This is a genomic window from Aquimarina rhabdastrellae (genome assembly GCA_947387485.1).
Taxonomy (GTDB): Bacteria; Bacteroidota; Bacteroidia; order Flavobacteriales; family Flavobacteriaceae; genus Aquimarina.
In genome coordinates, this window is the sequence record CANDNT010000001.1 from 865073 (window position 1) to 922743 (window position 57671).

Sequence of the window (57671 nt, forward strand, 5' to 3'; positions counted from 1 at the left end):
CCTAGCTTCCCTACAAGATCATCAAAAGGATACAATTGATGCTCATAAGCTTCTAAGAGTGTTTGTTTTTGTTGTTGTAAAAGATCGGCAAAACTGAATCCTTCAGAGATCCCAGTACGAATCGCCAATGTATTTAAATAAAGTCCTATCTGATCCTCCAAATCCGGATGCTCCCTTCCTGCAACGGGAGTACCTAAGATAATATCTCTCTGACCCGTATACCTGTACAATAGTGCATTAATCCCCGACATCAAGGTCATAAACAAAGTAACTCCTTGATCTTGTGAAAAAGCTTTTATATTTTGGGTAAAATCCTCTGAAAAACGATGCGTCAGTGTCTTTCCATTATATGTCTGTATTAAGGGGCGTTTCTTAAAACTTGGCAGCTCTAAAACCGGTAAGTCTCCCGAAAGGTTTTTTAACCAATAAGCCTCAGAAGTCTTATACTCTTCTCTTTTCAGTTCCGATCGTAACCAAACTGCATAATCCTTGTACTGTAACTCCAAAGGATCTGTCAGTACTTCCCCACCTTTCAACAAATTGTTATAGCCTCTTACTACCTCGGACATGATCAGCTCCATAGACCAACCATCCCCTATAATGTGGTGCAGTACGAAAGAAAATAAATGAGTGTCCTCACTTAGTTTCAATAGGCTCGCCTTCAATAAAGGTCCTTTGCTTAAATCGAATACCTGCAAATGTTCATGTCTTAAAAAGGTATCTGTCACTTCCTTGCTTTTCCCTTCAAAATCCTGAAAAGCTATATCAAAATCCAACGTTTGAAAGTCCTTTATGTACTGTTCTATTTCTCCCTCTCCATTTGCCTTGAAGCAAGTCCTTAAAATCTCATGCCTATTCACCAATATCTTAATAGCTTCCTTAAACTTGTCTATATCCAGGCTACCATGGAGTTTTATGACACCCGGCATATTGTAGGCTGAGCTCCCTTCGTCCAATTGGCTCAATACCCACAATCGGTGCTGTGATGGCGTTAGCGGATAGGATTGGGATTCTGGTGCTTTTGGAATTAACTTATAACCATCCTTTTTTAGGTTACTGCTTATTTGAGAAATGGTTGGACTCTGGAAAAAATCTTTATAACTAATACTCCCGTTAAGTTTCTTATAAATGTGGTTTATGATCTGACCTATCATCAGACTATGACCTCCTAATTCAAAAAAGTTATCTTCTATTCCAACCTTATCAACTCCTAAAACTTCTTGCCATATCCATACCAATTCTTCTTCTGTTTTATTTCGGGGGGCAACATAATCTGAAGTCCCTTCATAATCCATGGATAAACCTTCTAGCAAATTCCTGTCTATCTTTCCATTTGGAGTTAAAGGCATACTTTCTATAGCCTGAAAATGGTTGGGAACCATATAACCTGGTAACTTGATCTTTAAGAAAGCTTTTAAATCCTCAATAACTATAGGTGAATCTTCAAGGTAATAAGTTACCAAAGCCTCTCCTCCTTGGTTTTTCTTTAATACAGTTGTCACTTGTGAAACTTTATCTGAAAAGGACAAAATTGTGTTATCTATCTCACCCAACTCGATACGATAACCCCGGAGTTTTATCTGGTTATCTTTTCTTCCCAAAAATTCTATCTTCCCATCTGGTAACCACCTTCCTAAATCTCCTGTTTTATATAGTTTTTGATCAGATGTAAACGGACTATCAACAAATTTTTCTCTAGTTAATAGAGGTTGGTTCATATAACCTCTGGATAATCCATCTCCTCCCAAACTAATTTCTCCTATTACTCCAATGGGTTGTAAACCTAAACTATCTGATAAAATATATGCAGTACTATTACTTATAGGATATCCTATCGGGATATTGTCTTTTTCTTCAGGGATATCATAAGTCAAAGAGAAAGTTGTATTTTCAGTCGGTCCATACCCATTAATAATCTGAATATGCGGATACTTATCTTTCAATATACCAATATGTTTTGGAGATAATTTATCTCCTCCTACCAATATCGTGGATAAAGATGAAAATAAATCAGGTGTAGTATCGATTAATTGATTAAACCAACCCGAAGTAAACCACATTACATTCGCCTTTCTATAGTCAATTTCTTTAGATAATAACCCATTATCTAATAATACATTTTTGGAACATAGAACAAGACACCCTCCGTTAAGTAAAGATCCCCAATATTCAAAAGTTGTAGCATCAAATGAAAAGGCTCCTGTACTTAATAAAACATCCGACTCCGAAAATTGATAGTAATTGGATGCTTTAACCAAACTTAAGATATTTCCATGCTCAACCATCACTCCTTTGGGAACGCCAGTAGATCCGGAGGTATACATAACATATGCTAAGTTACTTGGTTTAATGGTTATGTCTGGTAAAGATGAACTATAAGGCTTTCCTTTTTCGAAGGAATTTATCAACTCCTTGTCTATAATAATTTTGCAGTTACAATCGGACTCCATATAGGCAATTCTGTCCTCAGGATATGTTAGATCTAATGGTAAATAAGCACAACCTGATTTTAATACGGCCATAATAGAAATAATAATCCACTCACTATGCTCTAACTTTACTCCTATTATATTTTCTGAACCAAGATCATAATTGTATAATAAATAATTGGCTAATTGATTAGATACTTCATTCAAAGCTTGGTAAGATAGCTGCTTATCCTCAAAAACTAGAGCTATAGCACTTGAAGAATCAACAACCTGTGAATTAAATACATCGATTATAGTTTTATCTTTTGGATAAGAAACCCTTGTATCATTAAACTCTTCTAACAACTGTTTTGTTTCTTCCTCTGTTGAATAATAAATTAATTCTAATTGCTTATGAACGTCAGTTATCGCTATATTCAATAGATTCTCGAAATGACCAAAAATTCGCTCTATTAAGAACCCATCGTAAATATCTGTATTGTATTCTAATCTTAGGGATAAAGCTTCTTCTTCTACAAAAGTAAAGCTGAGATCAAACTGGGAAGCCCCTCTATCCAATTCATAAGATTCTATTACAACTCCTTCCAAATTATCTCTGTATGCTGATATCGTCTCAAGTTGAGATTGATTTTGCAAAACTACCATCACATCAAATAATACTGAACGTGAGGTGTCCCGCTTTAAACCTAGCTTCCCTACAAGATCATCAAAAGGATACAATTGATGCTCATAAGCTTCTAAGAGTGTTTGTTTTTGTTGTTGTAAAAGATCGGCAAAACTGAATCCTTCAGAGATCCCGGTACGAATCGCTAATGTATTTAAATAAAGTCCTATCTGATCCTCCAAATCCGGATGCTCCCTTCCTGCAACGGGAGTGCCTAAGATAATATCTCTCTGACCCGTATACCTGTACAATAGTGCATTAATCCCCGACATCAAGGTCATAAACAAAGTAACTCCTTGATCTTGTGAAAAAGCTTTTATTTTTTGGGTAAAATCCTCTGAAAAACGATGCGTCAGTGTCTTTCCATTATATGTCTGTATTAAGGGACGTTTCTTAAAACTTGGCAGCTCTAAAACCGGTAAGTCTCCCGAAAGGTTTTTTAACCAATAAGCCTCAGAAGTCTTATACGCTTCTCCTTTCAATTCCGATCGCAACCAAACTGCATAATCCTTGTACTGTAACTCCAAAGGATCTGTCAGTACTTCTCCACCTTTCAACAAATTGTTATAGCCTCTTACTACCTCGGACATGATCAGCTCCATAGACCAACCATCCCCTATAATGTGGTGCAGTACGAAAGAAAATAAATGAGTGTCCTCACTTAGTTTCAATAGGCTCGCCTTCAATAAAGGTCCTTTGCTTAAATCGAATACCTGCAAATGTTCATGTCTTAAAAAGGTATCTGTCACTTCCTTGCTTTTCCCTTCAAAATCCTGAAAAGCTATATCAAAATCCAACGTTTGAAAGTCCTTTATGTATTGTTCTATTTCTCCCTCTCCATTTGCCTTGAAGCAAGTCCTTAAAATCTCATGCCTATTCACCAATATCTTAATAGCTTCCTTAAACTTGTCTATATCCAGGCTACCATGGAGTTTTATGACACCTGGCATATTGTAGGCTGAGCTCCCTTCGTCCAATTGGCTCAATACCCACAATCGGTGCTGTGATGGCGTTAGCGGATAGGATTGGGATTCTGGTGCTTTTGGAATTAACTTATAACCATCCTTTTTTAGGTTACTGCTTATTTGAGAAATGGTTGGACTCTGGAAAAAATCTTTATAACTAATACTCCCGTTAAGTTTCTTATAAATGTGGTTTATGATCTGACCTATCATCAGACTATGACCTCCCAATTCAAAAAAGTTATCTTCTATTCCAACCTTATCAACTCCTAAAACTTCTTGCCATATCCATACCAGTTCTTCTTCTGTTTTATTTCGGGGGGCAACATAATCTGAAGTCCCTTCATAATCCATGGATAAACCTTCTAGCAAATTCCTGTCTATCTTTCCATTTGGAGTTAAAGGCATACTTTCTATAGCCTGAAAATGGTTGGGAACCATATAACCTGGTAACTTGATCTTTAAGAAAGCTTTTAAATCCTCAATAACTATAGGTGAATCTTCAAGGTAATAAGTTACCAAAGCCTCTCCTCCTTGGTTTTTCTTTAATACAGTTGTCACTTGTGAAACTTTATCTGAAAAGGATAAAATTGTGTTATCTATCTCACCCAACTCGATACGATAACCTCGGAGTTTTACCTGGTTATCTTTTCTTCCCAAAAATTCTATCTTCCCATTAGGCAGCCATTTTACGAGATCCCCCGTTTTATACACCAATTCTCCGTCTTTATAAGGGTTTGCTATAAATTTCTCCCTTGTCAGTTCTGGACGGTTCAAATAACCTCTTGATACCCCTACTCCTGAAATATGTAATTCCCCTATAACACCTATAGGTTGCAGCTGTAAATCTTTTGATAAAACATAAACAGAGGTATTAGCCAAAGGAATACCTATGGGCAACAAGTCTGTTTCATAATCTTTTGTTTCAAACTTATGTATTAAAGAAGTGACCGTTGTTTCTGTCGGACCATATTCATTATAAAAATCAGCTACATCTGCCATCTTCCTTGCTAGTCCTATATCACAAAACTCCCCTCCAGAAATTATCCTCTTAAGAGTAGTACAGCGACCCAGACCTTCTAACTTCTTTAAATAATTAGGGGTTGCATGTAAATGTGTAACTCCATATTGATTCAGTATTCTTGGTAGTTGATCTGTATTAAGTATTTGGCTTTCTGATGCTACTACTAAACCTGCTCCATTTAATAAGCCTAAAAATATTTGCTCTATTGATGCATCAAAAGCAAAATTAGAGAACAACAATATCACCTCATTCTGAACAATCTCAAAACGTCTTGATTGATCCTGAATCAAATTTATCACTGAAGCGTGCTCTACCATAACTCCTTTGGGGTATCCTGTAGATCCAGAGGTGTAAATTATGTAAGCCAAATTCGAGGAGGTATTGATCTTATCTAAATTTTCCTTAGAAAATCTTTCTCGAACTTTTTCAAATCGTGTTAACTCATCACTATCAACTATTACTTTACTTTTGCTATCATTTTCGATATATTTTATTCTTTCTTCGGGATATGTAGTATCAATCGGTAGGTAAGCTGCTCCCGATTTTAAAACTGCCAGAACAGAAATTATCAAATACTCATCTCTGTCAAATTTAATTCCAATAAGATCCTCAGGTACAACCTTATATATTTCCCTGAGATAGTATGCGAGCTGATTAGATTGCTCATTTAACTCCTTATAGGTAATGCTATTTTTTTCAAATTGGACTGCTATAGCCTCTGGTGTTTTTTTAACCTGTTCCTCAAATAAATCTATAATGGTTTTTTCAGAAGTAAACACTTCTTCGGTATCATTAAAGGCATATAGCAATTGATTCTCTTCCTCTTTGGTCAAAAGTGCCAATGTACCTATTGAAACTTCATCTTCTCCATCAACAATACTATGAGTTATTCTTTCAAAGTGTGTAATCAAACGCTCAATAAAACTGGATTCGTAGATATCGGTATTATACCTTACTACAAGATCATAACTCTTTTCTGTTTTTGAAAAAGTAAATTCAAGGTCAAATTTACTTACCGTTTCCTGATCTAAATTATAGATGCGAGTTTGCAGATTTCCAATTTGGTGTTCTTTCTCAGGTAGTTTTTCCTGTTCTTCAAGACTAACTAATACATCAAATAAAGGATTACGGCTTGTATCTCTTTGACTTACAACTTTCTCTACAATTTCATCATAAGGAAATGATTGATACTTATAAGCATCTAATGTAGTTTTTCTAAGTTTTGATAATACATTTTTAAAATTATCTTCTTTCCCTAATTGAGTTCTTAACGGCAATGTATTAACAAAAAGGCCTATTTGGTTTAGTAAATCAGGATGTTCTCTACCTGCAATCGGTGTTCCAATCACCAAATCATTTTGACCTGAATATCTATGGAGTAAGATTTTTATAATGGACAGAAAGCCCATGAAAAGTGTACTTTTCTGAGATGTACATATTCCACTCAGTTTATTAACATCATCTTCATTTAGAGTTTTTTTAATAAGTGCACCAGAATAAGTCTTGATCGTTGGTCTGGTTTTATTAGTGGGTAATTCCAAAATCGGGATCTCTCCTTCAAACTGCTGAATCCAATAGGTTTCCTGTTCTTTTCTTTTATCTTTTTCAAGAAGACTTTTCTGCCAATATGTATAATCTTTATATTGAATAGCTAAAGGAGTCAGTGGATTAGGTAAGTCATTAAGATATGCTTCATAAATACTAAAAACTTCTTTGGTTATCACCTCCATTGACCAACCATCGCTAATTATGTGGTGCATAACACAAACAAAAATATGTTTATCTTCAGCTATCTTTAGTATTGTTACCTTTATCAAAGGGCCTTTTGACAGGTCAAATGCATACTCTTTTTCTATCTGAATAATTGCCTCAATTACATTCTTATCTTCAAGAGTAACATCAGTATACTCCAATTTAAAATTGGTTTCTGTATGAGGTAATATTATCTGTTTTACTTCACCATTACTATCTTCTTTAAATATAGTTCTTAATGCTTCGTGACGTTCTATAAGCGCTATAAAAACCTTTTCGAGAATATCAATATTCAGTTTCCCATTCAGTTCTAATACACTGGGCATATTATATGAAGATATTCCCTTTTCTAATTGATCTAGAAACCATAAACGTCCTTGAGCTGATGATACCGTATACATATCATTTTTTGGAGCCTTTGGTATGGTAACTACCTCTTCTGATGGAACTGGCTTATAAGACGTAATAAATTTTATCAGATTTTCTTTATTCTGTTTTATTTCTTCTAATAAACCCTTTTTCATTGCACCTTTTGGCGCCTGAATATCTAACCTTCCATCTATGACATCAATGTATATATCTAAACTGTTAAGTTTTCCTAATAGTTCTTTCATAAGGTAATGTGAAATAGTAGTGAAAATACTTTCTCTAAAATGCTACTTACCGTAACATTATGATTATTTATAGGTTAATGATAATGTCCCGATTTGCAGGAAAAAATTAAATAATGTAATGTGTAATTATTTCTGGAAGTAAAACGGCTAAATAGAGAACTTTTCCATCTCTATTTCACCTTCTTCTTCAGTCTTTTTGCTTCTATTTTTAAGAATTAGAAGATTGTTTTCGATAAGTGTTGCTTGTTCTTCCAAAATTGAACTTCTCAGCAGGTCATTTATCGATATTTTAATTTCAAATTGTTTATGGATCATACCTGCTATTTTAGTGGCGCTTAGACTATTCCCTCCTATCTCAAAAAAATCTTCCAGTACACCTATTTTGTTCACATCTAATACCGCTTTCCAAATGGACACTAATTTCTCTTCTATCTCATTTCTAGGCGAAATATACTCTACAGTAGAAGCTTGCGGTTCATGAATGTAGTTTAATAACTTTTTCCTATCAACTTTTCCGTTGGATGTCAAAGGAAATTCGGGAATTGGTATAATGGTGTTTGGAACCATATATGAAGGCAGCTTCTTTTTAAGCTCTGTCACAACCATTCGTGCATCTATACCTTCTTCATTCGGTATCACATAAGCTACCAAAAAAGCTTCTTCTTCATTTTTCCTTTTGGCAACCACAACAACTTCTTTAATCTCTTGTATTTGGTTTATGTGAGCCTCGATTTCTCCTAATTCAATCCTGTATCCTCTTATCTTTACCTGATAATCGTTACGACCCAAAAACTCAATTTCGCCATCAGCATTCCATTTTCCTATATCTCCTGTTTTATAAATTACCTCATTTTCTAAAAAAGGGCTTTCAATAAAACGATCTTTTGTTAGCTGTTCATTTCCATAATATCCTTTGGCCAACCCTTTACCTCCTATATATAGGGATCCTACAACTCCTATAGGGACTTTGTTCAAAAATTCATCTACTATATAAAATGAAGTATTGTTTATGGGTGATCCAATATTTGAAGCATCTGTGGGATGTTCTATTCTTTTCACACTTGACCATATTGTCGTTTCGGTAGGTCCATACATATTCCAAACTTCAGCAGAAGTATTGATTAATTTTTCTGCCAAAGATTTACTTAACAGATCACCTCCACAAAGAACTTTCAGTTCTTTACTTCCTTTCCACCCTGCGTGAAACAACAATTGATAAAATCCAGGTGTTGCTTGCATCACTGTAGGTTTAACTCCTTCCAGTTTTTGAAGAATCGTATTAGGGTCTGATAATGTTTTCTGATCTACTATGAAAACTGAACCTCCTGTAATCAGGGGAGCAAAAAACTCCAATATGGATATATCAAAAGAATATGTTGTTACAGAAAATAGTACATCTTTTTCATTCAAACCTGGTCTTTGTTGCATACTAAGCAGAAAATTCAACAGAGACTGGTGTCCTATTTCTACTCCTTTTGGCGTTCCTGTTGATCCCGAGGTATATATAATATAAGCGGAATCTTTTGGAGATATATTAGGTATATCTTTTGGTTTTGTTTTCGAAGCTTGTTTCAGAAGTTTTTCTAAAGAAAGTATCGTTGCATTAGTTTCTAGATCAAACTCTTCTTTTTGATCCCCAATAATCAATTCTACTTTACTATCATTTATGATATGTCGAAGCCTTTCTACCGGAAATGTAGGATCCAATGGGATATATGATCTTCCTACCTTTAGGATACCTAATAAAACAGGAAGTACAAATGCAGATCTATCCAATACTACTGCAATTGGTGATTTATCCTCCTGATGATTAACCATCAAACAGGAAGTTATTTTATCGGATAATTCATTAAGTTCTTTGTAAGTAAACTGGTTAACTCCATCGTAAACGGCGAGTTTCTCAGGTTTTTTATCTACCTGGCCTTTGAATACATCTAAAAAGGTTAGAGACTCTTCTCCCGTGACTAATGTATTATTAAACCTATCCAGCTCTAATTCCTCGGTAGTTGTCAGGTAATCAATACTATTAATTTGTTTTTCAGGATTGGTTAAAACTTCTTTAAGAATGTTTTCCAAATGGATATACATTCTATCCATCAGTGTTTTATTATAAATATCTGTATTGTACTCTATTGTTAAGGTCAAAGCATCTGATTCTACAAATTTGAAACTGATATCAAACTTTGAAGTAGTGTTAATGTATTTGTATGGACTAAAATCCAGTCCAGTCAACTCTTTTTGATTGTTTATTGTATGTAATTGTTTCTGGCTTTGTAAAATGATCAATACATCGAAGAGTACGGAGCGGCTTACATCTCTTTGCAATTTTAATTTACCGATCAATTCATCCAAAGGATAATGTTGATGATCGTATGCTCCAATTAGCTCATTTTTTTGATATTGCAAGAATTCCCAAAAGCTATTTTGTGGATCTATCTTTGTACGTATAGGCAAGGTATTCAAATATGCTCCAATCTGGTGTTCCAGATCGGGATGCTCTCGTCCCGCAACAGGAGTTCCTGTTATCAAATCTTTTTGTCCGCTATGTTTATGTAATAAAATATGAACTCCAGCCATAAGAACCATAAACAACGTTACATCGTTGTTTTGTGTAAACTTTATTAGCTCTGATTTTAGCGTATCCGGAAAATGATATTCTAGTTCCTTTCCGTTAAATATCTGATTTACTGGACGTGGTTTGGCACTGGGCAAATTAAGAACCGGTAATTCACCTTTGAAGCACTCCAACCAGTATTTTTCAGATTCTTTATACTTCTTGCTCTTCAGTTCATTGTTTAACCATACCGAATAATCCTTGTACTGAACTTTTATCTCAGGAAGTTCTGGTTTTTGGTTCTGAACAAGTGCATTATAACTTTTTATAATTTCAGATATTAATACTTCTATAGACCATCCATCACCGATGATATGATGTAGCGATAGTAAAAATATATATTCATTTTCTCCAGAAGTGATTATAGAAGAGGATAACAATGGTGCTTGTTCCAGATCAAACAGAATCTCATTTTTCTGTTTACAAACAGCTTCTATGGCTTCTTCTACATTGTCTTGATCGCTTACATCCTCTTTGTCTATCTGAAAATCAACATCTTCAAAAGGAGTTACATATTGCATAATCTCTCCTTTCTCATCCATTTTGAAACAAGTCCTTAAGATTTCGTGGCGTTTCAATAACGTATTGAATACTTCTTCAAAAGCTGTAACATCTAAATTTCCTTTGATAGTAACTGCAGCAGGCATATTATATGCCAGAGCGCCTCCTTCCAACTGGCTTAATATCCAAATTCTTTTTTGTGTTGGCGTTAGAGGATATGAAGTAGCAATTGGAGCTGTTGATATTGGTACATAATCACTTTCCAGCAAATTATGACTCAATGTTTTTATGTTTGGATACTTAAAAAAGTCCTGAAATGATATTCGTTTTCCAAGCTTTTTGTATATCGCATTAATCACTTGAACCATGAGCAGACTATGCCCTCCTTTTTCAAAGAAGTTATCGGTTATCCCTATTTTTTGAACTCCCAATATTTCTTCCCAGATTTCTGCAAGAATAGATTGGATCTTATTTTCCGGAGCAATATATTCTTTTGTATCTGATAACCCCAACTCAATAGGATTCGGAAGTGATTTTTTATCCACCTTTCCGTTACTTGTTAATGGGAAAGCTGATAGGTTTATAAAATATAAAGGAATCATATAATGAGGTAGATATCTACTCATATACTCTTTCAATTCTGAAATTTCCTCTGGGTTTTCTCCTATAAAATAAGCACATATCCTTTTCTCTGTTTCTTTAGTATGTACTATTACAATTGCATCCTGAATATTAGGATGCTCTACTAAAACCCTTTCTATCTCCTGTAATTCTATTCGATAACCTCTTATTTTTATTTGATCATCGTTTCTACCCACATAAATAATACTTCCATCATCTTTCCAATAAGAAATATCCCCCGTTTTATATAAACGTTGATTATCTTTAAACGGACTATGGATAAATCTTTTTTCGGTTTCTTCAGGAAGATTTATATACCCTATTCCCAAATTCTCTCCTCCTATGTAAAGTTCTCCTTTTATACCTATAGGCACCGGTAGTAATTGGGAATCGAGAATGTATATATCTGTGTTAGAAATAGGATACCCGATCGGAGCATAAGGTGTAATATTTCCTGCTTCTTCGGACATCGTATAATAAGTAACCACATGTGTTTCTGATGGTCCGTAATGGTTATGAAGTTTAATCTTTGGATACTTTGCTAAGAAATCATGCAATGCCTGATTAATTGTCAACTGTTCTCCAGAGGATATTATATGTTTTATTTTATGATTTTCTAAGTGATTTAATCCATTATTAGTAAAAAAGTTACTTAACGCAGAAAAAGGAAATGAAAGAACTTCAATTTTATGATCAACGATATAAGATGCTAACCCAGAAAAATCTAAGCGGAGTTCCTCTTCCAAAACAAACAATTGTCCTCCACTACATAATACAAACCAGCTATCTTGCAGAGACATATCAAAACTAAACGAGGCATACTGTAAAAATCTTAAGCCAGTCTCAATTCCTGATTTTTCAATATCCCACTGAATTAGATTACTTAGCATTCGATGAGTTTGTATAACTCCTTTAGGGTTTCCTGTTGACCCTGAAGTATATACTACAAACGACTTATCTTCTAGTTTGTTTGTTTTTTCGGGATTGGAAACAGCATATTTTGTTAGTTGTAAATCATCTAAATATACAAAGTGATTAAACACTATTTCATCTTCTTGCAATAGATCATTTTTAGTCAATACCAAATCCATTGATGCATCCTCAAGGATAAAATTAATGCGATTCAGCGGGTATTGATGTTCAACAGGTACGTAACACGCTCCCGATTTCATAACACCTATCATCGTAATTATACTATCTACAGATCTTTCTAACATCACTCCTATATTAGATTCTTTGGTAACCTGTTTTTTTTCTCTCAGATAGTGTGCAAGCTGATTACTCTTATCATTTATTTCATTATATGTATATGCTACACCTCTAAAAACTACAGCAATTGCATCTGGAGTTTTCTCAACTTGTTCTTCAAATAAACTTATTACTGTTTGTTCTTTCTTTGCTGTACTTGTTGAATTGAAACTCGTTATTAACTGTTCCGCTTCTTTTGTATTAAGGTAATTTACTTCTTCAATTGGTGTATCTGGTTCATCAATACATCGTATAAGCACGTTTTCCAAATGAGAGAACATTCTGTTTATCAATCTGGAATCATAAATATCTGTATTGAACTCTATAGTTAGTTCTAATCCTTCGTTTTCGACAAAAATAAAACTTACATCAAACTGAGAAGTTCTTCTTTCAAATGGGTAATTACTTATCTCAATCCCTTTAATATGATTTGTATTGTTAATGTTGGTTAGTTGCTCCTGATTTTGTAATACAACTAATACATCAAACAACAAGGAACGACTGGAATCCGGTTTGGTATTGAGTTGACCTGCCAGATGATCAAATGGGAAACCTTGGTGTTCATATGCGCCTAACAATATTTCTTTCTGGCAGGCAACCATATCAGAAAAACTATCTTTTCTATTGATTTTAGTACGTAATGCCAATGTATTAAGGTATAGGCCTATTTGGTTCTCCAGATCAACATGTTTTCTTCCTGCAATAGGTGTACCCAAAATAATATCCTTTTGCCCGGTATATCGATACAAAAGAGTATTAATTCCTGCCATTAAAGTCATAAATAATGTAGCATCATTATTTATAGAAAAAGCTTTTAACTTATTTAAAAAAGATTCAGAAAAGTTTTGCGTAATTCTTTTTCCATTATATGTCTTTATTAATGGTCTTGTTGTAAAGCTTGGTAATTCAAGTACAGGTAATTCTCCTTCGAGTTGTTTTAACCAATAATCTTTTTGTTTTACAAATTCTTCTTTTTGTAATTCTTTACTTAACCATACAGCATAATCCTTATATTGAATCGATAATCCCGGTAGTTTAAGAGTTTCTCTATTGATTAAACTATTATATATTTCAATAATTTCTGATATTAATAACCTGGTTGACCAACCATCACCAATAATATGGTGTATTGATAAGAGAAACACAAACACCTTATCTTCGGTTTTTATCAAAGAAGCCCGAAACAATAGTTCTTTCTCTAAATCAAAAGATATACTATTGAAACGTTCTAAGTAATTATCAACTAATTGTTTCTTATCACTTTCAAAGCTAAAATCTTTACTTTCTATTCTAAAATTTACATTCTCAAAATCTTTAACATGCTGTCTTACTTCGCCATTCTCATTCGTTTTAAAATTTGTTCTCAAAACCTCATGGCGTTCAATTACTTTATTAAAAGATTCCTCAAATAATACAAAATCAATTTCACCATTAACCTTTACCGCAGTTGGCATATTATAGGCTAATGATCCTTCTTCTAATTGACTTAATATCCATAATCTGTTTTGAGAAGGTGTTAATGGATATGATATGGATTCTGATGCCTGTGGTATAGCAACATATTCTTTTTTACCCATTTTTTTGACATTCCCTCTAATCGTTGGTTCTTCAAAAAACTCTTTATATGCTACCCCTCTGTTTAAAGTTTTATGCATCTTTTCTATCACCTGAGAAACCATGAGACTGTGTCCTCCCAAATGGAAAAAGTTATCCTCTACTCCTACCTTTTCTACACTCAATACCTCCTGCCAAATGTTAACCAACACTTTTTCTGTTTCATTTTTTGGTGCTATATATTCCGTAGTAATCCGGCGATTTAATGTAAGCTTCTCTAAAGCTTTCCTATCAATTTTACCATTAGGAGTTAATGGCATTTTTTCTAAAGCTATTAAATAACCTGGAATCATATAACCTGGCAATCTGATATCTAAGAAGCTTTTAATAGACTCTGTATCTATAGGTGTTTTTGTAACATAGTACGCCACCAAAAATTCATTCTTTTCCGAACTATGTACTACGGTTATAGCTTGTACAATTTCTTCAGAAAATGAAAGAATACTCTTTTCTATCTCCCCTAGTTCTATGCGATATCCACGTAGCTTTACCTGGTGATCATTTCTACCTAAAAATTCGATATTTCCATCAGGAGTCCACTTTGCCATATCTCCTGTATCATACATCTTCTTATTTTCCTGATACGGATTCGTTATAAATTTCTTCGAAGTTAGTTCAGAACGATTAAGATAACCTTTGGCAATACCATCACCCGAAATATATAATTCCCCTGGAATTCCGATGGGTAACAACTGCATACATTCATCCAATATATACACTTGCGTGTTAGAAACAGGAATCCCCACAGGAATGGATGTAACGTATTCTTTTTTAGGATCTAACTTATAAACCGTACTGTAAGTAGTGTCTTCTGAAGGTCCGTATAAATTACGTGTTTCTATACCAAGGCTATTCAACGTATTGGCTATATCCACAGGAAAAGGTTCTCCTGCTAAATTGATAATACTTACATTGGATAAAGAGTAACCATTTTCTATAATATTCCGGATACTGGAGGGCACCGTATTAATGAGTACTTTTTTATGGTGTTGTAAAGCATCTCCTATTTCTAATGCGTTATCCAGTATCCGTATGCTCTTCCCTATTGATAACGGGAAGAACATTTCGAAAACAGAAAGATCAAAACAATACGAAGTTGATGCAAATACAACGTCAAATTTTTGCTCATCAAATTCGTTTTGAGCCCAATTCAATAGTGCTATAGCATTTTGGTGGGTTATCATAACCCCTTTAGGAACACCTGTGGTACCTGATGTATAAATTATGTAGGCAACATCAGTCGAGTCTATCTCAATATCTAAATTACTTTTAGAATACCGTTCCTGATTTGTCTCAAACCGATTGAATTGTTCTTCATCAATGATATATGTACATTTACTATCATTTTCTATAAACCGAATACGTTCTTCAGGATAATCAATGTCAATTGGCACATAGGTAGCATTCAATTTGAGTGCAGCCAGTATTGCTACTATAATCTTTTCGTTTCTTGGTAATTTAATCCCTAAATGATCTCCTCTCTTAACATTTTGTTTTTCAACTATAAAATTTGCTAATTGATTTACTTCTTGATTAAGTTCTTCATAGGTATACTGTACTTTCTCATATTGTACAGCTATTTCTTGAGGTGTTTTTTTTACTTGTTTTTCAAGAACACTTATTAGTGTATCATTTTTATCATAAGGATAGTTATTATCATTAAAACTTGTTAAAAACATGTTTTTTTCTTCCTCTGATATTATTGGTAGTATATCAATATTCTTATTTAAAGAACTATCCAAGTTGATCAACCACTCTTTAAAATTAGCTAAAAAGTGTTTAGCCAAACTTTCTGAAATAAAAGATTTTGAGTAATGAAGAGTAATATTTAAATTAACTTTTGTTTTTTCAATACCTATTGAAAAGTCAAATAATTCTTTATTGTATGTTAACTGATTATAAATGAAACCAATCGAACTATATTTTTCAAACTCATTATTAAAAAAATAATTGCTGTCGATATTATTGTAGACTTCTAATGTTTCTTTTTTTATTTCATTTAAATACTCCTTTAATCCTTTTCCTTGAATCGTTTCTACATTATATAGTATTGGAGTTTCTTTTCCTTTTACTTCTTCTTTAGAATATATTATATCTGAGTGTAATTTATATCGCTGTAAAAGAGAACTAAACAAGGTTAATAGTATTGTTTGTTCTGCCATTTTATTATTACCACTCAAACTTTCAAAATACCAAAGCTCATCACTAAAAATAGATATAGATTGAGAAAAAATCTCACTTTGATCTTTTCTATTTATCATTAATCTATTTTTAAGTTTACTTTTCCAATAATTGGTAACAATCTTATTTTTTATATTACTCATTATAATGATCGATTATTATATAGCTCTCAGAGAATTGAGATACATTGTTCGGAAAGTTCTATCCAATGAAATTACATTTAATTAAAATCACTGACTATGAATCTTAATTAAAAAAAGTATCCATATTATATCTATCAGTAAATACAATATGTACTATCATTCTTATTACTTAAAAGTATACGTAATTTTAAAATGTAATATGAATATTATATATTATTTCGTTAGTGCCTACAGTAAGTGGATTTAACAACAATTAAAATACATTGAACAATTTAAAAGTGAAATAATATTAAAGAGTAGTAATTTATAATTTTAAGTAGTTTTTTGATAAGGCTTCGCCTCCTAGACTCACATAGTCTATTTTTGTAAGATTTGGATATAAACCTCAATAAAAATAAGATTTACTCTTCTTCTTACAGCTAATATACAAATAAGATCATTATTTACATGTAGTTTAAAGTTAAAAAAATGTTAACTAAACCGTGGTGATTAATGCTTATTTTTGATTTTAATATGAAAATCTTAAAAACATAGAAACTATCCCAACCATCCTTCTCTATCTAAACTTCTATATTGAATGGCTTCTGCTATATGATGTTCTATGATATTTTTTTCTTCATCTAAATCAGCAATAGTTCTAGCTACTTTAAGTATGCGATCATATGCTCTAGCTGACAAATTTAAACGCTCCATTGCTGTTTTAAGTAATACCTTTGATTTTTCATCTAATTGACAAAAAGTGCGTATTTGGCGTACTCCCATTTGAGCATTATAATGAATATTAGGTAACTCTTTAAAACGTTCTGTTTGAAAAATTCTAGCTTTTGTAACTCTTTCTCTAATAGCTACACTAGATTCTCCTTTACGTTCTTCACTCAGTTTTTCAAAAGGAACCGGTGTTACTTCTATATGTATATCAATTCTATCTAAAAGAGGTCCTGATATTTTACTCAAATATCGTTGCATTTCTGCTGGTGAAGATGTCACAGGAGACTCTGGATCATTAAAATATCCTCCCGGACTGGGATTCATACTAGCTACTAACATAAAACTCGAAGGATATGTAACTGTAAATCGTGCTCTAGAAATAGTTACTTCTCTATCTTCTAATGGTTGTCGCATTACTTCTAGTACACTTCGTTTGAATTCTGGTAATTCATCTAGAAATAAAACTCCATTATGAGATAAAGATATTTCTCCTGGTTGAGGATAAGCTCCTCCTCCTACTAAAGCTACATCTGATATCGTATGGTGAGGTGATCTAAAAGGACGTTGTGTCATCAATCCTAAATGCTCTTTAATTCTTCCTGCAACACTATGTATTTTTGTTGTTTCTAATGCTTCATGTAAAGACATAGGAGGCAAAATAGATGGTAATCGTTTTGCTAGCATAGTTTTTCCTGCTCCTGGTGGTCCTATTAAAATAATATTATGTCCGCCTGCCGCGGCTATTTCCATACAGCGTTTAATACTTTCTTGTCCTTTTACATCTGCAAAATCATATTCTGGAAAATTTAAATTTTCATAAAACGTTTTTCTAGTATCTACTTCGGTTCTTATAAGGGTATCTGTTTCTTCAAAAAAATTGATTACTTCTTTTATATTATCTATCCCATACACTTCAAGGCCATCTACAATAGCTGCTTCTTTTGCATTTTGTTTAGGTAATATAAATCCTTTAAAACCTTCTTCTCTAGCTTTAATTGCAATGGGTAAGGCTCCTTTTATTGGTTGTAAACTACCATCTAAGGACAATTCTCCCATAATTAAATACTCCATAACACGTTCAGCTTTAATCTGTGAAGAAGCTGCCAAAATACCTATAGCTAATGTTAAATCATATGCACTACCCTCTTTACGTAAATCAGCAGGTGCCATATTAATTGTTATTTTTTTTCCCGGTATTTTATATCCATTATTTTGTAATGCAGCCGCAATACGATAATTACTCTCTTTTATTGCATTATCCGGTAATCCTACAAGATGATATCCTATTCCTTTATTTACATTAACTTCAACAATTATAGTTGTTGCTTCTACTCCAAACACAGCACTGCCGTATACTTTTACCAGCATATTTTTCTTTTAAATATACGTAAAATGAACGAAGTCATCTTGTTATAATGGGTCAATCTCAAAAACTATGAGTAAATTATCTTTATAAAGATCGAATAAAGAATAATCATTTTTGAATATTGATTTGTTTATTCTAAAGCATATCAATCATCCAATTTTCACAGTTTGATCTTTCTGTTTTAAGTTATTCAATTAATTGCAAAAACTATAACAAGTCTTCTTAGCCTATTACAAACTCTTATCTTCATAAAAAAAACCTGATATCTTATCGACATCAGGTTTCCTTGAATTAAAAACACATATCAAAATCAGGTCACCAATTCTTCTTTCTCATAGCAAAAAAGTTTTTGGTTTAAAAACCTCAAGGTATTGACTTTATCTTCTGTTTCGACTAGGATCGAAATATTATTATTACTTCCTCCATAAGAAATCATACGTACTGGTATATAGTTAAGTACTTCAAATAACTTATGTGCTTCTTGATCTGCAATTACTCCTTCTCCCACTACACAAATGATACTATGATTTCTTTCTACAGTAACTTCGGCATAGTTTTCAATTTCTCTAACAATCTCTGGTAAATGCCTATCGTTATCAATAGTCAAAGATATGGCAATCTCTGATGTTGTAATCATATCTATAGCTGTTTGATAATTGTCAAAGACTTCAAATATTCTTCTTAAATATCCATGCGCCATCAACATCCTATTAGATTTGATTTTTATTGCTGTAATATTATCTTTCGCAGAAATTGCTTTCAAACCTTTTCTTCCATATTGATTAGAGATTATAGTTCCTTCTGCGACAGGGTTAAATGTATTTTTTAGCAGTACTGGTATTCCTTTTTGAGTCACAGGAGACACCGTTTGAGGATGCAAAATTTTTGCTCCAAAATATGCTAATTCAGCTGCTTCATCATATGTTAGGTGTGAAATCCTACGAGTATTCTCTACATATCTCGGGTCATTATTATGAAATCCATCAATATCTGTCCATATTTGAACTTCTTCTGCTTCTATAGCTGCTCCTATTATCGTAGCCGTATAATCGCTTCCTCCTCTTTTTAAATGACCAATCTTTCCTTTTATATCTCTACATACAAATCCTTGAGTCACATAAATATCTACTCTTTCCTGATTTAATATCTCATCTAATAATGTGCTCACTTTTTCAATATTAGGAGCTTCTACGCTATCAATATGCATAAAGTTTTTAGCATCAAGCAGTCTATTCGATATACTGTTTGTAGTAAGCAATGCAGAAAAAATATACGTCAATAATGTTTCTCCGTATGTTACCAACTTAGAATATATTTCTTCTGTATCTTCATTTGTTGTAATTACATACATAGCTGCAATACATTCTTTTATATACTGTATATGGTTTTCTTGTTGAGTCCTATCTTCAAATAAAGTCTTTATAACTTCTATATGTTTGGATTCAAGCGTATTTAATATATTTTTTATACCTTTTTTATCATTAGAAGCTGTTTTTTCTGTTAACTTAACCAATAAATCAGTTACCCCAGACATTGCTGATAATACGACTACCTTTTGTTGTCCATCATTAACAATCTCTTTTACCTTAAGTAAATTTTCTGGTGATCCTACAGATGTACCTCCAAACTTTAAAACTTTCATCTTCTTTATATGAATTATATTATCTCATTCATTACTGGTGCATAGTTAGTTATTTTAAAACTTAGGATAAATATTTTAGTATTTTTTGTATACATTTGTACATAATGTTAAATATATAACAAATGAAGACGATTACGGATTGTGTTAATTCTATTATCAAACATCATCCTTTTTTAGAAGAAGCACTCTCAAAAAATATCATCAATTATAGAGCTTTGGCAGATGATTTGCTTCCTCAAGTTGAAGAAGAGATGCGTAAACCTGTAAAAGCAGGTTCTATAGTAATGGCTCTACGCAGGTACTATCCACAACGTAATCACGCCACGTTACAAAACTCTAATTTGCGAAATCTGGGCGATATTGTTGTTCGTTCTGGAATTACAGAATACACCTTTTTAAATTCAAAAACAATACTTAATAGTCAGTCTAATTTACTTGAAGCTGTAAAAGATATTACAGGTGCTTATTTTACTTATTCTAGTAATTTTCAAGAGAGTAATATTTTGGTATCTAATTCACTTAAAGAAATTGTAGAACAACATTTTAAAAATGAAACTCGTATTTCTGTAATGAGTGATCTTTCTTCTATTTCTTTAGCCTTACCAGAGGATAATTCAAAAACAGTAGGTTTATATTTTTATCTATTTAAATTACTTGCTTATCAAGGGATTCCAGTTTTTGAAGTTATTTCAACTTCAAATTATTTTACATTATTCCTTGAAAAAGAATATGTAAATGATGCTTTTTTATTGATGAACGAAATCAAAAATCGTTAGATTTATTATACTACATAATTATAGTAGCTAAAAAAAGGGATTTCTTTTTATAGAAATCCCTTTTGATTTTATTTATGAATCTGGATAAATTACCAAATTCTTACTCTCTTTTCTGGAGCTAAATACATTTTATCTCCTTCTTTAATATCAAACGCTTTATAGAAAGCATCAACATTTAATAATGGTTGGATTGCTCTTACATCTCCTGGAGAGTGAGGATCAGTTTTAATTTGCGTTCTTAATGCATTATCTCTAATCTTAGTTCTCCAAACTGTAGTCCAAGACATAAAGAAACGTTGCTCTCCTGTGAATCCGTCAATCTTTTCTGGTTGTCCATTTTCTGCATAATGCATTTGTAAACCATCATATGCTCCTAATACACCACCTAAATCTCCAATATTTTCACCTAATGTAAATTTACCGTTGATGTATACACTATCTAATACTTCGATAGCACTATATTGTTCTGCTAAAGCATTTCCTCTTTCAGTAAATTTATTTAAATCATCTTCTGTCCACCAGTTCTTAAGATTTCCATTAGCATCAAAACGTGCTCCAGAATCATCAAAAGCATGAGAAATTTCATGTCCAATTACAGCTCCAATTCCTCCATAATTAACAGCTTCATCTGCTGTATAGTTATAGAAAGGTGGTTGTAAAATCGCTGCTGGGAATACGATTTCGTTAAATAATGGATTAAAATATGCATTAACCGTTTGAGGAGACATTCCCCATTTTGACTTATCTACTGGCTCTCCTATTTCTTTTAAGTTTTTCTTGTAACTCCATCTAGAGATAGCAACTGTATTGTCAAAATAAGAGTTTCCTTTCTTAATAGCTAATCCAGAATAATCTTCCCATTTATCTGGGTATCCAATTTTAACTGTAAACTTATCTAGTTTTTCGATAGCTTTCGTCTTAGTTTCAGCACTCATCCACTCTAAAGACTCTATGCGCTTTTGATAAGCTTTGATCACATTACCGATCATTTTCTCTGCTTTAGCTTTTGCTTCTGGTGGGAACTTCTCGTCAACATATAATTGTCCGATAGCTTCTCCTACAGATCCATTTACTGTTGCTAATGCACGCTCTCTTAATGGTCTTTGTGCTAAAGCTCCATTTAAAGTTTTACTATAAAAATCCCAGTTTGCTGTATCTAACTCTGAAGATAAAATACTCGCTGCACTATTTAAAGTTGACCAACGTACTAAAGTTTTTATATCATCAATAGAAGTTTCTGTTAATACCTTTTGTAACGCTACCATATATTTTGGTTGTGTTACAATAAGTGTATCTAATTGCTTTTCTACTCCTATATCTTTTATAAATTTTCCCCAGTTAATCGCTGGAGTCATTTTTGATAATTCCTCTAGTGATCTAGGATTATTCATATTACGAGTATCTCTACGCTGTACTTTATCCAATCTTGGCTCTGCTAATTTAGTTTCTATAGCCAAAATTGTTTCTGCACTTTTACGAGCGTCAGCTTCTGTATCTCCTATGAACTGTAGCATTCTTGTGATGTGATCTACATACTGTCCTCTAATTTCTTTAGACTTATCATCTTGGTCTAAGTAGTAATCACGATCAGGTAATCCTAATCCTCCTGCACCTACATAAGCTGCATTGATACTACTATCATTTAAATCTGCAAATGATGAAATTCCTGCAAATGGAGCAGATGCAGCTGCATCAGTTGCTAATAAATCTTGAAGTTCTGCTAGATTTTTTACCGCTGCAATTTTTTCTAAAACAGGTTTTAATGGTGCTATTCCTGCTTTATTTCTTGAAACCGTATCCAAAATAGATTCAAAGATCATCAAAGCTTTCGATTGATCAGTTCCTTCAGCATATTTTCCACTAGCTTTTGCTTTATCCAAAATAGCTAAAACATCGTCATCTGTTTGCTTACGTAATACTCCAAATCCACCCCATCTAGTTCTATCTTCAGGGATTTCTGTATTCTTCATCCAATTACCGTTAACGTAATTGTAAAAATCATTTTTAGGACTCACAGTGGTATCCATATTTTCTAATACGATACCAGGAATCTTTTTTACTTCAGCTACTGTCTCTCCTTCTTGAGCAGCATCTTCTTTTTTAGCTTCATTTTTACAAGCTACAAAAGCCAATGCACAAACAGCAACGATTGATAACTTTTTTGTATAAAAACTCATTGTTATAAATTAAGATTAGTTTGATAGTCTATTTGACGACTCAAATAAAGAATTTGTTACACAGATTAGCAAAATATTCTCATATTTTTTCATTTTCAACCTGTAAAAAGCTGAAAAATTAACATTCTACATATTAAATTTTGCGCTATTACTATTATTTTAATAATCTTGAGTCAAAGCTATATGCTTCAATTTCTTTAAGTTTTAATTTATTAAAGTTAGGATGAAGTGGATTAATTAATACATTTTGTTCTCTAGGTACAATAATACTTGGTACAACTAAGCCCAAAGAATTATTATTTTCTATCCAATCCTCTGTAATTTCATGTAATGTAGTTGGTGGTGGTATTTGATTCCATTCTTTAGGTAATAAGCTTGTATCTAAAACAGAAACTTCTTTGTCTGGAATTTCTAATATCGCCATAGCCATATCATCTGGAAAATAGGCAGGAGGTAAATGTGCCAATACCTCTAGAGTAGATAATGCAACCGTAGTACTGGTATATAATATTGCTGTCCCTTTACGATTCCATCGTCCGCCAACAGTTTTTGCTCCTATACCTGTTAAATCCTTTATAAATGTATCTTTTGCTATTCTATATAATTGCATTATGCAAAAATTCCATGTTCTATACGTATGAGTTCTTCATTTAATAATTGAAACCCAAATGTAGTATCTAATAAATCTTTAGGTCTTTTACTTGCCAACGCTACGCTAGGATATTCCATCCATTTTTTGAATCTATCTAAATCTCCAAATACATTTTCTCCTTTTGCATAAAGTTTTGCCAATTGAATTGCCTTAGAACTTGTCTCTATATTTAATACTTTATTTAATTCATATCTCTGTATTGTACGTTCTGAAATATGTAGTACCATAGCCAATTCTTTTATATCAAAATCAATTGTTTTGGCCAAGTGTAATAAGGTTTTCTTAGTGATTCCATGACGTGATAATTCTATAAAATCATATATATTCTGTAAAGGTGTATCTATATCTAAATATCTAAGAATTCCTTTATTATTACTAGCATCAAAGCCTAAGGGTGTAACAGCTGTCATTACTCAAAGTATCTAATTAAATATTACATAATGACAAATATACAAAATTTAACGACAACTGTCATTTTTTTATTCAAAAATCGCATCCAGTTGCGGACTAACTTTCTCTAAGCGAGCTTCCATTGATCTAATTGCGATTGTTGACAAGTATCTTCCTAAAGGCAATATAGGCTTAATCAATGAATCTTTTTTAGTTTTTAACTCACTTTTATTGATTTTATGATATGGGTTAATTGCTGTTTCTTTAAGTGCTATCTCGTATTCATTTCCTAACCTATTAATAACTTCTTTTGTATGTCCATATCTCACATTAGATAGTGTAGCTAGCGGTGCTCCTAATTGTGTTTCTGTTTTAGATATTCGTTCTCCTTCATCATTAGTAATTAAAAGGTTAACAATTTTTATCTTTCCTTTAAGTGCTAGATACGATTCATTAATTATTCTATTAAAAACGTTTGCCACACTTAAAGAAACTCTTCCTCCTACATTATCATAATATCCTGCATCTGCATACTGATCAGTATCTATTCTACCTTTACTATTAATTTTATCTATTTCTCCTACTGGAGTTACAAATGGAAAACTAGCATTGATACGCATTGCTGTTGATAACGCTATAGATTTATTATTATGGCTTTCTTGTATATGAGAAATAAAATCTGTCACTCCTGCAAAGGTATTAACATGATCATATTTTACTGGGCTAATAACATTATAACTCCCTGTTTGTGTATGTGTAGTATTAATTAATAATAAAGGAGATATGTTTTTATCTATAGTAGCATTGTTAATTTTATCTATTTCTTTTTTGTAAAAGCCCAAATATTCTTTCTCTAGCAATCCTTGTGTACACCCTTTACACGAAAAATATTCTTTATGTGCTCTATTCCATTGTTCTTCTAATAATCTCCCTCGATCATTAAAACTAGAAATATTCGTAATATTTTTAAATAAATCTCTCCCTAGTAACGCTAATAGTGATGTAGATAAAAAATTGTGCTTATAAATTTCACTTGCTTTATACTTTAATTCGTGATGATTTATACTTTCTTTATTGTCGAACGATAATTTTGCTGTTCTATTTTCATTCTTAGCTGTTTGTACTTCTGCAAAAAACATAGCATTTCCTACACTTCCTCCAGAAGCTCCTGTAAGCGACAGTAAATGATCTTCAAAATAGGCTCCTTTTGTAGTTTCATATAAATAACTATGTACCAAAAAAGACCATAATCCTGCTCTAGACCCTCCACCTTGAGCAGAAACTAATACTACTGGAAACTGTCCTTTATGATTTTTTATCTTTTCTTCTCTTTCTTCTATCCATGTATGTAGATAATCTTCTATCAAAGGTCGTTCGACTTTACTTTCTAATAATGGTAATTGATAATGAATAAATGATGAACTTGTAGAAAAAAACCTTCCTAAAAAAAGGCATGTTATAGCTACTATAGTCAATAAAGGTATTTTAATTTTCTTTCCTAGTAAAATCAGGAAAAAGGCAACCATATAAAGACTTATAAATACAATTAAAATAATCGATAACGGATTAAAAGAACTAGCTAAATTGGGAGCTAAATTTAACACTACATAAATAAAGAAAATAATAATACCCGAAGAAATGATTAATCCATAAAACCATTTTTCTGATAACGAATTTAATACTTTTCTACTGTTAAAGGCTAATGTAAAAAAGGTTAATGCCAAAGCTGAATTTGACAAAAATAAATTTCCTAAATCTTTTTCTGCTTGTGTATTTAATGTTCCTAATGATACAATAAATAATAGTAAGCCTAGTAACACTGAGAGTATAATAAGATCCGTATGTGGCATCTTATTGAGCTTCTTCTTGAATTTCACATACAATCCTGGTTCTGTCAATATCAATAAAAAAGCAATACATCCTAATAAAACTTTATTAGGATTAAGGTATTCTGTATAAATGTTCTCTAATTCAAAAAGTTTCATTCCCTGCAAAATACCTAATGCAGAGATAAGTAATAATAAAGTAGCTAATATACGTGGTATAACTTTTCTTAAATGTATTTTTAAATCATACGAATATTTTAAGCCTATATTTTGAAAACGATAATGCTGATTAGGGATAAATCCTATTACATTTTTGGCACTGATCTCTTTATAATTATGAAAGTAAAAATACTTAGGAGTATTCCATATTAAAAAAGCAGCTATAGTTAATAAACTAAAATATAAAGGTACTTCTAATAAAAAAGCATCTGCTTGATTCAAGATCAATAATAAATCCATTGTTTGTGGAAAATGCCATAGTGTTACATATATCATTACCACAAATAATACACTAATTAAATTATAGGCTAGTTCATTGAGTAATAGTTTAAACCACATACTCAATTTTTGACACCATATTAGTCCTTTTTCAGATAGCTTTTTTAGTACCATATTCTTTTTAATACCTATTATTATACAAATGTAATAGATAAAAATACTAGTCTTTTACTTTATAGTAAGTTATTCTAAAACATTTTTGTTCTCAAATTACTGCATTTGTTAAAAAAAAACAAAAGTTATCAATCCCTTGAAAACACAGGGTATTTCATTCATTAAATGCATCTTTTTCACCATAAATGATTAAAATCATTTTTATTATTCTTAAAATTTTAAGAATCTTTTTGTATCTTGTCTATGATATTAAAACCCACACCGATAAAACAAACCATACTTGAGTAAGTATAATCTTACAAAACAGTTTAACCCTAAAAACTGGAGATTATGAAATTAAAATTATTTTTCCTCACATTACTTTTAACTAACATACTTGTTGCAAATATCAAAGTTGATGTTTCTAGTAAACTTATCTATGTAACTGAAGATACTGTCATTGACGGTTTAGATCAAAATACAGACGAAGGAGTCATTTTTGTAACGCTGAGCATGCATATAGAAAAAGGAGCTCGTGTCAAAGTACGTAACGCTTGTCTTATTATTCAAGGAAGCTTAACTGGTACAGGATTTATAGATGTAGATGAATCTGCTACTGTTACCCTAGAAGGTGACGAAGAAGGTAGAATTACTTTTCTTAATCGATTTCTAGCCGATGACACTTGTCAACAAGATACCGACAAAAAAATATTAAAAAACATTAAGGACGTACCTCAAGGATTAAATTATAGTCTATATAATATGTCTGGAAGATTACTAGATAAAGGACAAATAGATGATTATATTCAAAACTATAGAGATCCTAAAAAATATTTTATCAAAGTAGAAGGCTATCGCTTAAAGAAAATTATATTTAAAGGATAACAATTATAATATATTAAACAACAAAAATAGTAAGGACCTTTACACTAAACTTCCACAGTAAAATGTATTTTACTGTGGCTTTTTTTATATCCTAATATCATGAATAAATCTATTATAAAAATAAAAAGCCTTAGGATGGTTAATCTCTAAGACTCTTTACACTAAACAAAAAAACTCTCTTTTTTTAATGTTTTTATTTGGTTAAAATTTTATTACGGTAATATTCTATTAATCCGTCTATTGGTCTTCTTATAATTTTTCCGATAGAAAGATGGTATGGCCATGCTGCCGCTTTTATAATATCTTCACTAAAATGTGCAATAGATCCAATAAAGTGAACAGGAACATTTTGTGCCTCAGGAAAGCATAATACTCGAGTTTCCATAAACTCTTGCATTCCTTCGGTTATAATTTTATAAAAATATCCATTACGTTCACTGGTAAATATAAACTCTGCAAATGATGCTAGATAGGTATTGGGATTCTCTTTTTTATATAAATTCTCTTTGATCACGTCTGAATTTAAATTAAAACGTTTCTCAAATTCTACAGCTACATCTTGAGGCATTCTATGATAGAAATAATCTCGTATTAAACGCTTTCCAAAATAGTTCCCACTAGCTTCATCCATTAAGATATATCCTAAAGAATCTACTGCCATATGAATCTCTTTTCCATCATAATAACAGCTATTCGACCCAGTACCTAAAATACAAACGATTCCTGGTTCTGTAGTTGCTGCAAATACAGCCGCTACCATATCTTCTCTTACTGAAACCTCTTTTGCATTAGAAAAAAATTCTTTTATAATTTTCTCTAGTACTAAAGTTGGTTTTTTTGTTCCACATCCAGCTCCATAAAAATGAATCGTTTCAATTTTATCTTTGTATGCTGTTAATTCTTCGTTTTGCGAAATACGATCCCTAAGCATTTGTTCTCCAAAAACAGCTGGATTTAATCCTCCTGTTCGTGTTTTAAATACTATTTCACCTGCTTGATCAAGTAATATCCAATCACATTTGGTTGAACCTCCATCGCTTATTAAAATCATGATTTTGTGTATTTAGGTTAGTAAGAGAAAGCCTCAACATTTAAATCAAACCTTGAGGCTTTGTATAGCGTATTATAAGTTTCCTACGTGAGTAGATAAATCTACTAATTTGGTTGAGTATCCAAATTCATTATCATACCAAGCTACTAACTTGAAGAAATTCTCATTAAGTGCTATACCTGCGTTTGCATCAAATACAGATGTATGAGATTCACCAACAAAATCTTGAGAAACTACAGCTTCTTCTGTATAAGCTAGAACTCCTTTTAATTCATTTTCTGAAGCGTTTTTCATTAAAGCTTTAACTTCTTCGTATGAAGCTGATTTTTTAGTCTTTACAGTTAAATCAACAACAGAAACATCTGCTGTAGGAATTCTAAAAGCCATTCCTGTTAATTTACCTTTTAATTCAGGGATTACTTTTGTTACAGCAACAGCTGCTCCAGTAGTAGATGGAATGATATTATTCATTGCACTACGTCCTAATCTATAGTTCTTTTTTGAAGGTGTATCAACAGTTGCTTGAGTTGCAGTTGCAGCGTGAACTGTTGTCATTAATCCTTCTTCTATACCTAAATTATCATCAATAACTTTTGCTAATGGTGCTAAACAGTTTGTAGTACATGAAGCATTAGAAACAATAGTATCGCTAGGCTTAACATCTTTATGGTTTACTCCCATTACAAACATCGGCGCATCTTTTGATGGTGCAGAAATTACTACTTTCTTAGCTCCTGCTTTTAAGTGTGCATCTGCTGTTCCTAAAGTTGTAAAAATTCCTGTACAATCCATAACTACTTCTGCTCCTACTTCATCCCATTTTAAATCTTCTGGATTGCGCTCTGCAGTTACACGTATTGTTTTTCCGTTTACAACTAGGTTTCCATTTTCTACTGCTATAGTTCCATCAAACCTACCGTGAACAGAATCATATTTTAATAAATAAGCTAAATGCTCTACATCTAATAAATCATTGATCCCTACTATTTCTACATTTTCTCTTTTAGAAGCAATTCTAAAAGCGATTCTACCTATTCTCCCAAAACCGTTAATACCTATTTTTAACGTACTCATATTCCTAATTTTAATGTATTTCTAAATTTATATTGAAGTTATATCCGAAACTCGAATCAAGTCTTGATCCAACTCTCTTTCTTTTGTCAGTGCCACTTCTAAACCAACTGACGTAATTTTTTTATTTACAATTCCGATCATAACATTACTTTCTCCTTTAAGCAAAGCATCAACTGCTCCTACTCCAAGTTTGCTACCTAATACACGATCATAACAACTAGGTGCTCCTCCTCTTTGAATATGCCCTAAAACAGAAACTCTTACTTCATAATCTTTAAGGTTCTCTTCGACATAGCTACCTAATTCAAAAATATTTTTTCCAGATTTATCACCTTCTGCAACAACAATAATACTCGAAGTTTTTCCTGATTGTTTACTTCTTTTAAGTGATTCTAGTAAACGTTCTACTCCTAAATTTTGTTCTGGAATTAAGATCTCTTCTGCTCCTGCTCCGATTCCTGCATTTAAAGCAATATCACCAGCATCTCTTCCCATTACTTCTATCAAAAATAAACGGTTATGTGAACTTGCAGTATCTCTTATTTTATCTATAGCATCCACTACAGTGTTTAATGCTGTATCGTATCCAATAGTATAATCTGTACCATTAATATCATTATCTATAGTTGCAGGAATACCTACTACAGGAAAGTTATATTCTGCATAGAGTTTTGTAGCTCCAGTAAAGCTTCCGTCTCCACCTATAACTATTAATGCATCTATATTTGCATTCTTAAGGTTTTGATATGCTTTTGCTCTACCCTCTTCTGTACGAAACTCTTGAGATCTTGCTGATTTTAAAAATGTTCCTCCTTTATTAATTATGTTACGAACAGATCTTGCATTTAATTCTTCTATATCATTCCCGATCAATCCTTCGTATCCTTTATAAATACCAAAACATTTAAGCTCATAAAAGCTACATGCTCTTACAACTGCTCTAATTGCAGCATTCATTCCTGGTGCATCTCCACCAGAAGTTAATACTCCTATATTTTTTATATCCTTAATCATCAATATCAAATCTATCGTAATTGATCTTAATAACCTAATTCGTAAAAAAACTAAAACGTTTTCGGTTAATAAATTCAATAGTTAAAGGTAAAAAGTGGTCTATTTTATCATATTCTCAAAAGATTGCGGCTTAATTTATTTAGAATAAAATTTTATCCTATTATTTAAAAAGTGTTATGTATTATGTACTATACATTATTAAACAGATATTAATAATCAAATTATATCATATTTATAAGCCAACAAAAAGCCATCAATGTAAAATTGATGGCTTGAAAAGATATTTATATAATGATGAGATTTATTCTCCCATTGCTGCTGTTAAAGCCGCAGACATTCGCTTATACGTTCCATTTTCTAAACGTTCTCTAATTGCAGAGAAAGCTTCTAATGTTTCTTCTACATCTTTTAAAGTATGTGTTGCTGTAGGAATTAATCTTAATAAGATCAATCCTTTTGGTATTACTGGATATACTACTATCGAACAGAATACTCCATGGTTTTCTCTTAAATCCTTTACTAATGCCATAGCTTCAGGAATACTACCTTTAAGGTATACTGGTGTCACACAACTCTGCGTAGTTCCAAGATCAAATCCTCTGTCTTTTAATCCGTTTTGTAAAGCTCTTACATTCTCCCATAGTTTTTCTCTTAACTCAGGCATTGTACGGATCATATCCAAACGTTTTAATGCTCCTACAACCAATTGCATTTGCAATGATTTAGCAAACATTTGAGAACGTAAATTATATTTTAAATAATCAATGATTTCTTTATCTGCAGCGATAAAAGCTCCTGTACTTGCCATAGATTTTGCAAAAGTTGCAAAATATACATCAATTTTGTCTTGTACTCCTTGCTCTTCTCCTGCTCCTGCTCCTGTTTTACCTAAAGTACCAAAACCGTGAGCATCATCTACAAATAATCTAAAATTATATTTTTCTTTTAAAGCAGCTATTTCTTTTAATCTACCTTGCTCACCTCTCATACCGAAAACACCTTCTGAGATCAATAAAATACCTCCTCCAGTTTTTTCTGCCATTTTTGTAGCACGCATCAAATTCTTTTCGATACTTTCAAGATCATTATGCTTATATGTAAAACGTTTTCCTTGGTGTAAACGTACTCCATCAATAATACAAGCATGAGCATCTACATCATAAACGATTACATCATCTTTTGATACTAAAGCATCTATAGTAGATACCATTCCTTGATATCCAAAATTTAAAAGATATGCAGCTTCTTTATGTACAAATTCGGCTAATTCATCCTGTAATTGCTCGTGTAAGTCAGTATGACCACTCATCATTCGAGCCCCCATAGGATAAGCAGATCCGTATGTAGCTGCCGCAGCTGCATCAACTTCTCTAACTTCTTCTCTATTAGCTAACCCTAGATAGTCATTAATACTCCAAGTAATTACTTCTCTTCCTTGAAACTTCATTCTATTTGATATAGGTCCTTCTAGTTTAGGAAACACGAAATATCCTTCTGCTTGATCAGCCCATTTCCCTAAAGGTCCTTTGTCTTTGTATATCTTATCAAATAAATCTCTCATCTATCTTAAATTTGTATCTTAATAAGTTTGCGAAAATAAAGAAAAATGATGGGATGACATAATTATATTGAAATGTTCTCCCTATTCATAAAAAGAAAGCATCTGTTTTTTATAAATCAGATGCCTTCATATTGTATTTCTTTTAATTATTTTACGAATTGTACTCGAGTTGCGTCTATTTCGTTTTTGCTATCTACAAATCCTTGTTCTAGCATCCATTCGTCACTAAAGACCTTACTCATGTATCTTGATCCATGATCTGGAAGTATCACGACTACATTACTGTTTTCGTCAAATTCTCCTTGTGCTGCCATTTGTTTTATCCCCTGTATTGCTGCACCACTAGTATATCCTAAAAACAAACCTTCTGTTCTAGCTAATTCTCTAGCTGTGTGAGCACTTTCCTCATCACTAACTTTTTCAAACTTATCTATTACATCAAAATCTGTTGCTGTAGGAATCAAGTTTTTTCCTAATCCTTCTATACGATATGGATAGATCTCATTAGAATCAAACTCTCTTGTTTCATGATATTTTTTAAGAACAGATCCAAAAGCATCAATTCCTAATATTTTAATATCTTTATTTTGTTCTTTTAAATATCTAGCTGTACCTGATATTGTACCTCCAGTACCACTACAAGCTACAAAGTGTGTAAGCTGTCCTTTTGTCTGTTTCCAGATTTCTGGCCCTGTAGAATTATAATGAGCATCCATATTTAACTCATTAAAATACTGATTGATATATACAGAACCTTTAATTTCTTCGTGTAATCGTTTAGCTACTTGATAATACGATCTAGGATCATCTGCACTTACATGTGCTGGGCAAACATAAACTTTAGCCCCCATACTTTTAAGCATAGAGATTTTGTCCTTTGATGATTTAGAACTTACTGCAAGAATACAATCATAGCCTTTAATAACGCTTACCATAGCAATACTAAATCCTGTGTTACCACTGGTCGTTTCAATGATAGTATCTCCTGGTTTAAGTATTCCTTTACGTTCTGCTTCTTCTATGATATGCAGTGCAATTCGATCTTTTGTAGAATGCCCTGGGTTAAACGATTCAATTTTAGCGTAGTAATTACCGGGTAAGCCTTCTATAATTTTATTTAATTTTATAAGTGGTGTATCACCTATAAGCTCCAATACATTATTATAAGCCTCTATCTGTTCTCTCATAAGGTTATGTTTTTCATCTGTCCTTGAGCTAATAGGTTGGGGAACCCAAAAACAGTTATAAAACGTTGCGAATTTACATTATTTTTTTTAATTATTCAGTAATCCCTTCTAGATCTAATAAAAAAGCATATTCTTCTGCTACTTCTTTTAGCGCTTCAAATCTTCCTGAAGCTCCTCCATGCCCTGCTTCCATATTAGTATGCAAAAGTAGTTTATGATCATCTAATTTTAACTCTCTTAATTTAGCCACCCACTTTGCAGGTTCCCAATATTGCACTTGAGAGTCATGCAATCCTGTTGTTATTAGTATATTAGGATAAACTTGCGCTTTTACATTATCATATGGTGAATATGATTTCATATATTCATAGTATGTTTTATCATTAGGATTTCCCCATTCATCATACTCTCCTGTAGTTAACGGAATGCTATCATCTAGCATTGTTGTTACTACATCAACAAAAGGTACTCCTGCAACTATACCATTATACAATTCTGGTGCCATATTCATTACAGTCCCCATTAATAATCCTCCTGCAGATCCTCCCATTGCATACAAATGTTCTGGAGTAGTATATCCTTGGGCTATTAAAAACTTTGAACAGTCAATAAAGTCTGTAAATGTATTTTTCTTTTTTAATAGTTTTCCATCTTCATACCATTGTCTCCCTAAATATTCACTTCCTCTTATATGAGCTATTGCATAAACAAAACCTCTGTCTAATAAGCTTAATCTAGATGTAGAAAAATAAGGGTCAATAGTTACTCCATAAGATCCATATCCATATTGTAATACTGGATTTGCACCATCTTTTTTAAGTCCTTTGCGATATACTATCGAAATCGGAATTTGAGTTCCATCTGTTGCTGTAGCCCAAATTCTTTCTGATACATAGTTTGCTTTATCAAAATTTCCTCCTAAAACTTCTTGCTCCTTTTTGATTTCTTTAGTTTTTGCCTCCATATCAAAATCAATAACAGAACTAGGCGTAGTTAAAGCATTGTATCCATATCTTAAAATCTTGGAATCAAAATCTGGATTAGTTCCTACATATGCTGTATAAGTCTCACTGTCAAATGGTAAATAGTAATCTGCTTTACCATCCCATCGTTTGATATTGATTTTATTTAAACCATTAGAACGTTCGCTTATGACTAAATACTCTTTAAAAATATCTATATCTTCTAATAAAACATCTTCTCTGTGAGGTATTAAGTCTTTCCAATTTTCTTTGGCAGTTTTATTTTCTGCCGTTTTCATTAGCTTAAAATTAGTAGCTCCATCTGCATTTGTTAAGATATAGAAGTTGTCTTCATAATGTGCTATACCATATTCTAACCCTCTTGTTCTTTCTTGAAATATTTCAAATGTTCCTGTAGGATTATCTGCTTTTAATATTCTATACTCAGACGTTAATGTACTACTTGAACCTATTACTAAATATTTTCTTGATTTTGTTTTATATACAAATGTATTGAAGGTATCGTCTTCTTCATGAAATACTAAAACATCTTGTGTAACAGGAGTTCCAATTGTATGTCTATAAATTTTATCAGATCTTAAAGTTTCTGCATCTTTACGGGTATAGAATAATGTTTTTCCATCTGCAGCCCATGTACTCGATCCCGTTGCATTTTCTATAGTTTCTGGATAAATCTCTCCTGTAACTAAATTCTTAATTCTTATGGTATATTGTCTTCTACTTACAGTATCTACTCCATAAGCTGCCAAAGTATTGTCTGGGCTTATGTTAAGACCTGTAAGTTTAAAATATTCGTATCCTTTTGCTTCTTCATTACAGTCAAATAAAATTTCTTCTTCTGCCTCTAATGTTTCTTTCTTTCTAGAATATATAGGATAATCTTTCCCTTTTTCAAATCGTGTGATATACCAATATCCATTATACTTATAAGGTACAGAAGCATCATCTTCTTTGATTCGTGATTTCATTTCTTCAAAAAGACTTTTTTGAAAATCCTTAGTATGAGCTGTCATTCTATCATTGTACTCATTCTCTTCTCTTAGGTAATTTAAAACCTCTTCATCTTCTCTTTGGTTTAACCAAAAATAATTATCTACACGCACATCTCCGTGCTTTTCTAATTGTTTAGGCTTTTTTACTGCTGTAGGAATTTGTGTTTCTGTATTCAATGGTTTGTCTTTTGTTTTTGAATTAGTATTGCACGAAACGGCAAAAATAAAAGATAATATATAGATAAAACTAAAACTTTTCATAATAATACTATAGTTTATTACTTACCAAAATAGTAATTTTGTAATCAATAATATCTAAAATCTTATATCAAATGTTTGGAGACATGATGGGTATGATGGGGAAACTCAAAGAAGCTCAACAAAAAGTAGAGGATACAAAAAAACGCTTGAACACTGTTTTAATTGACGAAAACAGCTCTGATAATTTATTAAAAGTTACTGTTACTGCAAATAGAGAAATCAAATCTTTAAGTATTGCAGATGAACTTCTTGAAGATAAAGAGCAACTTGAGGATTATTTAATTCTTACACTTAACAAAGCTATTGCTAAGGCTACTCAAATTAATGAGTCAGAACTTGCTGCTGCTGCAAAAGATGGTATGCCTAATATCCCTGGATTGGATATGTTTAAATAAGTTCATTATTGTATCATTTTATTATGTGCAATTCTATAGTGGTAATCAAAAATTACCACTTTTTTATGCTTAAAATCTTACAAAAGTTACCGTTCTAATCAAAAATCTCTTCTCTTCTCTATTATTTTTTTAGAATTATGTATATTTTTAACTATACTTAAACAAAAAAGAGAATCATGTTTGAACTAAAAAATAAAGAAGGAGAAAAATTTCATTTTACACTTAAGGCTAAAAATGGTCAAGTAATTTTATCTAGCGAAGTATATAATAGTAAAGCTGCCGCTAAAAATGGGATTGCTTCTGTACAAAAAAACTGTGAAGATGATGTTCGCTACGAACGTAAAACAGCTACTAATGGTAAGTTTTATTTCAATTTAAAAGCTACTAATGGTCAAGTTATAGGAAGTAGTCAAATGTATGCTTCTGAATCAGGAATGGAAAATGGAATACGTTCTGTAAAAGAAAATGCTCCTAATGCCGAAACCAAAGAAATATAAAAAGCTGCTGCAATAGCAGCTTTTTTTTAAGCCTTTTTATTAGCCATTAATTTTTCAAAATATTGATATAATTCACCTTTTGTAATTTGAGCGCCTTCTCTAATTAATGCAAATTTATCTGCATTTTTATCTTCATTATATTCTTTATTGGCATTAAAAAACTCAACACTATCATCTAGTAAATTATTACGTAACCAATCATATCCTCCTTGAGTTGTTACATCTATATCTTCTTTACTTACTCGTATAGCAATTAGTCTCATTTTTTCCTCTCCTAAGTGAAATAAATGTATTTGTTGTTTTGAGAAATGCTCTAAATAAACAACTTTATTTAAAACGCCTTCCCATACTAAATCACTAAAAACATCTATTTCTTCTTCTGCAACCTCTGGTTTATTCTTTTTGATATCCTCCCACTCTTTTCCTGTAATAGATTGAGTTGCCAAAAAGTTAATAAACTCTTGATGCATTTCTTCCAATTGTTCTTTTGTAAGTCTTTGGTATTTCATACTGATCTTATCGTCAAAATTGCGTGCAAAAATACGTATAATCCGCTTTATAAATTCATTTTATCTATAAAAAAAGATGAACCTAAAAATCGGTTCACCTTTTCTTCATTTATATAAACCTTAATTTTAGAAAATATATCGTAATCCTACTTGTGCTTGCCATCTAGAATCTAAACTAAAATCATTTGCAAAAGTCTTACGTTGAGATACATCAAAAGTATAGGTAGGCACATTATTATCATCTACAGAAACTCCCAAAATTTGATCATTTACAGGTCTTTCTATCACTCCCCAATCTGAGTTTAAAAGATTCCCGAAGTTTAAAATATCTATACTCAATTGTATTGTATTTGTTCTATTTGCAGATACATTAAAATTATAATCTTGAGTAAGTTTAACATCCCAACGCCCTCTCCATGGACTTAGGATAGCATATTTTTCGGCATAGTTACCTCTACGATCTCTTAAATAATCATCTTGTTCTATAAATGCTTCAAAAGCTGCACGTTGTGCCTCTTGTTCTGCTCCTGATCCAGTAAAGTTATATGTAACTAGTTCTTCTTGTGTAGGTATGTATAATAAATCATTAAGACTTGAACCATCATTATTAATATCTCCAGAATATATATAGTTAAATCTTCCGCCTTGAGCGTATTCATAAAAAGCACCTAATGAGGTTTTCCATTGTTTACGTTTACCATAATGAAAAATTTTGTTTAATTGCCCTACAATACGATGTTTATCACCATATCTAGAAGTTGTACTCACCGCTTGATTTACATTACCTAATGCAGGATTACGTTCATAAGCATCACTAGAGATTTCTGCATCTAGCGAACTAGCATCTTCTGCTTCTAAGAAATTATAAGCTATACTCGCATACAATCCATTATTAAATCGCTTTTGTAATTTTACAGACCAATTAAATGAATATCCTATATCTGTATTAGTAAATACATACGCATTTGTCGTTCCCCCAAACTCGTTTACTGCCCTATCTGTATCTAAATAAATAGGTCGATCATCTACTCCTTCTAGTTGTCCACTAGGCGTGCGTAATCCATAATTACGGACCATCTGGGAATTAATATCTTCTGTATAAATCACATCTGTTGATATTGCATATCCATTTTTGAATTTATAATCTATACCTAGGCTGTTTCTCCATACTTGAGGAAATTCAAAATCTGGTGCTGTAGTTGTATAAAAGAAAAAATTAGGATTAGCTACTTGGTTTCCTATCCAAACAAAAGGTAATCGTCCAGTAAAAATTCCTGTTCCTCCACGCACTTGAAACGTTTTATCTCCTTTTACATCCCAATTAAATCCTAAACGTGGTGATACTAATAATTTACGTGTAGGTAAATCTAAGCTATTGAGTTGTGTTTCATTTCCATTTTCGTCATAATAGGCAATCTCTGGTTGATAATTCCCGTCTGGAAATGTTCCACCTGCTGCTCTTTCTATATTTTCTCTAATTTTTGTCTCTGTATCAAAATATAATGGTTGATCTATTCTTAATCCATATGTCAATGTAAACCTATCATGCATTCTCCATTTATCTTGTGCATAAAAAGCTAACTGCCCTACATTAGTCTCTGCTAGTGCCCATGAATTATTTGCATTATTTTGATCAAAAACTTGTTGTGCATTCAATAATGCTGCCGCTATCGTACCATTATCAATAGCTTCTTCAAAACTGTTTCCTGTAGGATTTGTTGCATCTCTTCTCACACTATCAAAAACATCAAAAAAGGTACTTATTGGTCCTAAGCCTTGTGTATCATCTCCACCAAAATCGTATACCCCTAAATTAAATGAATTATCAAATTCGAATCGCTCAAAAGATCCACCTAAAGTAATAGTGTGATTTCCTGAAACTATGTTTAAGTTATTCGTTATTTGATATACATCTTGATCAAGTTTGTTGTTTATAGAAAATGGTTCGTGCCCAGCAACAATATAACGCACTCCATTTTGCTGAATATTTATTGGTGGTGCAGGAGCAGAAAATGGATCTCTACTATCTTTAAACTTAGTATATCCTATTTGTAATTTATTAGTGATATTACTTCTAAAATTAGAGTTCAATTCAACTAAGAACGAATTGATTTTATTGTTTATTCTATATCCAGAATTTCTAAATTGTAATGTAGTTAAATCTGGTCCTCTACGTCCTATTGCTTCTGGGTTAGCCGGTAAATCTCTTGAAGCATCCAAAAAATTATAAATTAAAGCTAATCGATGATTATCATTAATATTCCAATCTAATTTCAATAAACCCTTAGAAGATTCTGTAATATGCGTGTACCCTTCATAAGGTCCTGTTTGATATCCTAAATTTGCTAATTGATCTGAGACAAAGTCTAAATCAGAAGCCAAAACTCTAGATACATTAGTACCTGTCACTCCTGAACGAGCTGCCAAAAAATTTGATCCTAAATCTTCTCGATCATCTCGTTCAAAATTAGCAAAGACAAATAATTTATTTTTTATAATTGGTCCTCCTACACTAACTCCATACTGCGCTTGATTCAAATCGGGCACAATAATATCGTCATTACCTACTTTATCTCCTGTTAAGTCTTGATTACGATAAAATCCATAAACAGTTCCTTTCCAATTATTTGTCCCACTCTTTGTTACTGCATTTACAGAAGCTCCTGTAAAACCAGCCTGTGTAACATCATAAGGAGCTAGTGAAACCTGAATTTGCTCTATAGCATCCAAGCTAATTGGTTGTGCATTGGTTTGTCCTCCTGGTGTTGCAGCATCTAACCCAAACGGATTGTTAAAAATAGAACCGTCTAAACTAAAATTATTGAATTGATCATTACGACCTCCAAATGATCCATTACTTGACGCAGTGGGTTCTAATCTGTAAAAATCTGCTGCCGATCGTGTAATTGTAGGTAATGCTTTTAATTCTCTACTTCCAATACTGGTTTCTGCACCTGTACGCTCACTATTAAAAGCCGAGTTTTTATTGGTTGTAATAACTACTTCATCTAGTTCATTACTATCTGCTTTTAATACTATTGTAGCATTAAATGTTTGTCCTAATTGTAAATTGATATCGCTTATGGTTTGTGTTTTAAATCCCACATAACTCACAATCAATTGATATGGACCTCCTACTCTAAGATTAATTAGGTTAAATCGTCCGTCAAAATTTGTAACACTTCCATAAGAAGTTCCTGTAGGGGTATGAACAGCTCTCACTGTTGCTCCAGGAAGTAATTGATTGGCATCATCATATACAACTCCTTCCATGTTTGAAGTAGTGACCTGTGCATGAGAAACTAGACTAATACAGCATATTAGTATTAATTGTACAAATAGTTTTTTCATTGTGTAATATTGTAATTTTTATGATTTGATGCTAAGATACTAGAAAAACTAGAGTCTCTTTTTTTCAATAACTACGTTTAATGCACTCTTATCGCAAAAAAAACATCATCACAAATCAGGATAGCTTCATTAAGTTTTCTTTTTCATTTATATTCTCTTAATTTCTTATAACATTATCTTAATTCTATGTTAAAATAAAACTCGTTTTTTAATCAAATTAAATTTGAAACATACTAACATTAATTGCTTTAGTTAAAGTGAGTAAGTATAAATCGTAATGTAGCTTGCGTCACAAAGTGATCTGCATCATCTTACATTCCTTTTAATCCTATTAGATTTGCCATCGAAATGATTTCATTTCTACACATTATAATAATATACCCAATAATTGCTATGGCTATACAACACCAGTTCATTCTGTTTCCCCTGTTTTATATTTTTTAGCAATTATAGAATACCTTTTACAGTATTCATTTGTAGTCTATCTATATTGTCCTTTGCCCTAAAAAAATCTATCACTAACAAAATAAGGGCAATGTAGATGACTACACTGCCCTTATTTTATTTTTGTTAAATATCCTATTATTCAGCCATAAGCTCTTCCATAAAGCTTTCAAACTCTTCTTTAAATTCTGTATATTTTTTCCCTGTAGCAGGTCCATTAAATCCTGTATGAATCTTTCTTACTGTACCTTTTTTATCTATAAAAATAGATGTAGGATATGAAATAATATGGTTCAACATTGGTAATTTTTGCTGTGCTTCTTCCTTGTCGGTAGAACCATATTGAGCTAATAATACAGGATATTCAACTTTTAATTTCTTCTTTAAACGATCGATGGCTTTAAATGCTTTTTCTGATGTTTTTGCATTTTCAAAAGCTAACGCAACAAATTCGAAAGGTTTTCCTTTATTTCTACTAAAATAGTCAACATAATACTTAGTTTCATCCATACAATTAGGACACCAAGTTCCCATAATCTGTATTACTTTTACTTTATTTTCAAATTGAGGATCAGAAAGAGAAACTCTTTTTCCGCTTGCATCTGGAAACGAAAAATTCAACGTTTTAAATCCTTCTTTTAAATACGTTAAACTATTAGCCGAAGGCAATTCGTAAGCATCATTTCTTTTTGCTGAAAAAGGTTCTTTCCAATGGTTTCCAGAATAGAAATAACCATCTATGATACTATCAGAAACTTTGGCTGTAAATAAAAAGGCATGACCACCATCAAAAGTTGATAATTTTAACTCATCACCATCCACAACTCCTTCTAAATAACGATAATCTCCTGTAGTTGTTCTAAAAGTCCCCGTTACTTTATCTCCTGCTTGTTTAAATATCCCTTTGGCTATATATCTATCTTTTTCACTGTCTTTACTAAAAACTGTTTCCCAGTTTCCTGTAATATTAAATTTTGCCTTTTTATTTAGTACAAATCGCTTATCTACACCATACTCTGCTTTAAAAGGAACATTTCTACCTACATTTTTTTTGATAAAACTTCCCGAAAAATTCATATCATCCTGAATTTTTGCTACAATATACCCTTCAAAAACTGGCATATAAATGCGAATTGAATCATTACTAATAGTTACTTCATCTACATAAATCTCTTCTTCTGCATTGTAAATTTTTATTTTCTTTTGCTCATCTACTGTAAAAATAAACGGTAAACTCTTTTCGTCCATAACAGCCAACTCGGCTCTCCATGTTCCCGATTTAATCGTCAATTCTTTTTTATTTGTTTCACTTTTACAAGCTAACATCAAAAGCGCTAACAAAAATACTCCTAAATTTTTCATAACTAATTCTCTATAATTCACTTATCAAGTCTGTCTTTCTTGTCGTTCCTTTCACTTAAAACAAAAAAATCAAATCTTAAAATAGGCATCAAAAGATTATATTCTAATAATTCTATTAATCTAAAAAGCAAAAAGTGCTATTTGAAAGAAAAACTAAAGCGATAAAGTTACTTCTTTTTTAAATAATGAAATGGCATTTATTATATTTGCGATTCATAAAATATTAAGAAGTATACATGAAGATTTCATATAACTGGCTGAAACAATTTATTAAGTTAGACTGGGATGCTGAAAAAACGAGTGAATTGCTTACCGATCTTGGTTTAGAGGTTGAAGGAATAGCTCCTTATCAAAGTGTAAAAGGTGGTTTAGAAGGTGTAGTTGTAGGACACGTATTGAGTTGTGAACAACACCCTAATGCAGACAAACTTAAAGTTACCAAAGTTGATTTGGGTGGAGAGACACCAGTTCAAATTGTTTGTGGAGCGCCTAATGTTGCTGCAGGTCAAAAAGTTCCTGTTGCTACTATAGGAACTACGTTATATGATGAAAATGGTGAAGCTTGGAAAATCAAGAAAGGAAAAATACGAGGTGAAGAAAGCCACGGTATGATCTGTGCCGAAGATGAACTAGGTTTAGGAAAAGGTCATGATGGTATCATGGTTCTTGACGAAACTATTGCTGTAGGTACTAAAGCTTCTGAAATTTTTGATATAGAAAATGATACTGTTTTTGAAATCGGATTAACACCTAATCGTGCCGATGCTATGAGTCACTGGGGTACTGCTCGTGATCTTAAAGCTGGATTAAAACAAAAAGAACTTTCGTTTGAGCTTATTACACCTTCTGTAAGTAGTTTTCATGTCGAAAATAGATTACATAAAATAGATATTGATGTTAAAGATAGTATTCTTGCTCCTCGTTATTGTGGTGTAACTATCTCTGATATCAAGGTAGCTGAATCTCCTGCTTGGTTACAACACCGTTTAAAAGCTATAGGTTTAGCCCCAAAAAATAATGTAGTTGATGTTACTAATTATGTTTTACATGAATTAGGGCAACCTCTTCATGCTTTTGATGCAAAACATATTTCTGGAAATAAAATTGAAGTAAAAACAGTTGCTCAAGGAACAAAATTTACTACACTTGACGAAGTTGAACGCGAGTTACATGCTGAAGATTTAATGATCTGTGATGCAGAAAAACCACTTTGTATTGCTGGTGTTTTTGGAGGTCTTAACTCTGGTGTAACAGAACAAACTACTTCTATTTTCTTAGAAAGTGCTTATTTTAATCCTGTAAGTGTACGTAAAACAGCAAAACGTCATGGATTAAATACAGATGCTTCTTTTAGATTTGAGCGTGGAATCGATCCTAATGTAACAGAATATGCGCTTAAACGTGCTGCTCTTTTAATTCAGGAATTAGCTGGTGGACATATTTCTAGTGATATAACTGATTTATACCCTAAAAAAATTGAGGATTTTCAAGTATTCTTATCTTTTGAAAATGCTACAAAACTAATTGGTGAAGAGTTACCAAGAGAAACAATTAAGAGTATTCTTTCTTCTCTTGAAATCAAAGTTAATAATGTTACAGAAACTGGTATTGGTCTTACTATACCTGCTTATCGTAATGATGTACAACGTGAAGCTGATGTTATCGAAGAAATTTTACGTGTGTATGGATATAACAATATCAAGTTTACAGAAAAACTAAATGCTTCTATTTCTTCTGTTAATAAATTTGAAGATTATAAAGTACAGAATGTAATTGCTAATCAACTTATTGGTCAAGGATTTAATGAGATGATGGCAAACTCACTTACTACTCCTAATTATATTAATTTAAGTGATCAACTTAAAGAAGAGCATAATGTAAATATCTTGAATCCTTTAAGTCAAGATTTATCGGTTATGCGTCAATCTTTACTTTTTTCTGGTCTAGAAGCTATTGCTTATAACAGTAATCGCAAACGTTCTGACTTAAAATTCTTTGAATTTGGAAAAACATATCACCAGTATGAGAACGAACGTGTAGAGAACAAACACTTAAGTGTTTTTGTTACAGGAAATAGATCAAAAGAGAGTTGGAATACACCATTAAAACAAAGTGATTTCTTTTATTTAAAAGGTATTTTAATTGCTATTTTAGATCGTTTAGGATTAAAAGGACTTAAATCTAGCCCTATTAAAAATGATGTTTTTGCTGAAGGTATGGTATTAAGCTTAGGTAAAACTAAAATGGTAGAATTTGGTATTGTCAAAAGAACAATTCTAAAATCTTTTAGTATTAGTCAAGAAGTTCTTTTTGCTGATTTCAACTGGGATAATATTATTGAGTTTGCTAAACGTAATAAAATTAAGTTTAAGGACATTCCTAAATTCCCAGAAGTAAGACGTGATTTTGCCTTATTGCTAGAAGACAAAGTAACGTTTGAAGAAGTTCATACTATAGCAAAACAAACAGAGAAGAAATTACTTAAAAATGTAGATTTATTTGACGTTTATCAAGGAGATAATTTACCTGACGGTAAAAAATCTTATGCTGTAAGTTTCATTTTACAAGATGAAAACAAAACTCTTACAGATAAACAGATTGATAAAATCATGAATAAATTACAGCAAAATTTTGAATCAAAGTTAGGTGCCGAATTACGCTAATATATAGTCGTTTTTCTATCCAATTGAATATACAAAGGAGTGTGATTTATAATTAATCACACTCCTTTTACTATTCTGAAATTATGTTTATCTTAGAATTATTATTATAAAATACAATTTATGAATTTATTTCCCGAAAGTGATTATGAACGTGTATACACAGGAAGTTTAATTAATGTGCAATTTCTTCAGAATGTATTACAAGATAGTGGTATTAACTCTCTTACCAGAGATGATTTTGAATCTGGATTAAGAGGAGGTTTTGGAGGTGGTCTTCCTAACCAAATACAGTTATTTGTAAAAAAGACAGATGCAGAAAATGCATTACCTATAATCGAAAAGAGTTTGGCTAATTAAATCTACTCATCATAAAACCTAAATATACCTATGGACTCTAATTCTCAAAATAAAAAATCGTGGAATCTTATTATTGGAATTACTCTTGTTCTTTTTGGATCACTTAGATTGTACAACAAATTTCAACAAGAAGATCCTTCTATGATAAGGATAATACTTACTATAGGTTTTATTGGATATGGTGGATTCTTGATTTATAATCATTTCTCAAACTCAGATACAGATCAATAGAAAGAATCTTATTCTATCATAAAAAAAGAGCGCGTAATTGAATTACGCGCTCTTTTTTTATGATATCGAAATGCCTCTTATTAAGAATACATTTTTTCTCTTAATTCTTTTACTTTATTATCAGACATATACTCATCAAACGTCATGTAACGATCAATTATCCCATTAGGAGTAAGTTCAATTACACGGTTACCTACAGTTTGAGCAAATTCGTGATCATGTGTTGTAAACAACACCGTTCCTTTAAAGTTCTTTAACGAGTTATTAAACGCTGTAATTGACTCTAAGTCTAAGTGGTTAGTAGGTTCATCTAGCATTACAACATTAGCACGAGTCATCATCATTTTTGACAACATACAACGTACTTTTTCTCCTCCAGATAATACATTACATTTCTTTAAAGCCTCTTCTCCACTAAAAATCATTTTACCTAAGAAACCTCTAATGTAAACTTCTTCTCTTTCTTCTTCTGTCGTTGCCCATTGACGTAACCAATCTACTAGAGTTAAATCACTCTGGAAATACTCACTATTATCTGCTGGTAAATATGATTGACTAGTAGTTACACCCCAAGCGTACTTTCCAGAATCTGCTTCTTGTTTACCATTGATAATTTGGTAAAACGCAGTTGTTGCTCTAGAATCTTTAGAAAAAATAACTACTTTATCTCCTTTGGCTAGGTTAATATCTACATTTTTAAATAGTAATTCTCCTTCTACACTAGAGCTTAATCCTTCAACATTTAATATTTGATCTCCAGCTTCTCTATCTCTATCAAAAATAATTGCAGGGTATCTTCTACTTGAAGGTTTTATTTCTTCAATATTAAGTTTATCAATCATCTTCTTACGTGAAGTAGCTTGTTTTGATTTAGCTACATTGGCACTAAATCTAGCGATAAACTCTTGTAATTCTTTTTTCTTCTCTTCGGCTTTTTTGTTTTGTTGAGCTCTTTGTTTTGCTGCTAATTGAGATGACTCATACCAAAATGTATAGTTTCCGCTATAGTGATTGATTTTAGAGTAATCAATATCAGAAATATGAGTACATACTGCATCAAGGAAGTGACGGTCGTGAGATACAACAATTACCGTATTATCATAATTAGCCAAAAAGTTCTCTAACCATGTTATTGTTTCATAATCCAAATCATTGGTAGGCTCATCCATGATTAATACATCTGGATTACCAAATAAAGCTTGTGCTAATAATACACGTACACGTTGCTTATTATCTACATCGGCCATTTTGGTATAATGCAAATCTTCTTTGATCCCCAAGTTAGAAAGCATTGCTGCAGCATCACTATCGGCACTCCATCCGTTCATTTCTTCAAACTCCACCTGTAATACTCCTACTCGCTCTCCATCTGCATCATTAAAGTCCGGCTTTGCATAAATTTCGTCCATTTCTTTCTTTATACGATACAATGGTTTATTCCCCATTATTACAGCTTCGAGAACTGTATATTCATCATATGCATAATGGTTTTGCTCTAGCACAGACATACGTTTACCTGGCTCTAGGTGTACATGTCCTGATGTAGGTTCCATAATACCCGATAATATCTTTAAAAAAGTAGATTTACCGGCTCCATTAGCCCCAATGATACCATAACAATTACCTTGTGTAAAAGCTGTATTTACTTCGTCAAACAATATACGTTTACCGAATTGAACCGAAAGATTAGAAACTGATAACATTTATATTAATATGTTTTTTTTTGGATTTGCGCAAAAGTATAAAATATGCGTAACATCAAGAAACATTCTCTCTTTTATTATATAATTAACGTATCATTAACTCCGCTACTTCTTTCTTACTCATATTTTTGTTTACTTTCAATAAAAGTCTTATTATGGCGTTTGGGTATATTGGCAATACTATGAAAATATTTTTACATGTATTTACAGTTTTATTCTTCGGAATATTATTTCAAAGCTGTAAAAAAGCTGAATTAGATCATAATAATAAGGGAAAGGTCTATATCGGTGGAGAAATTGTAAATCCAGAAACCGATCATGTCATCTTCTATATTAATGAGGATAAAGGTGATACTATATATCTGGATAAATACAATAGATTTTCTTTTAAAGTAAATTCACTTAAAGAAGGATTATACAACTTTAAACACAATAGAGAATATCAATTGATATATCTACAAAGTAAAGATAGTATCCTACTTAGATTAAACACACTTGAATTTGACGAATCTCTCGTTTTTACTGGAAATGGTGCAGAAAAGAACAATTTCTTAATTAATACCTTTTTAATTAATGAAAATGAACGCTCTTTATTGAGAAAGCATGCTAAACTAGCACCTGAGCTTTTTAAAAAGAAACAAGATTCTATGCTTCAAGACAGACTTACCATGTTTAATCGTTTTGTAAAGAAATACGATTTTGATCTTAATACTATAAAAGTCTTGAGGTCTTCTTTTTTATATGATTTTTATGCAAGACACGAAATGTATTTAAGGAGACATTATGGTTCTATCACAGATATTGATGCTATTTTAACGAATATGCCTAAAAACTTTTATGTTTATCGCGAAAAAGTAAATTTTAACGATACTGTTTTAAATAGATTATATGCCTATAATAGATTTTTAAATAACTATATTTTTAATGATTCTTTTATTTATGAATCAAAGCATCCAGCGATAAAAAAGCATCGCTACATGAAAGTATTACATCGACTTGATTTTATTGATAGTTTGATTCAAAAACCTGCTATCAAAGATCCTATTCTTAAAAATACTGCTTATGATTATATAAAAGAAAGCCATCCAGCAAAATATTCTAAAATTGTTTTAAATCGTTTTCTAAAACAATGTAGTAATAATGAATTTAAAAATGATTTAAGAAAAGTTGCCTATACTGCAAATGGTCTTACTCCTAATAACGAATTACCAGAACAAAAAGTAATAGCGCTAAATGATTCTATTATATCTCTTAATTCACTATTACATAAACCTATTAATGTAGTTTATTTTTGGTCGGTAAGTTTTCCTTCTCATTTTAAACGACTACATACCAAAGTAGCACACTTAAGAAAAAAATATCCTCATGTTAACTTTATTGCCATAAATATAGATAACAAACAAAATCAAAATTGGAAACACGCTGTTAAAAGGTATAATTATGATCCTCAATTTGAGTATGCATTTGATAACATAAAATGTTCTATAGAGGATCTTTTGATTTACAATCTTGATAAAGTGGTTGTGGTTGAAAACGATGGTAATATTATAGATTCAAATGCAAAATTTTCTGTTCATTTAGAAAAATTATTGCAGCAATAATTTACTCCTAATCTTAACATTTTATAGACTAGTTATTTTATAACTAAATGTGTTTCCTTATCGCTATGCTTTTGACTTGTTTTTATTATGTTAAAACATCACGATTAATTTTATTACTTTTATAAAAATCAAACACATCATCATGCAAATCGAAACATACAAGCTTAAAGGTTGGGAAGATAAAGAAACAGGTCTACTCATTGCCGAAAATGAAGATTGGATTCTTGTTAAACACATCCCAATTGACTATCAAATAGATGGTTATAAATTATATGCTAAGCAATTTGTTAAAAAACGAAAACCTCATAAGGATCAAGAGCTAATTAAACGTGTTTTAGAATTAAAACAAATAGCCATAACTCCTCCTACTTCTTTTGCTTTTACGGCTATAGCAGAACTATTAAAATGGAGCGAGACTACTTATGGTTTTTTCGAATTTCAAGAGAAAAAACAATCAGAATTATTTTATGGTAAACTCCATCATTTACATGAAAATACATTTATGATAGATCAAGTTTTGGCAGATGGTACTTTAGAAAAAGCTTATGCTTATGACTTCTCGCTGTCAAAAATTCGTTCGATTAATTTTGAATCTGATTACTTTGAATCTCTACGTTTATTAATGTACGATGTTAATAACGAATAATGTAGGTTCATAAACTTTTGCTATTCTTATTTTATTATTACAGCTATCCCTTATACGGATACAATTTATATTATTACATATTCATTATTAAGTACCCTAATCACATGAAATCATTATTATTACCTCAAAGACAAATCATTCTATTTTTATTTTTAAATTTCTTTATCTTTTTTAGTAGTTATGCTCAACATACTTTTTCTATTGTTGCTATAGATCCAGCTACTGGTCAAATAGGTAGCGCAGGTGCTACTTGTTTAGATAGTGTCGATCTCAACGGTGAAGAAGGTGCTTTAGTTATTAGTGACATTATTTTAGGTAAAGGAGCTATTCATACTCAAGCGGCATGGTCTCCTACCAATCAAAATGCTGCCAGAAACCGAATGTTGAACCATAATGAAACACCTCAACAAATTATCGATTGGCTCGTAGCAAATGATCCTGCTTCTGGTTCTATTAATTCTAGGCAATATAACATTGTCTCTCTTAATGGGCAAAGCGCTGGATATACAGGAAGTAGTGCTCACAATGAAAAAGGACATCGTATAGGAACAAACTATGCTATTGCAGGAAACATTCTTATCAGTACTCAAGTATTAGACGATATGGAAACTGCGTTTTTAAATACCTCTGGAGATTTGGCTACCAAACTTATGGCTGTAATGCAAGCTGCAAAAAGACCTGGTGCAGATGCTCGATGTACTTCTGAAGGAGTTAGTTCTCGTTCTGCTTTTATTAGAGTAGCTCAACCATCTGATACGGATAGTTCTTATGGTAATTTATGGTTAGATATAAATATTAGTGCTACACCTTTTGGTGTAGAGCCTATAGATGAGTTACAAACAGCTTATGATGCTTTTATAGCTACATTAAGTACTAGAGAAATTTCAGATAACCCTGTTACTATTTTCCCTAATCCAGCAAAAAATATACTGAATATTTCAAACATTGCAAAGACTTCTATAAATACTCTTGAAATCTATACTATTACTGGTAAGAAAGTTTTTTCTACATCCATATCTGCTAATAAGAAACTAAATTCAATTGATCTATCTACATTATCAAATGGTTTATATCTCGTTAAATTCATGCAAAAGAATACTACTGCTCATGTAGAAAAATTAATCATTAATAAACAATTTTAATTTCGAAATAAAGAAAAGGAGTAGTAAGTTAACTTGCTACTCCTTTTCTTAAATTTATCTTTTATTTATCTTATCTATAAGTAATTCACATTTTGCTATATAGCCATAATCGCCACTTGAACTTTTCTTTGCCATCGCCAAAGATTGTTCTACAAACTTTTTGGCAGTTTTATAGTCTTTTTGAGTATATGCTAATTCTGCTCTATAATATACATACCAAAAAGCATTAGGTCGTAATGCTATGGCTTTATCAAACCATTCTTTGGCTAGATTAAGATTTTTGTTTTTATGATAATAAAACTGAGCTGCATCAAAATATGTAGCTGCTTTTATTTCTCCTTCTGCATTGATGATTTTATCTTCTATCTCTTTAAAAGTTAAAGCATCACTATCTACAAAAACAGGTAACACTATTTTTGTATTTTCCCATTTGATAATTAAATCTCCTCCATTAGCATGAAAATTTTCTGTACTTATACTTAAAGTTTCTTGTGTATCATTTAAGCTGTGAACTGGCGATTTAAATCTAATAAAATCATCTTTTGAATCATATCCTCCTGCACCCCATAACTTAGCATTTTTATGAATAATTATCGTCCATTCTTTTTGCCCTGGGATAGTATATAAAGCATATAAACCTGCTGGTAACTTATTTCCTGCGATGGTAACATCTTTATCAAAACTTAATTTTGTTGAAGCATTAGCACCAGTACGCCACACTTTTCCGTAAGGGATTAATCCTCCAAAAATAGGTCTATCTTTTTTACTTGGTCTTCCGTAATCCAAAGTTAATTTGGCTAATCCTATTTGCTGTTCTACTTTAATCCTAGGACTAAGACTTGCCTTTGCAATTTGAGCTTGAACGGTTGTTAAACTCATAAAGAACAACAATATCATTCCTCTTAAAGCAATGCGTTTATATACTCTTATTTTTTTCATAATTGTAAGTTATTTAAAAGGTATGTCGTAGGATTATTAATTTCATTTTACTATTTTGAAATAATTAACATATTTGAGGTTTCCTATAATCTAGAAACCTTTTAAAATACTGATCAATCGCTCATGCATTTCATCTGTATAGTCCAAATGTGTTACAAAACGTAACTTCCCTTGTCCCATTCCATAAAAATGAACATCCTTTTTTGCCATTTCTGTTATAAATTCTTCCTCTTTTTTATCTGTAGAAAAAATAACAATATTGGTATCTATTGGTTCTACATTAGTCACAAAAGATAATGTTTCTAATACCTTTCCTATTTCTTTGGCTTTTTTATGATCTTCTGCTAGTCGTTCTATATTATTTTCTATTGCATAAATTCCAGCAGCAGCCATATATCCTACCTGTCGCATTCCTCCACCTAATACTTTACGCACTCGTATAGCATTTTCCATATATTTAGCATCACCTATCAAAACTGACCCCATAGGTGTTCCTAACCCTTTACTCAAACATACAGAAATGGTATCAAATTGCGCTCCATATTGCTTAGTACTTTCGCCTCTGGCAACTAATGCATTCCATAAGCGTGCACCATCTAAATGAAATCCTAAATTATGAGTATCACATACTTTGCGAATCTTTTTTATTTCATCAAAATCATAGCAAGCTCCGCCTCCTTTATTGGTCGTATTTTCAAGACATACTAAACTCGTTAATGGACTATGATAAAAATCTGGAGGATTAATAGAAGCTTCGACTTGAGCTGCTGTAATCATTCCTCTACGTCCATCTATTAACTTACAAGATACTCCGCTATTAAATGAAACTCCTCCTCCTTCATAATTATATACATGTGCATATTTATCTGCTATCAATTGCTCTCCTGGTTGCGTATGTAACTTAATAGCTGCCTGATTAGCCATACTACCCGAAGGAAAAAATAAAGCTTGATCTTTACCAAAAAGATTAGCTATCTTTTCTTCTAACGCATTTGTTGTTGGGTCTTCTTTATATACATCATCACCTACCTCTGCCTGTACTATTGCTTCAAGCATTTCTGGTGTAGGTTTAGTTATTGTATCACTTCTTAAATCTATTTTCACAGGTATTCTCTACTTTTTTATTATATATTATTACAGTTTATTAATTATACTGTAGTTATTTTATTAGTGTATTCATTTTTACTACAATGGTTCCTGCCCATAAATCACCTAATCTTTGATGTTTTTCTGTATTCTTTATAGTTAATATTCCTACTAATCCAAAGAACCATATATCCAATTGATCTAACATATGTCTTTTTAAAGATTCTGTAAAAGTTAAATTTCTATTTTTACCACTATCCGGAATTACTTTCAATCCCACCAAAGAATTTCCTATTGTTCCGCCCATACCACTTTCTAATCCTACTATTAATACTACCCATATAGTTATTGGTATTATCACAAGTACTCCACTCAATTCATACTCCCCTTCATTATTCGGCGTACCAAATATAAAAATCGATAAAAATACGAGTAGATAAATAATACTATAATCAATAATTCCGGCTAAGATCCGTCTACTTATATTTGGTTTGGTTATTATTTTTTGCTCCAATTGTCTCACTTTTATTTTATCACCATCGCTAACAAAAGTCTTTTCTTCTGCTATTAATAATTATTTAGTTCACAAACACCACTACCAATTGGTGATCCATCAGGTATTTTTGGAGATCTTTTTAATTTAAAATCCTCTGGTTTCTTTTCAAATGTCTTAATTTGATTGATATAATATGTTGTATATATTTCGTTTACACCTTCACCTTTGTTAGACTTTAACCATTGTGCTAATTCGTTGATCTTATAATTAGCAATAGCTCTTACTTGTGCATAGCTATTTTCTTGTGTTGCTAAGTTCATCAAGTATTTTAAAACATTTGTATTTATAGCATGTCGAACTTCGTTTAAATACGAATCTTTATAGGATTGTTTAAAACTTGTTTTTAATAATTCGTCTATGACCGTTATTAAATCTAATTGTTTTGTATCCATACTTTTTTGTTGTACTAAACGTGATGCACGCTCTGGATGTAACAACAAGCCTAATGTCATTTCGCTAGCTGTTACTGCAGCACTCAATGCATCAAAACCAACTCCTGTAACTCCTTTAAATGATTCTCTCGAACGGCTATAACCATAAGCTCTAGGTGGAAATAAGCTTAATTTTTCTTTAGGTATTGCCAATGTTTCAGCCTTTAGTGTATTCAATACCGCTTCTAGCGCTTCTTTTTGTTGTTTTTGATCTACAATACTTACTATCTCTTGTTGACTTCCTTTGGTTGCATAATTGTAATTTAATCCTCCTATTAATTTTATAGCAGCCTCTGTTTGATACCTATGAAAGAAATATAGTGGTACAAAAACATCTTCTAATGTCGAGTATGTTTCATTACTTCTGATATTATCTTGAGAAAAGTTTGTTATAGCATGTGATCTCACTTTTAAAAGTCGATTCAACTCTTCGCTTGCATTCGTTCCATTATCCCAAAGATGTGCTATAGCATTTGCTCCTCCTCTAGGTCGAGCGTCACTATCGGTAATAAAACGCATTCCTGCTTTATAGGCATCATCTAATATTCTATTTAAGGCTGCTTTTTCGTTCCCTTTTTTTCCGAAATCACTATAACTATAAGCTACAGATACTTTATCCCATGCGCCAATTTTATCATCGTAAGCACCAGAAAGTTCTATCTTGTTATTCTTTAATTGTACCAAAGGATGTGGATAATCCATTACAGAAGCTCTATCATGTGCACTTGCAGCAAAATTATGAGCAAAACCTAAAGTGTGTCCGATTTCATGAGCAGATAATTGTCTAATTCTAGCCAAGGCCATTTCTAACATAGGTTGGTAATTTGCATCGCTCTTTGCAAATGGCTGATTTAATAATGCTTGAGCAATCAAGAAATCTTGTCTAATCCTTAAACTCCCTAAACTCACATGTCCTTTTAAAATTTCCCCTGTTCTAGGATCTATTACACTAGCCCCATAACTCCATCCTCTAGTAGAGCGATGTACCCATTGAATTACATTATATCTCAAATCCATAGGGTCAGCATCTTCTGGTAACATCTTGATTTGAAAAGCATCTTTAAACCCAATCGCTTCATATGCTTGATTCCACCATGCTCCTCCTTCTAATAAAGCTGAACGTACTGGTTCTGGTGTTCCTGGATCTAAATAATATACAATAGGTTCTTTGGCTTCACTTACAGCCTCCTTAGGATTTTTCTTTTCTAAGCGATGTCTAGTGATGTATCTTTTTACTATAGGTTCTTGTACAGGTGTAGCATAATCGAGATACGAAATAAATAACGCACCACTTCTAGGATCAAATTCACGCTTTTGGTATTTATTATCTGGTAATTCTACAAAAGAATGATGTGTAATAACCGAAACTAACTTAGCATTAGGCGTTACTGATCTTATATTATATCCTTTAGGTTTCCCTTTAAATGTCAATAAGGCTTCGAACTCCACATTTTTAGGAAAAGCTTTTATTTTTTCTAAACTCAAAGCGCTCTTTGAAGCATCAATACTATAATTACCTTCTCCTCGTTGCTGTAAACGATCTGCTACTCCATGTGCATCTTGCATTAAAAACGGAGTAAAATCTATGATGAAGGTATTGTTTTTTTCTTCTAAAATTTTAAATCCAAAAAGTACTGATTTTGCAAAAGCTTGCTCAATACTTTTCTTTTCTAAAGTGTTATCTGTATTAGCTCTGTATCGCTTATTAGGTTGTATCAATAATAGTTTATTACCAGCTCTTTCAAACTTTACAATAACACCATCTCCTATTTGCCCCCTATCTAATCCTATATCATTTGATCCTACACCGCTTGCAAGGGAATACACATACAAAAACTCTGTACCTAACTTATCTACTTCTAAGTAGATTTTATCTTCTTTTTGACTATAGTGAAAGTCAAAATAGCCTTCATATTTTTGTAATTCTCCTTTTTGCTTCAAAAATTGAGCTTGTAATATATGGCATATTAATAGTGTACAAACTAAAACTACTGCCCTTTTATTCAATAATTTAAATTTCATAAGAATTGCCTTCTACAGGTATTTTTTGGTTTTATCTACTAGTGCTTTAAAACTATAAAAATATCCCTAATTTATTTCCTACTGAATTGTTAAATCCTATTTTTGCTAAAAACTAATTTTATATGATTAATACAGAGATTTTAAATGATCTTAGAGAGCGCCTGGTTGTGTTAAGGAGGTATCTTTGACATTGATGCCAAGCTTATAGAAATATCTAACGAAGAAGAAAAAACCTTTGCTCCAGATTTTTGGGATAATGCAAAAAAAGCTGAGGAAATTTTACGTGCTCTAAATGCACAAAAAAAATGGGTCTCTGATTATGATCAGAGCGTTGCCCTAGTAGATGACCTAGAAGTTACTTATGAATTTCATAAAGAAGGAGAAGTAACAGATGAAGAATTAAACAAGCTTTATCAAAGTACACTCGAAGTTATTGAACATCTTGAGTTTAAAAACATGCTTAGAGAAGAAGGAGATCGTTTAAGTGCTGTTTTACAAATTACTGCTGGTGCTGGTGGTACAGAAAGCTGTGATTGGGCTGCAATGCTTATGCGTATGTATCTTATGTGGGCAGAAAAACAAGGTTTCAAAATTAAAGAGTTAAACTATCAAGCTGGTGATGTAGCTGGTATAAAAACAGTTACTCTAGAAATTGAAGGAGATTATGCTTTTGGATGGTTAAAAGGTGAAAATGGTGTACATAGATTGGTACGAATTTCTCCTTTTGATAGTAATGCAAAACGCCATACTTCTTTTGCTTCTGTTTATGTTTATCCTCTTGCCGATGATAGTATCGAAGTTGATATTAATCCATCTGATTACGAAATCATCACTTCTAGATCTAGTGGTGCTGGTGGACAAAATGTAAACAAAGTAGAAACAAAGGTACAATTAACTCACTTTCCTACCGGAATTCAAATTTCTTGTTCTGATTCTAGATCACAGCACGATAATCGAGAAAAAGCATTACAGATGCTTAAATCTCAGTTATACGAAATTGAGCTTAAGAAACAGCAAGCGCAACGTGACGAAATTGAAGCTTCTAAAATGAAAATTGAATGGGGTTCTCAAATACGTAACTATGTAATGCATCCATACAAATTAGTAAAGGATGTACGTACTGCCGAAGAAACAGCTAATGTTGATGCGGTTATCGACGGAAATATAAGTCCTTTCTTAAAAGCATACCTTATGATGATGGGACAAAAAAATGAAGACTCTTTATAAAATATATGCTTATGAAAATCTATCACAATCCTAGATGTAGCAAATCGAGACAATGTTTGGCTATCGTCGAAGAAAAAGTTCCTGAAACCGAAATTGAAATTGTAAAATATCTAGACACTCCCTTATCTGAAACACAATTAAAAGAGATCATTGGGTTATTAGGTATAAAGCCAATAGAATTGGTTAGAAAAAATGAAAAAATCTGGAAAGAGCACTATAAAACACTAACACTTACTGATGATGAAGTGATAAAAGCTATGTGTGAACATCCTAAATTAATAGAGCGTCCTATTGTTATTCATGATAATAAAGCAATTATTGGTCGACCTCCAGAAAAAGTTTTGGATATTCTTTAACGTACCGTTCTTTTTTAAAATATCAAAAGCGGTTGTGAGTTAATTCACAACCGCTTTTATATTATTCTTCAATAGCGAATTATTCGTTATTCTATTACAATACGCTTATTAAGTCCTGATTTACCATTTCCTAACTTAACGATATATACACCAGATGGTGCATAAGACATATCTAAATCATAGTTATAACTACCATTCTCATTATCTAATCTATAATGTAATAGTTTTTGTCCTAACATATTGTAAACATTCAAGTTTAATCTTTCTTTAATCTCTGTTGTATTTAAGTTGATTTTAAACTGTTTGTTTCCTGTATTTATTACTGTAAAATCTGCATCTTCTAATAATAAATCTTCTATACTTAAAACTGCACCTTGACTACAGAATTTAAGTCCCCAGCTTAGTAATTCTCCTCCATCACCATTAAAATCATCCGAAATTGATAATGTCCAATCTCCTACTGGTGAAACTCCTGTTAACGTACTTAAATCTCCTTCTGGTCTAAATGTTCCTGTAAAAGGAGCTGTTCCTGATGTAATAGGAGTTGATGCTTGATCATCAAATACAGTATTTGTATAGTTATCTCCTGGTCCTCCATTATCTGTAGATAATTCTACCTCAGTTCCGTTTGGTGCAATTAGTTTAATATC

The 57671-nt window shown here is 31.9% G+C and carries 35 protein-coding genes (2 of these 35 running past the window's edge); 12 read left to right on the plus strand and 23 right to left on the minus strand.

What is annotated here, in order from left to right; translation table 11 throughout:
• The 4 genes from ACYEKI_RS03505 to ACYEKI_RS03520 all read right to left on the minus strand — a co-directional run.
• On the minus strand, positions 1-7445 hold the 5' portion of the coding sequence (locus ACYEKI_RS03505) for an amino acid adenylation domain-containing protein (RefSeq protein WP_459209775.1). 5254 nt of this gene lie to the left of the window's left edge; 7445 of the gene's 12699 nt are visible here — the first part of the coding sequence; its start codon is at positions 7443-7445; its stop codon lies off the left edge, out of view.
• Positions 7446-7592: 147 nt separating this feature from the next.
• Positions 7593-16367 carry an amino acid adenylation domain-containing protein gene (locus ACYEKI_RS03510; RefSeq protein WP_459209776.1) on the minus strand — a complete coding sequence of 2925 codons (8775 nt, stop codon included), beginning with the start codon at positions 16365-16367 and terminating at the stop codon, positions 7593-7595.
• Positions 16368-16904: 537 nt separating this feature from the next.
• The gene (locus ACYEKI_RS03515) at positions 16905-18443 is read right to left on the minus strand and encodes a YifB family Mg chelatase-like AAA ATPase (protein WP_459209777.1); all 1539 of its coding nucleotides are present in this window, start codon (positions 18441-18443) and stop codon (positions 16905-16907) included.
• Positions 18444-18751: 308 nt separating this feature from the next.
• Positions 18752-20083: an aspartate kinase gene (locus ACYEKI_RS03520; RefSeq protein ID WP_459209778.1), complete on the minus strand. Its 1332-nt coding sequence runs from the start codon at positions 20081-20083 to the stop codon at positions 18752-18754.
• Positions 20084-20205: 122 nt separating this feature from the next.
• Between ACYEKI_RS03520 and ACYEKI_RS03525 the strand changes: the two genes are divergently transcribed.
• Positions 20206-20859, plus strand: coding sequence for a hypothetical protein (locus tag ACYEKI_RS03525; protein ID WP_459209779.1), 654 nt, complete (start codon positions 20206-20208; stop codon positions 20857-20859).
• A gap of 89 nt (positions 20860-20948) precedes the next feature.
• On the opposite strand, the gene ACYEKI_RS03530 is transcribed toward ACYEKI_RS03525, so the two are convergent.
• From ACYEKI_RS03530 to ACYEKI_RS03545, 4 genes are all read right to left on the minus strand, one after another.
• Positions 20949-23036: a M13 family metallopeptidase gene (locus tag ACYEKI_RS03530; RefSeq protein ID WP_459209780.1), complete on the minus strand. Its 2088-nt coding sequence runs from the start codon at positions 23034-23036 to the stop codon at positions 20949-20951.
• Positions 23037-23190: 154 nt separating this feature from the next.
• Positions 23191-23646, minus strand: a complete 456-nt coding sequence (locus ACYEKI_RS03535) for an RES family NAD+ phosphorylase (RefSeq protein ID WP_459209781.1) — start codon at positions 23644-23646, stop codon at positions 23191-23193.
• Positions 23646-24098, minus strand: a complete 453-nt coding sequence (gene parS / locus ACYEKI_RS03540) for a type II RES/Xre toxin-antitoxin system antitoxin (protein WP_459209782.1) — start codon at positions 24096-24098, stop codon at positions 23646-23648. Before parS ends, ACYEKI_RS03535 begins: the two co-directional genes overlap by 1 nt.
• Positions 24099-24167: 69 nt before the next feature.
• Positions 24168-26462 carry a hypothetical protein gene (locus tag ACYEKI_RS03545; RefSeq protein WP_459209783.1) on the minus strand — a complete coding sequence of 765 codons (2295 nt, stop codon included), beginning with the start codon at positions 26460-26462 and terminating at the stop codon, positions 24168-24170.
• 384 nt (positions 26463-26846) lie between these two features.
• On the opposite strand from ACYEKI_RS03545, the gene ACYEKI_RS03550 reads away from it, so the two are divergent.
• Complete coding sequence (locus ACYEKI_RS03550) at positions 26847-27380, plus strand: hypothetical protein (protein ID WP_459209784.1); 534 nt, start codon at positions 26847-26849, stop codon at positions 27378-27380.
• Positions 27381-27573: 193 nt separating this feature from the next.
• Here the strand turns inward: ACYEKI_RS03550 and ACYEKI_RS03555 are convergent, their stop codons facing one another.
• From ACYEKI_RS03555 to ACYEKI_RS03580, 6 genes are all read right to left on the minus strand, one after another.
• On the minus strand, positions 27574-28431 hold the full coding sequence (locus ACYEKI_RS03555) for a BadF/BadG/BcrA/BcrD ATPase family protein (protein WP_459209785.1): 858 nt from the start codon (positions 28429-28431) through the stop codon (positions 27574-27576).
• Positions 28432-28503: 72 nt separating this feature from the next.
• The gene (gap, locus tag ACYEKI_RS03560) at positions 28504-29505 is read right to left on the minus strand and encodes a type I glyceraldehyde-3-phosphate dehydrogenase (protein WP_459209786.1); all 1002 of its coding nucleotides are present in this window, start codon (positions 29503-29505) and stop codon (positions 28504-28506) included.
• 27 nt (positions 29506-29532) lie between these two features.
• Positions 29533-30519 (minus strand): 6-phosphofructokinase, encoded by a 987-nt coding sequence (gene pfkA / locus ACYEKI_RS03565; RefSeq protein ID WP_459209787.1) that lies wholly within the window; start codon positions 30517-30519, stop codon positions 29533-29535.
• Positions 30520-30820: 301 nt separating this feature from the next.
• Positions 30821-32080: an aminotransferase class I/II-fold pyridoxal phosphate-dependent enzyme gene (locus tag ACYEKI_RS03570; protein WP_459209788.1), complete on the minus strand. Its 1260-nt coding sequence runs from the start codon at positions 32078-32080 to the stop codon at positions 30821-30823.
• Positions 32081-32226: 146 nt separating this feature from the next.
• A complete protein-coding gene (locus tag ACYEKI_RS03575) occupies positions 32227-33267 on the minus strand; it encodes a PLP-dependent cysteine synthase family protein (protein ID WP_459209789.1) in 1041 nt (346 codons plus the stop codon).
• Between the two features lie 91 nt (positions 33268-33358).
• On the minus strand, positions 33359-35503 hold the full coding sequence (locus ACYEKI_RS03580) for a S9 family peptidase (RefSeq protein WP_459209790.1): 2145 nt from the start codon (positions 35501-35503) through the stop codon (positions 33359-33361).
• A 71-nt stretch (positions 35504-35574) separates the two neighbouring features.
• Between ACYEKI_RS03580 and ACYEKI_RS03585 the strand changes: the two genes are divergently transcribed.
• On the plus strand, positions 35575-35898 hold the full coding sequence (locus tag ACYEKI_RS03585; RefSeq protein WP_459209791.1) for a YbaB/EbfC family nucleoid-associated protein: 324 nt from the start codon (positions 35575-35577) through the stop codon (positions 35896-35898).
• A 176-nt stretch (positions 35899-36074) separates the two neighbouring features.
• Complete coding sequence (locus ACYEKI_RS03590; protein WP_459209792.1) at positions 36075-36395, plus strand: YegP family protein; 321 nt, start codon at positions 36075-36077, stop codon at positions 36393-36395.
• Between the two features lie 26 nt (positions 36396-36421).
• On the opposite strand, the gene ACYEKI_RS03595 is transcribed toward ACYEKI_RS03590, so the two are convergent.
• From ACYEKI_RS03595 to ACYEKI_RS03605, 3 genes are all read right to left on the minus strand, one after another.
• On the minus strand, positions 36422-36904 hold the full coding sequence (locus ACYEKI_RS03595) for a DUF6495 family protein (RefSeq protein WP_459209793.1): 483 nt from the start codon (positions 36902-36904) through the stop codon (positions 36422-36424).
• Positions 36905-37030: 126 nt separating this feature from the next.
• Complete coding sequence (locus ACYEKI_RS03600; protein WP_459209794.1) at positions 37031-40255, minus strand: TonB-dependent receptor; 3225 nt, start codon at positions 40253-40255, stop codon at positions 37031-37033.
• A gap of 582 nt (positions 40256-40837) precedes the next feature.
• Positions 40838-42061, minus strand: a complete 1224-nt coding sequence (locus tag ACYEKI_RS03605) for a peroxiredoxin family protein (RefSeq protein ID WP_459209795.1) — start codon at positions 42059-42061, stop codon at positions 40838-40840.
• 236 nt (positions 42062-42297) lie between these two features.
• Between ACYEKI_RS03605 and pheT the strand changes: the two genes are divergently transcribed.
• The 3 genes from pheT to ACYEKI_RS03620 all read left to right on the plus strand — a co-directional run bounded on the left by pheT (position 42298) and on the right by ACYEKI_RS03620 (position 45312).
• The gene (gene pheT / locus ACYEKI_RS03610) at positions 42298-44724 is read left to right on the plus strand and encodes a phenylalanine--tRNA ligase subunit beta (RefSeq protein WP_459209796.1); all 2427 of its coding nucleotides are present in this window, start codon (positions 42298-42300) and stop codon (positions 44722-44724) included.
• A 120-nt stretch (positions 44725-44844) separates the two neighbouring features.
• Positions 44845-45081, plus strand: coding sequence for a putative signal transducing protein (locus tag ACYEKI_RS03615; protein WP_459209797.1), 237 nt, complete (start codon positions 44845-44847; stop codon positions 45079-45081).
• A gap of 30 nt (positions 45082-45111) precedes the next feature.
• The gene (locus ACYEKI_RS03620; RefSeq protein ID WP_459209798.1) at positions 45112-45312 is read left to right on the plus strand and encodes a hypothetical protein; all 201 of its coding nucleotides are present in this window, start codon (positions 45112-45114) and stop codon (positions 45310-45312) included.
• Between the two features lie 80 nt (positions 45313-45392).
• Here the strand turns inward: ACYEKI_RS03620 and ACYEKI_RS03625 are convergent, their stop codons facing one another.
• Positions 45393-47015, minus strand: a complete 1623-nt coding sequence (locus ACYEKI_RS03625) for an ABC-F family ATP-binding cassette domain-containing protein (protein WP_459209799.1) — start codon at positions 47013-47015, stop codon at positions 45393-45395.
• A gap of 182 nt (positions 47016-47197) precedes the next feature.
• On the opposite strand from ACYEKI_RS03625, the gene ACYEKI_RS03630 reads away from it, so the two are divergent.
• The 3 genes from ACYEKI_RS03630 to ACYEKI_RS03640 all read left to right on the plus strand — a co-directional run bounded on the left by ACYEKI_RS03630 (position 47198) and on the right by ACYEKI_RS03640 (position 50404).
• Positions 47198-48616 (plus strand): TlpA family protein disulfide reductase, encoded by a 1419-nt coding sequence (locus ACYEKI_RS03630; RefSeq protein ID WP_459209800.1) that lies wholly within the window; start codon positions 47198-47200, stop codon positions 48614-48616.
• Positions 48617-48758: 142 nt separating this feature from the next.
• On the plus strand, positions 48759-49262 hold the full coding sequence (locus tag ACYEKI_RS03635) for a hypothetical protein (RefSeq protein WP_459209801.1): 504 nt from the start codon (positions 48759-48761) through the stop codon (positions 49260-49262).
• Positions 49263-49366: 104 nt separating this feature from the next.
• Entirely contained in the window at positions 49367-50404 is a 1038-nt protein-coding gene (locus ACYEKI_RS03640; protein WP_459209802.1) for a DUF1028 domain-containing protein, read from the plus strand.
• A 54-nt stretch (positions 50405-50458) separates the two neighbouring features.
• On the opposite strand, the gene ACYEKI_RS03645 is transcribed toward ACYEKI_RS03640, so the two are convergent.
• The 4 genes from ACYEKI_RS03645 to ACYEKI_RS03660 form a co-directional block, all read right to left on the minus strand.
• The gene (locus tag ACYEKI_RS03645) at positions 50459-51343 is read right to left on the minus strand and encodes a DUF2911 domain-containing protein (protein ID WP_459209803.1); all 885 of its coding nucleotides are present in this window, start codon (positions 51341-51343) and stop codon (positions 50459-50461) included.
• Between the two features lie 90 nt (positions 51344-51433).
• On the minus strand, positions 51434-52447 hold the full coding sequence (locus ACYEKI_RS03650; protein ID WP_459209804.1) for a threonine aldolase family protein: 1014 nt from the start codon (positions 52445-52447) through the stop codon (positions 51434-51436).
• A gap of 55 nt (positions 52448-52502) precedes the next feature.
• Positions 52503-52952 carry an RDD family protein gene (locus ACYEKI_RS03655; protein ID WP_459209805.1) on the minus strand — a complete coding sequence of 150 codons (450 nt, stop codon included), beginning with the start codon at positions 52950-52952 and terminating at the stop codon, positions 52503-52505.
• Between the two features lie 44 nt (positions 52953-52996).
• Positions 52997-55438 (minus strand): zinc-dependent metalloprotease, encoded by a 2442-nt coding sequence (locus ACYEKI_RS03660; RefSeq protein ID WP_459209806.1) that lies wholly within the window; start codon positions 55436-55438, stop codon positions 52997-52999.
• A 122-nt stretch (positions 55439-55560) separates the two neighbouring features.
• Between ACYEKI_RS03660 and prfB the strand changes: the two genes are divergently transcribed.
• A protein-coding gene (gene prfB, locus ACYEKI_RS03665; RefSeq protein WP_459209807.1) for a peptide chain release factor 2 occupies positions 55561-56665 on the plus strand; the annotation gives its coding sequence in 2 pieces (ribosomal slippage) (positions 55561-55623 and positions 55625-56665; 1104 coding nt in all).
• A gap of 5 nt (positions 56666-56670) precedes the next feature.
• Positions 56671-57021, plus strand: a complete 351-nt coding sequence (gene arsC / locus ACYEKI_RS03670) for an arsenate reductase (glutaredoxin) (RefSeq protein WP_459209808.1) — start codon at positions 56671-56673, stop codon at positions 57019-57021.
• Positions 57022-57107: 86 nt separating this feature from the next.
• Here the strand turns inward: arsC and ACYEKI_RS03675 are convergent, their stop codons facing one another.
• On the minus strand, positions 57108-57671 hold the final stretch of the coding sequence (locus tag ACYEKI_RS03675) for a proprotein convertase P-domain-containing protein (protein WP_459209809.1). The gene runs 2361 nt beyond the window's last position; only the last 564 of its 2925 coding nucleotides appear in the window; its start codon lies off the right edge, out of view; its stop codon occupies positions 57108-57110.

Excerpts from the sequence above, each read along its gene's own strand:
- ACYEKI_RS03530 (WP_459209780.1), bottom strand. The coding sequence starts at position 23,036 with ATGAGTTTTTATACAAAAAAGTTATCAATCGTTGCTGTTTGTGCATTG.
- ACYEKI_RS03555 (WP_459209785.1), bottom strand. The coding sequence starts at position 28,431 with ATGATTTTAATAAGCGATGGAGGTTCAACCAAATGTGATTGGATATTA.
- ACYEKI_RS03620 (WP_459209798.1), top strand. The coding sequence starts at position 45,112 with ATGGACTCTAATTCTCAAAATAAAAAATCGTGGAATCTTATTATTGGA.
- ACYEKI_RS03600 (WP_459209794.1), bottom strand. The coding sequence starts at position 40,255 with ATGAAAAAACTATTTGTACAATTAATACTAATATGCTGTATTAGTCTA.
- ACYEKI_RS03585 (WP_459209791.1), top strand. The coding sequence starts at position 35,575 with ATGTTTGGAGACATGATGGGTATGATGGGGAAACTCAAAGAAGCTCAA.
- ACYEKI_RS03520 (WP_459209778.1), bottom strand. The coding sequence starts at position 20,083 with ATGAAAGTTTTAAAGTTTGGAGGTACATCTGTAGGATCACCAGAAAAT.
- gap (WP_459209786.1), bottom strand. The coding sequence starts at position 29,505 with ATGAGTACGTTAAAAATAGGTATTAACGGTTTTGGGAGAATAGGTAGA.
- ACYEKI_RS03590 (WP_459209792.1), top strand. The coding sequence starts at position 36,075 with ATGTTTGAACTAAAAAATAAAGAAGGAGAAAAATTTCATTTTACACTT.
- ACYEKI_RS03575 (WP_459209789.1), bottom strand. The coding sequence starts at position 33,267 with ATGAGAGAACAGATAGAGGCTTATAATAATGTATTGGAGCTTATAGGT.
- ACYEKI_RS03605 (WP_459209795.1), bottom strand. The coding sequence starts at position 42,061 with ATGAAAAATTTAGGAGTATTTTTGTTAGCGCTTTTGATGTTAGCTTGT.
- arsC (WP_459209808.1), top strand. The coding sequence starts at position 56,671 with ATGCTTATGAAAATCTATCACAATCCTAGATGTAGCAAATCGAGACAA.
- pheT (WP_459209796.1), top strand. The coding sequence starts at position 42,298 with ATGAAGATTTCATATAACTGGCTGAAACAATTTATTAAGTTAGACTGG.
- ACYEKI_RS03525 (WP_459209779.1), top strand. The coding sequence starts at position 20,206 with ATGAAGACGATTACGGATTGTGTTAATTCTATTATCAAACATCATCCT.
- pfkA (WP_459209787.1), bottom strand. The coding sequence starts at position 30,519 with ATGATTAAGGATATAAAAAATATAGGAGTATTAACTTCTGGTGGAGAT.
- ACYEKI_RS03640 (WP_459209802.1), top strand. The coding sequence starts at position 49,367 with ATGAAATCATTATTATTACCTCAAAGACAAATCATTCTATTTTTATTT.
- ACYEKI_RS03595 (WP_459209793.1), bottom strand. The coding sequence starts at position 36,904 with ATGAAATACCAAAGACTTACAAAAGAACAATTGGAAGAAATGCATCAA.
- ACYEKI_RS03635 (WP_459209801.1), top strand. The coding sequence starts at position 48,759 with ATGCAAATCGAAACATACAAGCTTAAAGGTTGGGAAGATAAAGAAACA.
- ACYEKI_RS03545 (WP_459209783.1), bottom strand. The coding sequence starts at position 26,462 with ATGTGGTTTAAACTATTACTCAATGAACTAGCCTATAATTTAATTAGT.
- ACYEKI_RS03550 (WP_459209784.1), top strand. The coding sequence starts at position 26,847 with ATGAAATTAAAATTATTTTTCCTCACATTACTTTTAACTAACATACTT.
- ACYEKI_RS03625 (WP_459209799.1), bottom strand. The coding sequence starts at position 47,015 with ATGTTATCAGTTTCTAATCTTTCGGTTCAATTCGGTAAACGTATATTG.
- ACYEKI_RS03510 (WP_459209776.1), bottom strand. The coding sequence starts at position 16,367 with ATGAGTAATATAAAAAATAAGATTGTTACCAATTATTGGAAAAGTAAA.
- ACYEKI_RS03630 (WP_459209800.1), top strand. The coding sequence starts at position 47,198 with ATGAAAATATTTTTACATGTATTTACAGTTTTATTCTTCGGAATATTA.
- ACYEKI_RS03660 (WP_459209806.1), bottom strand. The coding sequence starts at position 55,438 with ATGAAATTTAAATTATTGAATAAAAGGGCAGTAGTTTTAGTTTGTACA.
- ACYEKI_RS03570 (WP_459209788.1), bottom strand. The coding sequence starts at position 32,080 with ATGAGAGATTTATTTGATAAGATATACAAAGACAAAGGACCTTTAGGG.
- ACYEKI_RS03515 (WP_459209777.1), bottom strand. The coding sequence starts at position 18,443 with ATGCTGGTAAAAGTATACGGCAGTGCTGTGTTTGGAGTAGAAGCAACA.
- ACYEKI_RS03535 (WP_459209781.1), bottom strand. The coding sequence starts at position 23,646 with ATGCAATTATATAGAATAGCAAAAGATACATTTATAAAGGATTTAACA.
- parS (WP_459209782.1), bottom strand. The coding sequence starts at position 24,098 with ATGACAGCTGTTACACCCTTAGGCTTTGATGCTAGTAATAATAAAGGA.
- ACYEKI_RS03645 (WP_459209803.1), bottom strand. The coding sequence starts at position 51,343 with ATGAAAAAAATAAGAGTATATAAACGCATTGCTTTAAGAGGAATGATA.
- ACYEKI_RS03580 (WP_459209790.1), bottom strand. The coding sequence starts at position 35,503 with ATGAAAAGTTTTAGTTTTATCTATATATTATCTTTTATTTTTGCCGTT.
- ACYEKI_RS03615 (WP_459209797.1), top strand. The coding sequence starts at position 44,845 with ATGAATTTATTTCCCGAAAGTGATTATGAACGTGTATACACAGGAAGT.